53 protein-coding genes and 1 pseudogene (1 of these 54 running past the window's edge) are annotated in these 57164 nt (G+C 70.8%); 26 read left to right on the top strand and 28 right to left on the bottom strand.

Going from position 1 to position 57164, the window contains the following annotated elements; all coding sequences use genetic code 11:
• The 7 genes in view from AB0M43_RS07770 to AB0M43_RS07740 are tightly spaced (at most 8 nt apart) and all read right to left on the bottom strand, a layout consistent with a single transcriptional unit that may run on beyond the window.
• A protein-coding gene (locus AB0M43_RS07770) for an ATP-grasp domain-containing protein (protein WP_363722168.1) crosses the window boundary here: on the bottom strand, positions 1-512 show its start. 757 nt of this gene lie to the left of the window's left edge; the window shows 512 of its 1269 coding nt (coding positions 1-512); the start codon lies at positions 510-512; the stop codon falls past the left edge of the window.
• A 3-nt stretch (positions 513-515) separates the two neighbouring features.
• Positions 516-1733 carry an ATP-grasp domain-containing protein gene (locus tag AB0M43_RS07765; RefSeq protein WP_363722166.1) on the bottom strand — a complete coding sequence of 406 codons (1218 nt, stop codon included), beginning with the start codon at positions 1731-1733 and terminating at the stop codon, positions 516-518.
• Complete coding sequence (locus AB0M43_RS07760) at positions 1730-2071, bottom strand: hypothetical protein (RefSeq protein ID WP_363722164.1); 342 nt, start codon at positions 2069-2071, stop codon at positions 1730-1732. The genes AB0M43_RS07765 and AB0M43_RS07760 overlap by 4 nt, the downstream gene beginning before the upstream one ends.
• Entirely contained in the window at positions 2068-3354 is a 1287-nt protein-coding gene (locus AB0M43_RS07755; RefSeq protein ID WP_363722162.1) for a SidA/IucD/PvdA family monooxygenase, read from the bottom strand. The genes AB0M43_RS07760 and AB0M43_RS07755 overlap by 4 nt, the downstream gene beginning before the upstream one ends.
• Before the next feature lie 8 nt (positions 3355-3362).
• Positions 3363-4397 (bottom strand): FAD-dependent oxidoreductase, encoded by a 1035-nt coding sequence (locus tag AB0M43_RS07750; protein WP_363722161.1) that lies wholly within the window; start codon positions 4395-4397, stop codon positions 3363-3365.
• A 6-nt stretch (positions 4398-4403) separates the two neighbouring features.
• A complete protein-coding gene (locus AB0M43_RS07745) occupies positions 4404-5780 on the bottom strand; it encodes a class I tRNA ligase family protein (protein ID WP_363722159.1) in 1377 nt (458 codons plus the stop codon).
• Complete coding sequence (locus AB0M43_RS07740) at positions 5777-6169, bottom strand: cupin domain-containing protein (RefSeq protein ID WP_363722158.1); 393 nt, start codon at positions 6167-6169, stop codon at positions 5777-5779. The genes AB0M43_RS07745 and AB0M43_RS07740 overlap by 4 nt, the downstream gene beginning before the upstream one ends.
• 394 nt (positions 6170-6563) lie before the next feature.
• Between AB0M43_RS07740 and AB0M43_RS07735 the strand changes: the two genes are divergently transcribed.
• The 9 genes from AB0M43_RS07735 (at position 6564) to AB0M43_RS07695 (ending at position 17855) form a co-directional block, all read left to right on the top strand.
• Positions 6564-7283, top strand: a complete 720-nt coding sequence (locus AB0M43_RS07735) for a class I SAM-dependent methyltransferase (protein WP_363722156.1) — start codon at positions 6564-6566, stop codon at positions 7281-7283.
• 35 nt (positions 7284-7318) lie between these two features.
• On the top strand, positions 7319-8290 hold the full coding sequence (locus AB0M43_RS07730) for a hypothetical protein (RefSeq protein WP_363722154.1): 972 nt from the start codon (positions 7319-7321) through the stop codon (positions 8288-8290).
• Entirely contained in the window at positions 8290-9330 is a 1041-nt protein-coding gene (locus AB0M43_RS07725) for a cysteine synthase family protein (RefSeq protein WP_363722152.1), read from the top strand. Before AB0M43_RS07730 ends, AB0M43_RS07725 begins: the two co-directional genes overlap by 1 nt.
• Before the next feature lie 31 nt (positions 9331-9361).
• The gene (gene argH, locus AB0M43_RS07720) at positions 9362-10813 is read left to right on the top strand and encodes an argininosuccinate lyase (protein WP_363722150.1); all 1452 of its coding nucleotides are present in this window, start codon (positions 9362-9364) and stop codon (positions 10811-10813) included.
• Complete coding sequence (locus tag AB0M43_RS07715; protein ID WP_363722148.1) at positions 10810-12105, top strand: ATP-grasp domain-containing protein; 1296 nt, start codon at positions 10810-10812, stop codon at positions 12103-12105. Before argH ends, AB0M43_RS07715 begins: the two co-directional genes overlap by 4 nt.
• The gene (locus AB0M43_RS07710) at positions 12102-14030 is read left to right on the top strand and encodes an FAD/NAD(P)-binding protein (RefSeq protein WP_363722146.1); all 1929 of its coding nucleotides are present in this window, start codon (positions 12102-12104) and stop codon (positions 14028-14030) included. Before AB0M43_RS07715 ends, AB0M43_RS07710 begins: the two co-directional genes overlap by 4 nt.
• Before the next feature lie 104 nt (positions 14031-14134).
• On the top strand, positions 14135-15046 hold the full coding sequence (locus AB0M43_RS07705; RefSeq protein ID WP_363722144.1) for a bestrophin family protein: 912 nt from the start codon (positions 14135-14137) through the stop codon (positions 15044-15046).
• 117 nt (positions 15047-15163) lie between these two features.
• Positions 15164-16765 carry a lipase family protein gene (locus AB0M43_RS07700; RefSeq protein ID WP_363722142.1) on the top strand — a complete coding sequence of 534 codons (1602 nt, stop codon included), beginning with the start codon at positions 15164-15166 and terminating at the stop codon, positions 16763-16765.
• Between the two features lie 37 nt (positions 16766-16802).
• Complete coding sequence (locus AB0M43_RS07695; protein WP_363722140.1) at positions 16803-17855, top strand: lipase family protein; 1053 nt, start codon at positions 16803-16805, stop codon at positions 17853-17855.
• Between the two features lie 74 nt (positions 17856-17929).
• On the opposite strand, the gene AB0M43_RS07690 is transcribed toward AB0M43_RS07695, so the two are convergent.
• Positions 17930-18907, bottom strand: coding sequence for a helix-turn-helix domain-containing protein (locus AB0M43_RS07690; RefSeq protein WP_363722138.1), 978 nt, complete (start codon positions 18905-18907; stop codon positions 17930-17932).
• 52 nt (positions 18908-18959) lie between these two features.
• Between AB0M43_RS07690 and AB0M43_RS07685 the strand changes: the two genes are divergently transcribed.
• From AB0M43_RS07685 to AB0M43_RS07675, 3 genes are all read left to right on the top strand, one after another.
• Positions 18960-19355, top strand: a complete 396-nt coding sequence (locus tag AB0M43_RS07685) for a cupin domain-containing protein (RefSeq protein ID WP_363722136.1) — start codon at positions 18960-18962, stop codon at positions 19353-19355.
• Between the two features lie 320 nt (positions 19356-19675).
• The gene (locus AB0M43_RS07680; protein WP_363722134.1) at positions 19676-20338 is read left to right on the top strand and encodes a hypothetical protein; all 663 of its coding nucleotides are present in this window, start codon (positions 19676-19678) and stop codon (positions 20336-20338) included.
• The gene (locus AB0M43_RS07675) at positions 20335-21516 is read left to right on the top strand and encodes a PrsW family intramembrane metalloprotease (RefSeq protein WP_363722132.1); all 1182 of its coding nucleotides are present in this window, start codon (positions 20335-20337) and stop codon (positions 21514-21516) included. The genes AB0M43_RS07680 and AB0M43_RS07675 overlap by 4 nt, the downstream gene beginning before the upstream one ends.
• Before the next feature lie 137 nt (positions 21517-21653).
• On the opposite strand, the gene AB0M43_RS07670 is transcribed toward AB0M43_RS07675, so the two are convergent.
• Positions 21654-22346 carry a DUF2071 domain-containing protein gene (locus AB0M43_RS07670; RefSeq protein WP_363722131.1) on the bottom strand — a complete coding sequence of 231 codons (693 nt, stop codon included), beginning with the start codon at positions 22344-22346 and terminating at the stop codon, positions 21654-21656.
• A gap of 115 nt (positions 22347-22461) precedes the next feature.
• On the bottom strand, positions 22462-23571 hold the full coding sequence (locus AB0M43_RS07665) for a thioester reductase domain-containing protein (protein ID WP_363722129.1): 1110 nt from the start codon (positions 23569-23571) through the stop codon (positions 22462-22464).
• An 18-nt stretch (positions 23572-23589) separates the two neighbouring features.
• Here AB0M43_RS07665 and AB0M43_RS07660 point away from each other — a divergent pair, with 18 nt between their 5' ends.
• Entirely contained in the window at positions 23590-24138 is a 549-nt protein-coding gene (locus tag AB0M43_RS07660; RefSeq protein ID WP_363722127.1) for an EF-hand domain-containing protein, read from the top strand.
• Positions 24139-24631: 493 nt separating this feature from the next.
• Here the strand turns inward: AB0M43_RS07660 and AB0M43_RS07655 are convergent, their stop codons facing one another.
• Both AB0M43_RS07655 and AB0M43_RS07650 read right to left on the bottom strand, forming a co-directional pair.
• Positions 24632-24838, bottom strand: a complete 207-nt coding sequence (locus AB0M43_RS07655; RefSeq protein WP_363722125.1) for a hypothetical protein — start codon at positions 24836-24838, stop codon at positions 24632-24634.
• A 377-nt stretch (positions 24839-25215) separates the two neighbouring features.
• Positions 25216-25704 carry a MarR family transcriptional regulator gene (locus AB0M43_RS07650; protein ID WP_363722124.1) on the bottom strand — a complete coding sequence of 163 codons (489 nt, stop codon included), beginning with the start codon at positions 25702-25704 and terminating at the stop codon, positions 25216-25218.
• Positions 25705-25791: 87 nt separating this feature from the next.
• Between AB0M43_RS07650 and AB0M43_RS07645 the strand changes: the two genes are divergently transcribed.
• Positions 25792-27429, top strand: a complete 1638-nt coding sequence (locus AB0M43_RS07645; RefSeq protein ID WP_363722123.1) for an MFS transporter — start codon at positions 25792-25794, stop codon at positions 27427-27429.
• A 575-nt stretch (positions 27430-28004) separates the two neighbouring features.
• The gene (locus AB0M43_RS07640) at positions 28005-28937 is read left to right on the top strand and encodes a quinone oxidoreductase (protein WP_363722122.1); all 933 of its coding nucleotides are present in this window, start codon (positions 28005-28007) and stop codon (positions 28935-28937) included.
• A gap of 403 nt (positions 28938-29340) precedes the next feature.
• On the opposite strand, the gene AB0M43_RS07635 is transcribed toward AB0M43_RS07640, so the two are convergent.
• The 3 genes from AB0M43_RS07635 to AB0M43_RS07625 all read right to left on the bottom strand — a co-directional run bounded on the left by AB0M43_RS07635 (position 29341) and on the right by AB0M43_RS07625 (position 31386).
• Positions 29341-29970 carry a small ribosomal subunit Rsm22 family protein gene (locus AB0M43_RS07635; protein ID WP_363722121.1) on the bottom strand — a complete coding sequence of 210 codons (630 nt, stop codon included), beginning with the start codon at positions 29968-29970 and terminating at the stop codon, positions 29341-29343.
• A 234-nt stretch (positions 29971-30204) separates the two neighbouring features.
• Positions 30205-30501 carry a hypothetical protein gene (locus AB0M43_RS07630; protein WP_363722120.1) on the bottom strand — a complete coding sequence of 99 codons (297 nt, stop codon included), beginning with the start codon at positions 30499-30501 and terminating at the stop codon, positions 30205-30207.
• Between the two features lie 270 nt (positions 30502-30771).
• Positions 30772-31386 (bottom strand): hypothetical protein, encoded by a 615-nt coding sequence (locus tag AB0M43_RS07625; protein WP_363722119.1) that lies wholly within the window; start codon positions 31384-31386, stop codon positions 30772-30774.
• Positions 31387-31942: 556 nt separating this feature from the next.
• Here AB0M43_RS07625 and AB0M43_RS07620 point away from each other — a divergent pair.
• Entirely contained in the window at positions 31943-32887 is a 945-nt protein-coding gene (locus tag AB0M43_RS07620) for a LysR family transcriptional regulator (protein WP_363722118.1), read from the top strand.
• Between the two features lie 522 nt (positions 32888-33409).
• A complete protein-coding gene (locus tag AB0M43_RS07615; RefSeq protein WP_363722117.1) occupies positions 33410-34969 on the top strand; it encodes a hypothetical protein in 1560 nt (519 codons plus the stop codon).
• 109 nt (positions 34970-35078) lie between these two features.
• Here the strand turns inward: AB0M43_RS07615 and AB0M43_RS07610 are convergent, their stop codons facing one another.
• The 3 genes from AB0M43_RS07610 to AB0M43_RS07600 all read right to left on the bottom strand — a co-directional run bounded on the left by AB0M43_RS07610 (position 35079) and on the right by AB0M43_RS07600 (position 39435).
• The gene (locus AB0M43_RS07610) at positions 35079-35723 is read right to left on the bottom strand and encodes a hypothetical protein (protein WP_363722115.1); all 645 of its coding nucleotides are present in this window, start codon (positions 35721-35723) and stop codon (positions 35079-35081) included.
• 93 nt (positions 35724-35816) lie between these two features.
• Positions 35817-36674, bottom strand: coding sequence for a hypothetical protein (locus tag AB0M43_RS07605; protein WP_363722113.1), 858 nt, complete (start codon positions 36672-36674; stop codon positions 35817-35819).
• Positions 36675-37491: 817 nt separating this feature from the next.
• On the bottom strand, positions 37492-39435 hold the full coding sequence (locus AB0M43_RS07600; RefSeq protein WP_363722112.1) for an AfsR/SARP family transcriptional regulator: 1944 nt from the start codon (positions 39433-39435) through the stop codon (positions 37492-37494).
• A 131-nt stretch (positions 39436-39566) separates the two neighbouring features.
• Between AB0M43_RS07600 and AB0M43_RS07595 the strand changes: the two genes are divergently transcribed.
• Positions 39567-40445, top strand: coding sequence for an alpha/beta hydrolase (locus AB0M43_RS07595; protein ID WP_363722110.1), 879 nt, complete (start codon positions 39567-39569; stop codon positions 40443-40445).
• A gap of 147 nt (positions 40446-40592) precedes the next feature.
• Here AB0M43_RS07595 and AB0M43_RS07590 read toward each other — a convergent pair whose 3' ends face one another.
• A complete protein-coding gene (locus AB0M43_RS07590; protein WP_363723302.1) occupies positions 40593-40820 on the bottom strand; it encodes a BTAD domain-containing putative transcriptional regulator in 228 nt (75 codons plus the stop codon).
• A gap of 96 nt (positions 40821-40916) precedes the next feature.
• On the opposite strand from AB0M43_RS07590, the gene AB0M43_RS07585 reads away from it, so the two are divergent.
• A complete protein-coding gene (locus AB0M43_RS07585) occupies positions 40917-41039 on the top strand; it encodes a hypothetical protein (protein WP_363722108.1) in 123 nt (40 codons plus the stop codon).
• Positions 41040-41283: 244 nt separating this feature from the next.
• Positions 41284-42093: a class I SAM-dependent methyltransferase gene (locus tag AB0M43_RS07580; RefSeq protein WP_363722106.1), complete on the top strand. Its 810-nt coding sequence runs from the start codon at positions 41284-41286 to the stop codon at positions 42091-42093.
• 164 nt (positions 42094-42257) lie between these two features.
• Here the strand turns inward: AB0M43_RS07580 and AB0M43_RS07575 are convergent, their stop codons facing one another.
• Entirely contained in the window at positions 42258-42497 is a 240-nt protein-coding gene (locus tag AB0M43_RS07575) for a DUF6289 family protein (RefSeq protein WP_363722104.1), read from the bottom strand.
• Positions 42498-42660: 163 nt separating this feature from the next.
• Between AB0M43_RS07575 and AB0M43_RS07570 the strand changes: the two genes are divergently transcribed.
• Positions 42661-45465 (top strand): BTAD domain-containing putative transcriptional regulator, encoded by a 2805-nt coding sequence (locus tag AB0M43_RS07570; protein WP_363722103.1) that lies wholly within the window; start codon positions 42661-42663, stop codon positions 45463-45465.
• A 25-nt stretch (positions 45466-45490) separates the two neighbouring features.
• Here the strand turns inward: AB0M43_RS07570 and AB0M43_RS07565 are convergent, their stop codons facing one another.
• The 3 genes and pseudogenes from AB0M43_RS07565 to AB0M43_RS07555 all read right to left on the bottom strand — a co-directional run.
• Positions 45491-45922 carry a hypothetical protein gene (locus AB0M43_RS07565; protein ID WP_363722101.1) on the bottom strand — a complete coding sequence of 144 codons (432 nt, stop codon included), beginning with the start codon at positions 45920-45922 and terminating at the stop codon, positions 45491-45493.
• Positions 45923-46088: 166 nt separating this feature from the next.
• The gene (locus AB0M43_RS07560; protein ID WP_363723301.1) at positions 46089-46589 is read right to left on the bottom strand and encodes a HAMP domain-containing sensor histidine kinase; all 501 of its coding nucleotides are present in this window, start codon (positions 46587-46589) and stop codon (positions 46089-46091) included.
• Positions 46575-46721, bottom strand: a pseudogene (locus AB0M43_RS07555) (two-component sensor histidine kinase); the annotation flags it as partial. The pseudogene AB0M43_RS07555 and the gene AB0M43_RS07560, both read right to left, overlap by 15 nt.
• Before the next feature lie 148 nt (positions 46722-46869).
• Here AB0M43_RS07555 and AB0M43_RS07550 point away from each other — a divergent pair.
• Both AB0M43_RS07550 and AB0M43_RS07545 read left to right on the top strand, forming a co-directional pair.
• Entirely contained in the window at positions 46870-47448 is a 579-nt protein-coding gene (locus AB0M43_RS07550) for a dihydrofolate reductase family protein (protein ID WP_363722099.1), read from the top strand.
• Positions 47449-47778: 330 nt separating this feature from the next.
• The gene (locus AB0M43_RS07545) at positions 47779-48012 is read left to right on the top strand and encodes a hypothetical protein (protein ID WP_363722097.1); all 234 of its coding nucleotides are present in this window, start codon (positions 47779-47781) and stop codon (positions 48010-48012) included.
• 274 nt (positions 48013-48286) lie between these two features.
• On the opposite strand, the gene AB0M43_RS07540 is transcribed toward AB0M43_RS07545, so the two are convergent.
• The 3 genes from AB0M43_RS07540 to AB0M43_RS07530 are packed head-to-tail and all read right to left on the bottom strand — an operon-like array spanning position 48287 to position 52637.
• Positions 48287-50212 (bottom strand): ABC transporter ATP-binding protein, encoded by a 1926-nt coding sequence (locus tag AB0M43_RS07540; protein WP_363723299.1) that lies wholly within the window; start codon positions 50210-50212, stop codon positions 48287-48289.
• A 59-nt stretch (positions 50213-50271) separates the two neighbouring features.
• Positions 50272-52005, bottom strand: a complete 1734-nt coding sequence (locus AB0M43_RS07535; protein WP_363722095.1) for an ABC transporter ATP-binding protein — start codon at positions 52003-52005, stop codon at positions 50272-50274.
• On the bottom strand, positions 51999-52637 hold the full coding sequence (locus AB0M43_RS07530) for a TetR family transcriptional regulator (protein ID WP_363722093.1): 639 nt from the start codon (positions 52635-52637) through the stop codon (positions 51999-52001). Before AB0M43_RS07530 ends, AB0M43_RS07535 begins: the two co-directional genes overlap by 7 nt.
• Before the next feature lie 35 nt (positions 52638-52672).
• On the opposite strand from AB0M43_RS07530, the gene AB0M43_RS07525 reads away from it, so the two are divergent.
• Positions 52673-52903, top strand: a complete 231-nt coding sequence (locus tag AB0M43_RS07525; RefSeq protein WP_363722091.1) for a hypothetical protein — start codon at positions 52673-52675, stop codon at positions 52901-52903.
• Between the two features lie 90 nt (positions 52904-52993).
• On the opposite strand, the gene AB0M43_RS07520 is transcribed toward AB0M43_RS07525, so the two are convergent.
• Positions 52994-54220, bottom strand: coding sequence for an MFS transporter (locus AB0M43_RS07520; RefSeq protein ID WP_363722089.1), 1227 nt, complete (start codon positions 54218-54220; stop codon positions 52994-52996).
• Positions 54221-54995: 775 nt separating this feature from the next.
• Between AB0M43_RS07520 and AB0M43_RS07515 the strand changes: the two genes are divergently transcribed.
• The gene (locus AB0M43_RS07515; protein ID WP_363722087.1) at positions 54996-55853 is read left to right on the top strand and encodes a class I SAM-dependent methyltransferase; all 858 of its coding nucleotides are present in this window, start codon (positions 54996-54998) and stop codon (positions 55851-55853) included.
• 462 nt (positions 55854-56315) lie between these two features.
• On the top strand, positions 56316-56531 hold the full coding sequence (locus AB0M43_RS07510) for a hypothetical protein (RefSeq protein ID WP_363722086.1): 216 nt from the start codon (positions 56316-56318) through the stop codon (positions 56529-56531).
• 350 nt (positions 56532-56881) lie between these two features.
• Here AB0M43_RS07510 and AB0M43_RS07505 read toward each other — a convergent pair whose 3' ends face one another.
• Positions 56882-57067 carry a hypothetical protein gene (locus AB0M43_RS07505; protein WP_363722084.1) on the bottom strand — a complete coding sequence of 62 codons (186 nt, stop codon included), beginning with the start codon at positions 57065-57067 and terminating at the stop codon, positions 56882-56884.
• Between the last annotated feature and the right edge of the window lie 97 nt (positions 57068-57164).

Raw genomic sequence — 57164 nt, 5'->3', positions numbered from 1 at the left:
TCCCCGCCGGGCTCCACGAAGTGCACGTTGTCGGTGGCGGCGCTCTTCGGCGGCTTGACCACGAGCCGGACCTGGTCGAGGCCGGTGTCGCGCAGCCAGCGGCCGATCTCGCCCGGGTCGGCGGAGCACAGTTGGCGTAGGTGCGGCAGGCCGGCGGCGTCGGCGGCGGTGGCCATGGCCCACTTGTCGCGGCGGGCGGCGGCCAGGGCGGGCACGTGGCCGGTGCCGGGCAGCACGAGTTCGACGAGCGCGTCGGCGAGCTCGACGCCGGTCTCGGAGCCGGCGATCAGGCACAGCGGGTCGTACCCCCGGAGGAGGTCCGCCAGGGTTTCCAGGTCGCCGTCGAAGACGTGCACGTGCGCGAAGTTCTCGGGGTGCCAGGAGGCGGCGTACAGCGGAATGGGTTCGGGGGTGCTGAGCACCGCGACCGTCTCCACGCCGGCGTCGGCGAACGCGGCCGGGTACTCCTGGCCCGTCCCCAGCGGGTCCACGACGATGGCGCACCGGTCCACGGGCTACCTCTCTCTCACGGTGACGGCGGCGTCGGCCGCGTCGAGGGCGTGGGCGCACGCCGCGGCGGTCTCCGCGACGGCGGTGGCGAACGCGATCCGCCCCCACAGGGTGCCGGCGGGCGGCGGGGACACCACGTCGCCGGGGCCGGCGAGCGCGGTGACCCGGTCGACGGCGACGGGCAGGGCCCCGGTGTCGATGTCGATCGCGTCGATGGTCGTGTCGTCCTTGGCCGGGTACAGGAACCGGACCGCCCCGACGAGCCGCCGGTCGGCCGCCACCTCGGGGGGCAGTCCGCAGGCCACGGCCGCCGCCGCCAGCCCCGGGTCGATGCCGGTGGCCCGCAGGCCCAGGTAGGGGATCAGGTCCCCGCCGAGCCGGCCGTTGACCTCGATGACCTTGGGGCCGGTCGGGGTGAGTTTGAGTTCGGTGTGCGTCATGCCGTCGGTGATGCCGAGCGCGGCGTGGGTGTCGCGCACGATCTTCAGGATCTCCGGGTCGGTGAGCAGCGGGTCGGCGGCGTCGACCACGTGCCCGACCTCCTCGAAGTACGGCGGGTACCCGATGTCCTTGCGCGCGACGTACAGCGGGGACACGTGGCCGCAGTGCACCGCCGAGTCGACGCTGACCTCGGCCCCGGTGGCGTACTCCTCGACCAGCACCGTGTCGTAGGTCCAGGCGCCCGGCACCGTGGTGTCCCGGGCGAACGCGAACCGCTCGACCAGCTCGGCGGGGGTGCGGACGAGGACGACGCCGAGGCTGGCGGCGAGCGCCCGGGGCTTGAGCACGACCGGGTATCCGATGGCCCCGGCCGCCTCCAGTGCCGCGTCCACGTCGCCGACCTGCACGAATGCCGGCTGGGGCACCCCGGCCGCGTGCAGCGCCCGGCGGGTGAGCAGCTTGTCGCGGCACCGCAGCGCGACGTCGGGGTTCCCGCCGGGCAGGCCGAGCGCCCCGGCGACCTTGGCGGTCTGGAGCACCCGGGCCTCGTCCCAGCTCAGGACCCCGCGCACCGGTTCGGGCACGGCTCTGGCCGCCGCGCACAGTTCGGTCGCGTCGACGGTCTCGCCGGGGTGGTCGAGCACCGTCCAGCCGGCGATGTGCTCGCGTTCCCAGGTCGGCTCGGCCCCGAGGAGCAGGTGCACCCGGTACCGGGCGCCGATCGAGGCCAGCAGGTACTCGCGGTACTCCCGGCCGCCGGTGCCGATCACCAACAGGGTCATGCCGACAACTCCTCGATCTCCGAGACGCCGGTCGAGCCGTCCGCCCGGCGCCAGTGTTCGGTGAGCCGGATCCGGCCGTCGGCGAGGACGGTGGGCGTGCCGGTGAACGTGCCGGAGACGGTCTCGCCGGCCGCCGTGACGTAGCAGTACGCCGCGTCGAGCACGCCGTCCGGGCCGCAGGTGCCGACGAGGCGCCCGGTCCGGACGGCGGTGCCGGAGAACTCGGCCCACACCAGGTCGCCGGACTGGTGGTAGTGCCCGACGGAGGGTTCGGCGCCGGACGGGTCCGGCACCGCGCCCACCGGCCGGAACCGCCGGCCGTCATACACGAGGCTCACCCCCAGTTGACCGGGCAGAGTTCGTCCACGATCGGGAAGATCTCCCGCTTGAACATGGAGTTCAGGACGATCGCGGCCCGGACCGGCAGCAGGGTCAGGTTCGCGTCGGTGAGGCCCATGCTCATCCGGGCCCGGTTCATGGCGTAGATCTGGTGGCCGTTCATGCCCTTCCACCGCACGGAGAAGTCGTTCTCCACGATCACCTCGCCGTCCTCGCCCCACTCGACCCGCTCGCGCAGGTCGTCGTCGAACGGGATCGGGGTGTTCTCCCGTCCGGTGGCGATCACCACGGCCCGGACCCGGTGCTCCTCGGTGTGCTCGGCGGTGCGGCAGGTCACCACCACGTCGGCCCCCTCCAGGACGGCCGACGTGACGTCCCGGCCGGGCATCAGGGTGACGGGGAACCGGCCGAGGTCGAGCAGGCCGTCGTAGTTGGCCTGGTAGAGCGCGCGCATAGCGCCCGGGGTGAGCGCGTCCCCGGTCGGGTCGAGGCCCTTGATCACCTTGCGCCGGGTCTCCGGGGACAGCTTCTGGAGGGACTCGATGTGCGCGGGCCGGTACACGTCGTTCGCGCACGGCGAGTCGTCGATGGTCTCCATCCACAGCCGCCGGCCGAACCAGAGGATGTTGGTGTGGCCCCGGGCCAGCAGCCGCATGGTGGCCTCGATGCCGGTCTGGCCGCCGCCGACGACGGCCACCGGCGCGTGCCGGTCGGTGCCGAGCGCGTCGAGCCGGTCGGCCAGGTGGTCGGCGATGAAGCCCCGGTCGGCGGGCAGTCCGGCGAGCCCGTCGGGGATCACCGGCCGGCTGCCGAGGCCGACGACGAGGTGCTCGGCGTGCGCGAGTTCCCGGCCTGCGGCGTGCAGGGTGAAGCCCTGTTCCCCCAGCGAGATGCTGTCGACGGTCACGCCGTAGTGGATCCCGCGGATCCGCTGCGAGCACCAGGTCAGGTACTTGACGTACTCCATCCGGGGCATCACGTCGAACTGCGCGTTGAGCAGCGCGAACATCCGCCCGGTGGTGACCAGGTAGTTCAGGAAGCTCAGCTCGTGGCGCGGGTCGACCATGGACACCAGGTCCTTGAGCCACGAGGTCTGCATCCGCACGCCGGAGTGCAGTAGCGCGTTGTGCCAGCCGGGGCCGGGCTGCCGGTCGAAGAGGGCGATCGACTCGGTGGTGGCCGACCCGAACAGTGCCGCCAGGCTGAGGTTCGCCGGACCCGCGCCGACGCCCACCGTGTGGTAGCGCGGCACTGGAGTGCTGGAAGTGTCGTCGTGGACCATCTGTGTCCTCACCTGCGTTCGACGGGAGTGGGTTGGGCTGTGCGACCGGACTCGACGAGTCGGGTCGCGGCGCGCAGGCTGGCGGCCAGCGCGGTCTTGGCGGAGCCGCCGGCTCCGCCGGTGAACGTGAACACGCCGTGCCCCGGCGGGCCCACCGGGCGCAGGGCGAGGCCGGGTTCGTCGTGGTAGCAGTCGACGGAGCCGATCCGCAGCCGGGCCGGGCCGATTCGCAGTCCGGGGAACCGCTCCCCCGCGAGGCGGCGGGCCCGGTCCGCGAGGGCGGGGGTGGTCGGCGGCGCGTCCGGGTCGATGTCCCAGGCGTCGGTGGGGACGCCGAGGAGCAGCCCGTACGCGCCGTCGGGGCGGCCGTACACGCCGGTCACGCCGTCCACGAACTGGCCGGGGCGGGTCCCCTCGACGGGGTGCACGGAGTACTGGAGGGACTTGGTCCGGTAGCTGTCGGCGGGCAGGCCGCTGGCGCGGAGCAGCCCGGGGGTCCAGGCTCCGGCGGCGACCACCGTCAGGTCCGCGTTCCCGGTCGCCACCACGTCCAATGTGGACTCCAAACACCGTGCGCGACTGTCGGCCAGCGCGGCCTCGCGGAGCCGGCCCGGCGCGATCTGCCCCGCCTGGCGCTCCACGACCGCGACGTCCCCGGGGGCGAGTCCCGCCCAGCCGAGGCCGGCCAGTTCGGCGGCGTCGGCGATCCGGGCGGACCCGGGCAGCCGGTGCTCGATCTCGGCGACCGCGTCGTCGAGCCCGGCCCGGTCCCGCCGCAGGTAGGTGGCCGCCGACGGCCGGAAGTCCGCCCACCGGCGCAGGGTCGGGCTGCCGAGCAGTTCCACCAGGCTGTCTAGGGCGAGCCGGCGCTGACCGGGGTCGTCCTCGTACGCGCGGACCGCGCCGCCCGAGGCCGCCGTCGCGTCGACCCGCCCGGTCCGGCCGGTCAGGACGACCTCGACCCGCCAGTCGGGGACCAGGTCCGAGAGCCGCCAGGCCAGCAGCGCGCCGGCCAGGCCGCCTCCGATGATGCGTACCCGCACGGCCGGCTACCTCTCGCCCCGGGGCAGCGCTCCGCGTCCGGTGAGCGCGGCCATGGCGACGGAGTCCGCGCCCACGCCCGCGCCGAGCGCGCCCAGCAGGGACCGGACGGCCAGGGCCGCGTCGAAGCCGTTGAGGTGCAGGGCCCGCTCGGCGCGTTCCAACTCGGCGGGGGCGAGGGCGGCGGGCAGGCCGGGCCCGGCGGGGCCACCCGCCAGCAACGGCCGGACCCACGCGCAGAACGCCTGGTAGGACTCGTGGGTGAAGTCGGTCTCGTAGCGGTCGGGCCGGTCCCAGGACAGGTACAGCCGGACGAGTTCGGGGTCCTCCGCCGCCAGGAACTCCTCCGCCCACACCGCGTGGTTGCGGCTGGTGGAGAACTTCTTGCCCTCCAGCAGGTACAGCTCGTTGACCACGGCGCCGCACGCCTTGGCGGTGGGCACCCCGGCGGCGGCCAGGATCGCCGGGTACAGGATGGCGAAGTAGAACGTGTTGTCCATGCCGTTGAAGTGCCAGACGCCCTCGACCTCCTCCCACGCCGCGACCCACTCCGCGAGCCCGGCGGCCTCGGGGCGCAGCGCGTGCGCCGGGCCGTAGAGGTAGGAGAACCCCAGCTCGGAGGGGAAGTCGACCCGGAGTCCGGCGAGCGGGCCGTCACATTCGATCCCCCAGTTCGTGGGGTACGCCAGCGGGATGTCGGGCAGCGGCGCGTGCCGGTACTGCTCCAGGACGGTGCGCATCCGCATCGGCCACTCGGCGCGCAGCCACTCGGTGGTGAGCCGCTCGCGGTAGTCCTCCAGCGGCAGCACCGGGATGGTGGCGACCAGGGGCCGGGGCGAGCCGCCGCACCGCGCGCAGCTGGGGTCGAGCAGGGTCTGCGCGGAGGTGAACCCGCCGCAGCCCTCGCACGAGGTGCCGTTCGCGCCGGTGCCGCACGCCGGGCAGGTGCCGACGACGTAGGAGTGGTGCAGGGTGCGCTCGCAGTCGGCGCACTGCAGCAGGGTGAACTCGCGCATCGGGACGGTGCCGTTCTCCACGAGTTCGCGGAGGATCCGGGCGATGGCGCGCTGGTAGTCCGGGGCCTGCGGGTCGAGGAACGCGTCGTAGCCGATCCGCGCGCCGTCGAACGCGGCCTGGATCTGGCCCCGGTACCGGGCGACCATCTCGCCGACCTCGACGCCCTGGAGCTCGGCCTTGGTGAGCACGTAGTTGGGGTGCACGTCGACGCCCGCGAGGGTCAGGACCCTCTCGCCCCGGGCGCGCGCGGCGCGCGAGGCGATGTCGGCGGCCAGGTACGGGCCGCACAGGTGGCCGATGTGCAGCGCGCCGTTGACGGTCGGCTGCGGGATGACGATGACCGTCACGCCGGTGGACTCGCTGGTCACAGCGCCTTCTCCTCAGTGCTCGCGCCGGTGGCGCCGGGGTGGTCGGTGGCGCCGTCGACGGTCAGCGGCATCCAGTAGGCGCTGAACACGACGAGCGGTTCGGGTCCGAGGTTGCGGATCACGTGCGGCTCCTCGCTGTCGAGCAGGAAGGCCGATCCGACGGGTACCTCCGTGATCCGGTCGCCGGTCTCGACGGTGGCGACGCCGGTGACCACGATGGACAGTTCGAGTTCGGGGTGCCCGTCCTGCGGCCCCGCCCCGCCGGGCGGGATGGTGTACCACATGGCCTGGAAGGGCATGGTCCCGTCGAGCCCGTACTGCTCCCACCGGGCGACGTCGACGACCCCGACGGCGGAGGACTCTGCCGAGTCGCTGATGAACTGACGCATAACTACCCTTCCCATCTCGCGGGACGCGGATACGGAGAGTGAAGTGACGTGATGGGGTACGGCGCGGATTCCAAGGTGGCGCGGCAGGAGGATATAACGCTCGACGACGCCCTGTCACCCTTTGATCTTCATCAATGATCAAATGTTCAAACCCGCTTGGCGGGATGGTGTGGGAACGCTGCGGTATCGGCCGATTGACATTGACCTTGATCATCATCATTGAGCTTTCCTCATGATTGATCGAGGCCACATTGGACAGTGTTCCGCGTTTCAGGCGATTTGGTCGGCCCGATCCGACCGGCCGCCAACAAAAGCCGGAATGCAGGGTTGCTTGTGGACAGTCGCCGACTTATTGTTCACTCAGCCCGGCGGGCCGTGATCAATGGAGGCCATCGTGAACTCTTCAGTTCCGTCGCGGGACGCTGCCGCGATACCGCTCTGGGACGGCGCCTACGACGCCTCCCACCTCAACGGCCAGGCGAACCTGTGGGGTGACCCGCCCGTCCCGCACGCGGAGAAGGCGGCCAAGCTCTTCGCCGCGCACAACGCCGCGGTGGTCCTCGACCTGCCCTGCGGGGACGGCCGCAACCTGCCCCCGCTCGCCGCCGGCGCGCCCGTGCTGCTGGCCGGCGACACCTCCCCGAACGCCATGGCCATCGCCGAGAAGGTGGTCGACCGCGCGGGCGTGCGCGACCGGGTGGTGTTCGTCCGGACCGACGCGTTCGACACCGGGCTGCTGCCCGACTCCGTGGACGCCATCTTCTCCTGGGACCTGCTCGGACACCTCACCGACCCGGCCGCCGCGCTGGTGGAGTTCCACCGGATCCTGCGCCCGGGCGGCGCGCTGGTCGCGAACATGTGGACCATGAACGACTGTCAGGTCAGCGACCCGAATATCCGCGAGGTCGCGCCCCGGGAGTACATCGACCATTTCGATTTCTACTGCCGCTTCTACGACCGCGCGGACCTCGACGCCCTGCTGGAGTCCGTCGGCCTGGTCGCCGAATCCGTCGAGGTCGCGAGTTGGTGGGAGCCGCCGCACGCCGGATATCGCGAATACGAACACGAGCACGAGAGTCTGATCTTCACGATCAGGAAAGCCGGCTCCCGATAACTCTTTCGGTCGCGTTTCCTGAAAGAAAGGTCCCCATGACGTCGCGCTCACTCCAGGAGTTCATTCCTGCGAAAATGTCGGCGGAATTCGGGGTCGGCACCGGGTACGCTCCCGCGCACCACGGAGAACTGCTCCAGGGAGTTTTCCACGACGACGCGGGGCTGCTGCGCCGCGCGCTCGTCACCCTGCCGCAGACCACCCGGGGCACCCGCGCCGTGTTCCACCCGAGCCAGAGCCACTGGGGCGTCGTCGGCTCCCCCGGCCTGACCAAGGTGCGCCGCGCGGCCGTCCTGGCGTTGCGCGAGTTCGCCGGCCGGCCGGGCGCCGCCAAGGGTGGGCACATCGAGATCCTCAGCGACGTCCCGGTGGGGATCGGCATGGGCTCGTCCACCAGCGACGTGACCGCCACCATCCGCGCGGTCGCCGACTACCACGGCGTCACGCTGTCCCGGGAGGAGTTGGGCCGGCTCGCCGTCCTCGCCGAGTGCGCCTCGGACCCGATCATGATCGACGACCGGGTGGTGCTGTTCGCGCACCGCGACGGCGTCGTGCTGGAGACCCTGGGCCACCGGCTCCCGCCCCTGCTGGTGGTCGGCTGCGACACCCGGCCGGGGACCCGGGTGGACACCGACCGGTTCCCGCCCGCCGAGTACACCGATCGGGAGGTGGGGTTCTTCGGGGTGCTGCGCGCGGCCCTGCGCCGGGCGATGGCCACCGAGGACGTGCCGCTGCTCGGCCGGGTCGCCACCGCCAGCGCGCGGATCAACCAGCGGTTCCTGCCGAAGGACAACCTGGAGGCGCTCATCGCGCTGTGCCTGGACCACGGCGGGGCCGGCATCCAGATAGCGCACAGCGGGACCGTCGCGGGGCTGCTGTTCGACGCCCGGTCGCCCGGGGCGCGCGAGTCCGCGGCCCGGTGCGCCACCCGGATCGAGGCCATGGGCCTGGTCCTCACGACCGAGATCGGCGCCGCACCCGACGGCGCCGCCGAAGAGAGGGCTGCCTGATGACCATCCGCACCGGGTACGAGGAGGCCACGGAGGCCTACCAGCTCCCCCGGCTCGTCCGGCTCGGCCCGAACCTGTACGGCGCGTGCTTCACGCTGATGAAGATGATCCCGGCCCGCTACATCCTGCGCCGGGCGCTCGCCGAGGGCCGGCTGCCGGCGGAGTCGACCATCGTGGAGACCACGTCGGGCACGTTCGGGCTGGCGCTGGCCATGCAGGCGGTGCACCTGGACCGCAAACTCATCCTGGTCAGCGACCCGGTGGTGGACGAGCGGCTCTACCGGCGGCTCACCGACCTCGGCGCGGTCGTCGAGCGGGTGCCGGCGTCGGCGGGCGCGGCCCCGGGCGGGTACCAGGCGGCGCGGCTCGACCGGCTGCACGAGATCCGGGCCGAGCACCCGGGCAGCTTCTGGCCGGAGCAGTACTCCAACCCGGACAACCCCCGGTCCTACGCGGCGGTCGCCGAACTCGTCCTGGAGTCCCTGGGCCAGGTCGACTGCCTCGTCGGGCCGGTCGGCTCGGGCGGTTCCATGACGGGCACCAGCACCTATCTGCGCGCCGTGCTGCCGGAGTGCCGGGCCATCGCGGTCGACACCCACCACAGCATCCTGTTCGGCCACCCGGACGGGCATCGCGAGCTGCGCGGGCTCGGGATGGGCCTGATGCCGGAGAACCTGGACCACACCGTGTTCGACGAGGTGCACTGGACGGCGGCCGGCGCGGCGTACCAGGCGACCCGGACCCTGCACCGCCGGCACGGCCTGTTCATGGGGCCGACGAGCGGCGCAGCGTACCTGGTGGCGGACTGGTGGGCGCGCCGCAACCCGCGCGGCCTGACGGTGGTGATGCTGCCGGACGAGGGCTACCGTTACCAGGACACGGTCTACGACGACGCCTGGCTCGCCGCCGCCGGACACACCGACCCGCCCCCGGCGGAGCCGGACGCGTTGGACGACCCGACCCGCGCGGACGGGATCTGGACCCGCTACGACTGGAACCGCCGCAGCCACGCGGAGGTCATGTCGGCGGTGCCCGCGTGAGCGCCCGTCGGATCCCGCGCGGGGTGGTCGCGTGAGCACCGGCCGCCTCCTCGGCGAACTGCGCGCCCGCACCCGGCACGTCGTGTACGGCGACCTGGACCCCGCCGACATCGCCGCCCAGCTGCCGCCGATGATCCGGGTCGACCGCGCGCACGTGGCGATGCTGGCCGCCCGGGGCCTGGTGTCCGACCACGTGGCCGGCGCTCTGCTGCGCCGGATGGCCGACCTCACCGCCCAGGGGTTCGCCCCGCTGTTCGCCCGGCCCGCGCCGCGCGGCCTGTTCCTGATGTACGAGGGCTACCTGATCGAGCACCTCGGCGCGGACGTGGGCGGGGTGCTGCACACCGGCCGGTCCCGCAACGACCTGAAGGCCACCATCACGAACCTGGCCTTCCGGGACTGGGTCCTGGAGTTCGGCGAACAGGCGGTGCGCCTCGAAGGGGTGCTGCTGTCGCGGGCCCGCGCGCACCGGTCCGTGGTGATGCCGGTGTACACCCACTTCCAGGCGGCCATGCCGGTGACCTACGGGCACTACCTGCTCGGGGTGGCGCTCGCCGTCGGCCGGGAACTCGACGCGCTGCGCACCGCCGCCGAGGGGCTGCGGGTCTGTCCGCTGGGCGCGGGCGCGGTGGCGGGCACCGACCTGCCGATCGACCCCGCGCACACCGCGCGGCTGCTCGGCTTCTCCGGGTCGAGTCCGCACGCGTTGGACGCCGTGGCGAGCCGGGACGTGCCGCTGCGCCTGCTGGGCGCCGCCGCCGGGCTGGCCGTCGTGCTCAGCAGGCTCGCGACCGACCTGCAGCTGTGGAGTACCGCCGAGTTCGGGTTCGTGGGTTTCCCCGACCGGCTCGTCGGGGGCAGCTCGGCCATGCCGCAGAAGCGCAACGCGTTCCTGCTCGAACACGTGAGGGCCAAACCCGGCCAGGCCCTGGGCGCGTGGGCCGCCGCGGCGTCGACGATGGCCACCACCCCGTTCACGAACTCGATCGAGGTGGGTACCGAGGCCGTCGCCAGCGTGTGGCACGGCCTCCGGGCGGTCGAGGAGTCCGTGCTGCTCAGCCAGGTGCTGGTCAGCGGTGCGCGGCCCGACGAGTCCCGGATGCGGGAGCGGGCCGAGGCCGGGTACACGACCGCGACGTCGGTGGCCAACCGGCTCGTGCGGGCCGGCACCCCGTTCCGGACGGCGCACCACCTCGTCGGCGACGCCGTGCGCCAGGCCGTGGCCGCCGGCTCCACCGACCTGGAGGAGTTCGGCCCGCCCGGCTGGCTGGACGGCACTGGCCTGACCGGCCTGGACCTGGCCGACCTGGTCGCCGAGCACGTGTACGGCGGCGGCCCCGGCGACTTCACCGCCCCGCACGAGACGGCCGTCGCGGGCTGGTCGGCGCGCCGGCGGTGGCTGTGCGACTGGCGGGACACCGTACGGGCCGGGGACGCCGAACTGGCCACCGAGGTGCGCCGACTGACCGGGGAGGACGCATGACGGACTGGTTCGTGCTGGTGGAGAGCAACACGACCGGATCGGGGCGGCTGTTCGCGCGGGCCGCCCGGGAACTGGGGCTGCGGCCGGTGCTCCTGGCGCGCGATCCCGGCCGGTACCCCTATGTGGAGTTGGACGCCCTGGACTTCCGGGTCGTCGACACGGCCGACGCCGGTGCCGTGCGCGCCGCCTGCGCGGGGCTCGGCGGCCGGATCGCCGGGGTGACCAGCAGTTCCGAGTACTTCGTCGCGACCGCCGCCGAGGTGGCCCGCGCCCTCGGGTTGGCGCACCCCGACCCCGACGCCGTGCGCGCCTGCCGGGACAAGCCCACCCAGCGCCGGACCCTGCGCGACCACGGGGTGCCCGGGCCGCTGTTCGCCGAGGCGCGCACCCCGGACGCGGCCGTCGCCGCCGCTGAACCGATCGGGTACCCGGTGGTGGTCAAGCCCGTCGCCGGTTCCGGCTCGATCGGGGTCCGGCTGTGCTCGACGCCCGACGAGGTGCGCGCGGCCGCCGCCGACGTGCTCGGCGCGCTGCCCGGGTTGCCGCCCCAGGAGGGTGTGCTGGTCGAGGAGTACCTCGACGGGCCCGAGTACTCCGTGGAGACCCTCGATGAGCAGGTCGTCGGCGTGACCCGCAAGCACCTGGGCCCCCGGCCCTACTTCGTGGAGACCGGCCACGACTTCCCGGCCCCGGTCGGCGGGCCGCTCACCACCTCCCTGGGCGAGGCGGCGCTCACCGCGCTGCGGGCCCTCGGCCTCGGCTGGGGCCCCGCGCACGTCGAGCTGCGGCACACCCGGCGCGGCCCCTGCGTCGTGGAGGTCAACCCCCGGCTGGCCGGCGGCATGATCCCGCGCGTGGTCGCGGAGTCCTGCGGGGTCGACATGATCGCGCACGTGGTGCGGCGGGCCGCCGGGGTCGCCGGGGAACTCGTGTCGGGCCCGGTGCGACCCGCGTCGATCCGGTTCCTGGTCGCTCCGCGTGGTGGGGAGCTGCTCGGGGTCGACGGGGTGGAGGCCGCGCGGGCCGTGCCCGGGGTGGTCGAGGTGGCGGTGCTCCGCGAGCCCGGGGAACTGGTGCTGCGGAACTCGTTCCAGGACCGGCTCGGGTATGTGATCGCCACCGGGGAGGTCGGGGGCTCGGCGGCGCGGGCGGCGGAGGCCGGGCTGCGGGAACTCGGGGCGTGGATCACGGCGGCGCCCGCTCCGTCGGTCGGCGGGCCCGGTTCCGGTGGCGACCCCGCCGCGCCCGCCGATGCCGGCGCGGGCTCCCCGGGTGCCCGGGTGGCGCCGTGACCGCCGAGGTGTCCGTCGCGGTCGTCGGCCTCGGATCGCGCGGCCTCGGCGTCCTGGAACGGATCGTCACCCTGGCCAAGCGGGCCGGGCCGGCGGCGGGCCCGGTGCGGGTCGAGATCATCGATCCGACGGGTACCGGCGCGGGCGTGCACGACGTCACCCAGCCCGACTACCTGCTCCTCAACACGACCTGCGCCCAGGTGTCGCTGTTCCCGGACGCGTGCACCGTCGGGGACGCCACCGACGCGCCCGGCCCGACCCTGTGGGACTGGGTGACGGCCCGCGGCCTGCGCCTCGCCGAGGACGGCTTCACGGTCGGCGCGCACGGCCGGCCCATCCGCCCCGAGGACTTCCTGCCCCGCCGGATCCTGGGCGGCTACCTGTCCTGGTTCCGCGAGGAACTCCTCCGCCGGGTACCGCCGCACGTGACGGTCACCCGGCACCTCGCCTCCGCCGTCGACCTGCGCTCCGGGGCCGACGGGACGGTGACCGTCGAACTGTCCGACGGGACGGCCGTCGAGGTGCGGCACGTGTTCCTGACCACCGGGTACACCGGCGACGACGGGCCGGCGGCCGACCGGGTCGTGCCCGAGCCCTATCCGCTGCCCGCCCGGCTCGCCGACGTCGCGCCCGGGGACTCCGTCGGGATCGGCGGCTTCGGACTGTCGGCGTTCGACCTGGTGTCCTGCCTGACCGTGGGCCGGGGCGGGCGCTACGTGGGCGACGACGAACTGCGGTACGTCCCCAGTGGACAGGAACCGACCATCTTCCTGTACTCGCGCAGCGGGGTGCCCTGCCGCGCCCGGCCCCGGGTGGTGGAGTTCGGGCCGCCCCACGTACCCGCCGCGTTCACGGAGGCCGCGATCGACGCCGTGCGGGCGCGGCGTACCGGGCCGCTCGACTTCGACCGGGACATCCTGCCCCTGATCCACACGGAGATGCGGGTCGGGTACCGGCGGTGTGAGGCGCGGCTGGCCGGCGTGGAGTTGCCGGCGGTGCTACGGAACGGGGCCTCCGGCACGCCCGGCTCCGGGTCCCGGCATCCGGCCGCCCGCGCCCGGGGTTCCCGGGACGGGACCCCGGCCTCCCGCGCCGGCGACCCCGGGGACGGGGCAGGGCCGGCCGAGCTCCTCGCGGCCCTCGACGACCTCGACGCGCGCCTCGGCCCGTTCGACCCGCGCGCGCTCCTCGACGGCGCCGAGGGCATGCTGCTCGACGACGCGGTGGCCTACCAGAAGTGGCTCGCGGAGACGGTCCGCCGCGACCTCGCCGAGGGGGTGCTCGGCTTCGCGCGCAGCCCCATCAAGGCGGCCCTCGACGTGCTCCGGATCGGCCGGGACACGTTCCGGTACGTGGTCGACTTCGGCGGCCTCACCCTCGGCTCGCTCGACACGTTCACCCGGCACACGGTGCCCGCCGTGAACCGGGCGGTGGTCGGCCCGCAGTACGAGCGGCACACCGAGCTGCTCGCGCTGATGGCGGCCGGGGTCGCGCACGTACCCTTCGGACCGGCTCCGACCGTGACCCGCTCCGGATCCGACGGCGGCGGCTGGACGATCGCGTCGACCAGACTCGCCGTTCCGCACGTCCGCGAGGTGGACTGGCTGCTGTCCGCGCACGTCCGCCCGCCCGGTGTGGAGTCCTCGACGAGTCCGCTGCTGCGGGCGCTGCGGGAGAAGGGCTGGATCCGCCGGTACCGGCCCGCCAGTCGCGAGGTGCGCGGCATCGACCTGGACGCGGACATGCACCCGGTGGACGTGTCGGGGCGGGTCGACCGGCGGCTGTGGTTCCTCGGGCCGCTGTGCGAGGGCGTGACGTTCTACAACAACCTGGTGCCGTCGCCGAACATGTGGTCGCGGCCGGTGGCGGACGCGCACCGGTGCGTGGTGGAGATGTACACCGCCTCGGGCCGGCCCACGGTCTGAGCCGCGCGAGGCGCGGAGACCCGGACCACGTCCGTACCGGTGTGCGGAACCATCGAGCGCGCCTACCCGACCTGCCCGTTATTTACCCTTACCATCTGTTTCCAATGATTGACTACGATCCGAAGAACTGGGTGTCGGTCGTGGTGCGGTTCCACGGAACGATCGCACCACGGCTGGTCGTACGGGTGGGCATAGTGGCTGCCCTCGGCCTCGTGGCGGCGCTGCTCAACACGCGCGGGTTCAAGATGTCGGCCACCGCGCACACGCTGATCGGCGTCGCGCTGGGTCTGCTGCTGGTGTTCCGCACCAACGCCTCCTACGAGCGGTACTGGGAGGGCCGGAAACTGCTCGGTGCGATGGTCACCCGCTCACGGGACCTCGCCCGGCAGGTGACCACCTTTCCGTCCGGTGACCCGTCAGAGGTGCGGCCGGCCGTGGCGGATGTCCGCCGGTACCTGAGCGCGTTCTTCGCCCTCGGCACGCAGAGCCTGCGGGGCGAGCGGGACCTGGCCGCACTCGGCGAACTCCTGACCGCCGAGGAGAGGAAACTCCTCCAGCCCCACGCCGCCCGCGCGCCGATGATGACCTCGTTGATGTCGGCCCGCATCACGGAGCTGGCGCGCGCCGGCGCGCTCGAACCCCACCACGTCATGGTGATGGACGCGAACATCACCGCGCTCCAGGACGCCTTCGGTGGCTGTGAACGCATCGCGCGTACACCCGTGCCGTTCGCCTACGCCCAGCACATCAAACTGGCGCTGCTGCTGTTCACGGCCACGGTGCCGTTCGCGATCGCCGACGCGACCCACTGGCTGACGCCGATCGCGAGCGCCTTCATCGCGTACGCCCTGATCGGCATCGACGAGATCGGGGTCGAGATCGAGGAGCCGTTCGGACACGATCCCAACGACCTGCCCGTCGACAGGATCGCCCAGGCGATCGCGGACGGCGTGGCGGACATCTCCGCCGCCTCGGCCACCGCCTGGGACGACACCTCGGCCGAGGTGCTGGTGTGATCCCGTCGCAGCGCTGAGGCGCACGCCGATCGCGGGTCGCGCCCCGAGGTCCGCCGGGACCAGGGTCGGCGATGTTCAGTAGGTCCTATTTTTACTCCTAGCGGAAGTGGTACCCCCATGCGTGATGAGCCCGTCGCCAGCCCGGCCCCCGGAACGCTGCTGAGCGTGGCGGATCTGCCCCGAGACCTGTGGCCGGAGGGCACCGCGAAGGGCTTCCGGGTGGAGTACCAGGGCGTGAACTACCGCGGTGGACCCCGCGCGGTCGCCGGTTCGGTGTTCGTGCCCGAGACCGCGCCGGTGGGTCCGACGTGGCCGGTGCTGAGCTGGGCGCACTGCACCGTCGGGCTCAACAGCAGCAACGCGCCGTCCCTGGTCGGTCTGCACCCGGCGGAACGCGGCCACCTCACCGACTGGCTGCGACGCGGGTTCGTGGTGGCCGCCACCGACTACGAGGGCCTGGGCACCCCGGAGCCGCACCCGTACCTCAACGGCGAGGCCATCGCCGACGACATCGTCGACATCGTGCGCGCCGTGCACCACCTGGGCATCCCGGTGGACACCCGCACCGTGGTGGCGGGGTTCTCCCAGGGCGGGCACGGTGCGCTGTACACGGCGGTGATGTGCGCCGGCTACGCGCCCGAACTGGACTTCCGTGGCACCGTGTCCCTCGCCCCGCCCGTCCGGTTCCTCGACTTCATCCAGCTGCGCACCGTCAAGGGTGAGGACACGGTCGACGCCCTGGTGCCCGTCGTCCTCGCCGGGCTGCACGTGACCCATCCCGGGTTCGCGCCGGAGCGGTTCCTCACCGCCACGGGCCTGCGGCTGCTGGAGCTGGCCGCGTCCGGGTCGATGCGCGACGTCGAGGAGGCCGCCGCCGGTACCAGCAACGACGAGGCGGGGCTCACCGACCTCACCGAGCGCCGGGACGTGCGCGAACTCCTCGCGTACGCCGACCTGCCGGTGACCCGGTACGACCGGCCGGTGTTCCTCGGCGCCGGCGAACACGACCCCATCCTGCCGGCGGAGCAGGCCGCGTCCTTCGCGCGCGCGATGAGCGCCGCCGGCAACGAGGTCACCTTCCGGGGGTACGACGGGGCCGACCACCTGGAGCTGCTGGTACCCGCCGGGGCCGACGCCGCCGCCTGGGCCTGGGACCTGGTCACCGCCGCCCCGCGCGTCGTGCGGGCCGCCACCGGCCGCGCGTCGACCAGGGACCGGCGGTTCCGGGTCCTGGACGCCACCGGGGACGGACAGCTGGGCCGCGACGACTTCGAGGCCCTGGCGCTGCGGCTCGTGCAGGGCTTCGGCCAGCCGCCCGGTTCGCCGCTCGCCCTGGAGATCCGGTCCGGGTACCGGGCGTTCTGGACCGCCCTGCGCGACCACCTCGACGCGGACAGGGACGGCCAGGTCGGCATCGAGGAGTTCCTCGCCGCCGCCGGCACCCTGCCCGAGGGGTTCGACCGCGTGGTCACCGGACTCGCGTCGGCGGTCGTCGCGCTCGTCGGACCCGACGTCGACGCCGGGCTGTCCCGGACCCGGTTCGGCGCGCTCCTGGCGGGCTGCGGCATCGGCGGACACGAGTCGGGCGAACTCTTCGACGAACTCGACGCCGACGGCAGCGGGCACGTCTCGGTCGCCGAGATCGTCGCCAGTGTCCGCGACTTCTGCCTCGGGGAGCGGCCGGAGTCGCCGGGCTACTGGCTCTTCGGGCGGGTCTGAGCACTGACATGTCCGGCCGACCCCGGCTCCGTACCCGATGACAGTTCTCGATCTCGAACTACGCCGTGCGTCGGGCACTCTGGCGGAGGTCTCACCGCTGCCGGCCCGGCTCTGGCCGGACGGCAGCGGGCGGGGTGTCCGGCTGTCCTTCTGGAGCGGGGGCCGACTGACGTCGGGTGCGGTCCTGTTCCCGAGGACCGCGCCGCCGGCCGGGGGCTGGCCGCTGCTGGCCTGGGGCCACTGCATGGTCGGGGTCGGCGGCCCGAACGCCCCGTCGCTCCGGGGTCTGCCGCGCCTGGAACGCGAGCACCTCGCGGCCTGGCTGCGGCGGGGATTCGCGGTCGTCGCCCCGGACTACCGGGGGCTCGACACGCACGGCGTCAACCCGTTCCCCCACGGCGGCGCGCTGGCCGGCGACCTGCTCGACATTGCCCGGGCGGTCCGCGAACTCGACGCGCCCGTCGGAACGCCGGTCATCGCCGCCGGCTTCTCCCAGGGCGCCGGCGTCGCCCTCGCCGCGGCGGCACGGTGGCGGGCACACGCCCCCGACCTCGACTACCGGGGTACCGCGGCACTGGCGCCCCTCGACCACCTGGCGTTCTTCACGGAGGTCACCCGGCACGGGGACGCGCCTGTCGAGCAGCTCGTGCCCATGATGCTCGCCGGCCTGCGCGCGCACGACCCGACCTTCCGTCCCCTCGAGTTCCTCACCTCCACGGGAGTGCGGATCCTGGAGAGGGCGACCACCGCTTCGATGCCGCAGATCCGGTCCGCGCTGCTGCGCCTGCGCAACACGGACCTGGGCACCTCCGGATTGACCCGCCGGCCCGACGTCCGGCGCCTGCTGCGCACCGCACAGGCCCAGGTCTGCCGGTACGACCGCCCCGTGCTGTTGTGCACCACGGACCGGGACGTCCTCGCCCCGCCCCGGAGCACCGCACGGCTGGCGGCACGACTGCGCCGCTGCGGCACGGACGTGGGGTACCGGAGCTTCGACGGCCCCGACCACCTGGCGGTACTGCCCGTCGCGGCCGACCACGTCGCACGGTGGGGACACGCGCTCGTCACGGCGCCCGCCAGCGTCCACTGAGAACCGGGCCGGTCGGGCTGACCTGGGCTTCGCGAGGCCAGCACATCCTGACCGGGCCCTCCGCGTGTTCCGGACTAGTGACCTTCGGCGGCGATCGGCCCGAACCGGCGCCGGTAGGCCGACGGCGTCAGCCCGAGCTCGCGCCGCATCAGTGCCCGGAGATTGGTGGCGGTGCCCAGCCCGGTGCGCCGGGCGACGACGTCGAACCGGGCCTCGCCGCGTTCGATGAGCCGGCACGCCAGGGTGAGGCGCTCGCCGGTCAGCCACGCCAGCGGCGTCGTGCCCAACTGGGCGCGGAACCGGCGGTGCAGCGTCGCCGCGCTGACCGCGGCGCGGATCGCCAGGTCCGGGACCGTGAGCGGGCTGTCGAGCCGCCCCTGTGCCCAGGCGAGTACCGGGGCGAGGGACTCGTCCGGCAGGTCCGGCACGGGTCGCTCCACGAACTGGCGCTGCCCGCCGGCCCGGTGCGCGGCGAAGACCAGCCGCCGGCTGACCGTGTTGGCGACCTCCGCCCCGTGGTCGCGGCGGACCACGTGCAGGCCGAGGTCGAGTGCGGCGGCACTTCCCGCGGCGGTGAGGATGTCGCCGTCGTCGACGAACAGCACGTCCGTCTCCAGGTGGACGGCCGGGAAGCGCAGCCGGAAGGCGGGTGCCCACTGCCAGTGCGCGGTCGCGCGGCGGCCGTCGAGCACCCCGGCCTCGGCCAGGGTGAACGCGCCGCTGCAGAGGCCGATCAGGCGCGCGCCCCGCGCGTGCGCCCGCCGGACCGCGTCGAGGACGGCCGGGCGGCGGGGCACCTCGACGTCGGGCCGGTTCGGCACGATGAGCGTGTCCGCCTCCTCGGCCGCGTCCAGGCCGGCGACGCCGGTGAGCGTGAAGAACCCGTCGCGCATCACGACCTGCGGCTCGGGCGAGCAGAGCCGGAAGTCGTACAGGTCACGGCCGAGCTCCGGACGGCGCAACCCGAAGACCTCCGTCGCGCAACCCAGCTCGAACGGGTTGGAGTTCTCGTCCACGATCACGACCACGCGGTGCGAGGATTCTTGCGCCATGCGCTATTCCTAGCACTCACGCCGCTCGGCCGACAGGGCCCAGGCTGGTCACATGACCGACGAACCTGTAGACCTCCGCGCGGCCCTGGCCTCCTTCGACACCCTGTGGAGCCCCCGCGTCGTCACCCGGGTCGACGACTACGACGTCCGGATCGCCAAGGTGCGCGGGGAGCACGTCTGGCACTCGCACGCCGAGACCGACGAGTTCTTCCTGGTACTCGACGGCGAACTGCGCATCGCGCTCCGCGACCGCACCGTGGTACTCCCCGCCGGCTCGGTGTTCACCGTTCCCCGGGGCGTGGAGCACCGACCGTTCTCGGAGTCCGGCGCGTCGATCCTGATGTTCGAACGGACCGGCACGTCCACGGTCGGCGACCACCGTGGCCCGGTCCCCGGCCATGTGGACGCGACCACCGGGCACCCGCTCGACCGCCAGGCCACCTGTTGAGCCGTGGGTTCGGGGTTCGACCCCGCTGTCCACGTCACGCCTGAGCCTGGGGTCCGGTTCAGGGCGTTCCGTCACTGTCCTTCGGCCTGATCATCGCCCTCGACAAGGAACCTGACGCCCTCAGCTCCCGCTATGAGCAGCCGTCACCGTGATCCGTCGCTGCCCTTCGACGTCGACTCTCTGTCGCCATGCGGGCGTGCATCCCTCGAGCGCAAGACAGGCAACTGTCCGTCAGCGATGATGTACGTGGTGCCATCTCCCCAGTTCACCGGGGAGATTCGTGGCCGCTTTTGCGGGTTCCAACTGGCTCGGGGGTGGTCGTGTCGGGATCGGAGACGGCGGGTCTGATCGGTGAACAACGGTGGCGGGCCGACTGGGTGCCGGTGGACCGGCGGCTGTTGGGCATCGACCGTCGGACGCTGCTGCCGGCGGGCCTGGTGGTGGCGCTGTTCCTGATCGCGGCGTGGATCCTGCCCGCCGTCAACGACGCGGTGAAGGTCTCCGATCCGATCCGGGCCGGTGACGTCGTCCAGGTCGGGTCCGGGGTGCTTTTCACACCGATGGCGGGCGCGAACCTGATCACGGGGCTGCGCCAGGGCGACGCGGGGCCGACCGGCTCCTACCCGGCAACGGCGGCGGTGTCGTACCAGGGCGTGGTCTTCGAGATCGTCACCGACACCTACCAGGGCACCCCGGCGCAACTGCTCGAACAGATCCGGAAGACCGATGAGGGGCTACGGGGCGCCGCGGGGGGTTTCCGGGTGACGGGTGCCCCGGTCACGGTCAGCACCGCGACCGGGCAGCAGGGCGTGGCGGCGCGGGTCGAGGGCGTCAACATGGTCGGGCTCGTCGCGGCGTTCGTGTTCGGCGGCACCGGGGTCGAGGTCGAGGTCATCGGCCCGCAGGCCGTCTCGGCGAGCGTCGCCCCCGACATCGCCGCGATGCTGCGGTCGGTGCGACCCGTCGACGGGAGCGGATCATGACCACGGCTCCGGAGACCACGCCCGCCCTCGACGCGCGTGCGGCCGCGATCGAGCGGACCGGTTGGGGCCGGTCGGTGTCGCTGTGGCAGCCGCGCAACGCCTGCTTCTGGGTGTACCTGCTCGGCGTCGGCTACGGCGTGTGGGTGCTGCTCGGCATGCTCAACCAGACGATCCGGCTCTACGCCCCGGCGCTGGCGGCCAGCGCGGTGGTGTTCGCCGTGTACGCCGTGCTGTTCTGGTGGTTCACCGCCCGGATCGACCGGTACTCCCGTCAGCCGCTCGCCCTGGTGGTGGCGGCGTTCGTGTGGGGCGGGTTCGCCGCGACCTGGGCGATCGCCCTCTCCGGCAACTCGGCGCTCCTGGGCCTGTACGGGAAGCTGTTCGGCCAGACGTTCCAGACCGATTTCGGGGCGGGGCTCACCGCGCCGCTGTTCGAGGAACTCGGCAAGGGCGCGGGCGTGCTGCTGCTGGTGTACCTGGCGCGGCGGGTGGTGCGCACCGCCTACGACGGGTTCATCCTGGGCGCGTTCGTCGGCCTCGGATTCGAGATCATCGAGGACATCTCCTACGGCCTGAACTCCGCCGCCGAGCAGTTCGGCTCGAACCAGCTCTCCACCAGCCTGGGCACCGTCGGGCTGCGGCTGCTGACCGGCTTCTCCTCCCACATCCTGTACTCCGCGATCGCCGGCGCCGGCGTGGTGTACCTGGTCGGCACGCCCGCCCAGCGCCGCCGCACCGGACCGGGCCTCGGGCTCGTCGCGACCGCGATGGTGCTGCACGGCCTGTGGGACGCCAACGTCGGACTCGGCAACGGCAACGGCCCCACCGTCCTGGCCCTGATGGCCGCGGAGATCCTGGCGAGCTTCGCCATCGTCCTCGCGGTGTTCCGGCACACCGTGCGCCCCGAACGCGAAGCGATGCGCGCCGTCATGGCACCCGAGGCCGACAGCGGGGTCATCACTCCCGAGGAGCTCGACGCCCTCGCCGGGACCGGGAAGCAACGCCGCGCCTACCGCAGGGCCGGCCACGGCCACGCCGACCGCAGAGCACGGCACCACCGCCTCGAAGCCGCCCACGACCTCGCCGACCAGCTCGCCGCGTCCATGGGCACCGACACCGACCAGGTCCGCTTCGCCCGCGCCGAACTCGACCGGCTCCGATCCGCCCGCCGGGCCTAGGGCCGCCCCATCAGCTGGTCCCCCGCGCACGTCCGGCCCACCGGGGAGGCAGGCCACGACGACCGGTACTTCATAGGCACGGTTGGGTGGGCGCCGCTTCGCCGAAACGGTGGCGCATCCCGTCCATGGCGGTGCGGTCAGGCCGCGCGACGGGCGACCGCGCGCCAGGTCGCGGGGAGGTTCCGCATCACGAGGGCCGAGTCGAGGACGGCGGTGCCGGCCGGGAACCGTGCCGGGTCCTCGAAGTAGCTGGACCAGGCCGCGCCGAGCTCCACGGGTTCGATCCGCCACGACGCGGTCTCCAACGCCAGTCCGTCGACGTGCGTTCCGTCGGCGGCCGAGTACCCGACGGAGCCGCGCCGGAAGAACTCCGAGGCCTCGGCCAGGTCGGCGAACAGCGCACTGCCGGTCAGCTCCGCCGTCACCCGGCCGGTCGCGCTGACCTCGATCCCCGGCCCGGTGTACGCCACCCGCAGGTCGGCCCCGTGCTCCTCGACGTCGAACCGGACCCGGTGGTGCACGCCCGGGAACACCCGCCCGCCGGCGAGGGCGTTGAGCGCGGAGCCGGTGTCGCGGCGCGGGATGTACACCCCGCCGCCGCCGTCCCACTCGACGGCGATCCGGTGCGCGGCGTTCTCGCTGCGCAGCCCGAACCAGTCGGGCAGGCCGGCGGGGCGGACCCGGCCGAGCCGGATCAGGCAGATGCCCGCGACGGCCCAGCCGTTGACGATCTGCGGCCGCATCCCGGTCGGGAGCAGCGGCGCGACGGCCCCGGGGGCGACGCGGTAGTTCACGAGGAGCCGACGTTCCACCACACTGTCCAGACGCATGACCGCACGCTAGCACACTTTTGAACACGTTCAAATGACTACCGCTTCCGGCCCGAACACTGGCGGCTTCGGTGCCGAACGCGGCCGCTGGAGGGAATACCGGGTGGCTTCGGCGTCACACCGCGACGGGGAGTCCGGTGTTGTCGAGTGCCTTGGTGTCGGTCAGGTAGCGCATGACCCGGTCGAGGTAGGCCGCGTCGACGGACGGGCTGGGGATGCCGAGCCGGTTCAGTTCGGCGTTGGTGCGCTCGGAGCGCACGGTGCAGATCCGGTACCTGGGGATCTCCTCCAACAGGTACGCCCCGGTGGCCCACAGGGCCAGCATCGCGAAGGCGTCCGGCTCGCCCTGGTTGGCCCGCAGCGTAGCGCGCCACTGTGGGACGGGTTCGGCGTCGAGGTGGTGGCCGTGGGCGCGGAGCGCGGTGAACACGTCGGCCATCGGCAGCATCTCGGGGGTGGTCAGGTGGTAGGAGCGCCCAATCGATGCCGGTTGGCGGGAGAGCGCGACGAGGGAGCGGGCGACGTGGTCGACGGGTGCGACGGGCATGGCGTTGTGGCAGTCGGGTGCGGTGCCGACGGTGGCGGCGGCCCGGATGGCCCGGCTGATCAGGTCGGTGTCGGAGCATTCGCCGGTGCGGTGGTCCCCGGTGATGAATCCCGGGCGGTAGATGACGGCCGGTAGGCCACTGGCCCGCACGAGTTGTTCGGCGTCGTACTTGCTGCGCGTGTAGCCGACCTCGCCCGCCATGCCCGGCACGAGGGCGGTGTCCTCGTCCACCTCCGGGTGCCCGAGGAGGTAGGCGTCCACGAACACGCCGACCGAGGAGACGTAGTGCGTCGTGGCGCCGGCGTGCGCGGCGAGTTCGAGGATGGTGCGGGTTCCGCCGATGTTGGCCGGGGCGAGGCGTTCGTAGTCGGCGGCGAGGTTGACCGAGGCTCCGCAGTGGTAGATCGCGCTGATCGCGCGGGCCAGCGCGTAGTAGTCGGCGCCGTGGAGCCCGAGTCGGGGTTCACGCAGGTCCGCGTGGACGAGGGCGACCCGGGTGAGCTGTTCGGGCGTGATGCCGCGAAACGCGAGCGACGCGGTCAGCCGTTCCCAGGCGCCCTGGCGGGTGCGGCCCCGCACGAGGCAGCGCACCTCGACGTCGGTGTGTTTCAGCAGTTCCGCGCAGACGTGGCCACCGAGGAAACCGGTCGCGCCCGTCACCATGACGATATCAGACATATAACTTATAGTAGTCAAATGACTACAGAACTTCAGAGCCGGAAGCTCGACAAAGCCTTCGGCCACCTCGACATCGACGGCAACGGCCACGTGGACCACGTCGACGTCGTCGCGCTCGGTAGCCGACTTCTCGCAGGTTTCGGCGAGGAGCCGACCAACGCCAAGGGTCAGGACGTCATCAACGGGCTCGAGACGTTCTGGCAGACCCTCCTGTCGGCGATCGATCTCGACGGCGACCGCCGCGTCTCCCCGCACGAGTGGCGGGCCGGGATGACCAGCGCTTTCATCGAGGACCGGGCCCGCTTCGAGGCGGCACTCCGACCGGCCGCCGAGGCCGTGATCCGCCTCGCCGACACCGACGGCGACGGAGTGGTCGCACGCGAGGAGTTCCACACCCTCCAGCACGCCTTCGGCACCCCGGCCCACGAGATCGACCAGGCCTTCACCCGACTCGACACCGACGGCAGTGGCACAGTCACCGTCGACGAACTCGTCGCCGCCGCCCGCGAGTTCTACACCAGCGACGACCCGCACTCGGGCGGCAACTGGCTCTTCGGCCCCGTCTGACCCATCCGGACACCACCCGCCCGTGGCAGAGCCGGGGACGGGCGATCGGTAGGCGATGGCATTGCGAGCAGGCTCAGCAGGTAGAACACCAGACCCAGTAATTGACGGCGGGCCAGGTCGACACCGTGGACTTGGACCTGCGAATCCGTGCACGATGGCCATGCGTCAGCTGTCGCAGCGCTGGCAGCCGCTCTGGTGACACGAACCGCCCCGGGGTCTTCCCCGGGGCGGTTCTTCGTGGTGACCTGTGCCCGGTCCGTGCAACAGCTACGGGGTCCCGGGCGTCCCTGGGTGCGGAGGTGACCCATGAGGGACCTGACGGACGACGGGTTCGAGGAGTTCTTCCGGCTGTGCACGGCGGCGCCGCTGCGCTACGGCCACATGCTCACCGGTTCGCCACACGACGCCGCCGAGCCGACCCAGGAGGCGCTGGCCCGGCTCCGGACCCGACCCACGGGGCGGCTCGGGTCCGGTGAGAGCGGAGTCCCTGCGGCTATACCCGGACGCGGTCGAGGCCCGGTGCGTACGCCGTGTCGTTGCGGAAATTGACGGTGTTGGCGCCCGCGTTGAGCGTCACGGTCACCGTTGCCAAGGCAGGACTAGCCCAGGAACTCCCCGTCAGGGTGAGTGCGACGTCCGGTCCCCCGTTGACGCTGACCTGGAACGTCCGGGTGCCGTCCACCGTGAAGTAGACCGTCATGTTGCGGCTACCGCCGAGGTGGCGTTCACCGTCAGTGTCACCGCACAGCGAGGTGTCAGCCCGCGACTTCAGCCGTCGGCCGGGCAGTAGTTGATCTTTTCGCGACTTCGGCGACACGCGGGCCGGGTACCGCAGCGCGGCCGCTGCGTCGGCGTGGGTCAGCCCGGCGCGGGGGGCGAGCCGCCCGCAGTCTGGCCCGCACGGCCCGCAGGCGGCTCATTCAACCCGGCCAGCCCCTCGTCCGGCACAGGCGCAGTCGCCGTAATCACCGCTGGTACCGCCGTCCGTGACAGCAGTTAAGGCTGCCGACGGTCCGCGTTCACAACGTCTCCGAACGGCAGGTGCGAGTTCCCAGCAACGGGGCGAGGCGGTGGGCGTCAGCGCTTCGAGGGCGGGAGGGGCGGGTCGGCGGCGAGTTGGGCGTCCATGGCGCCGCGCAGGTCGGTCAAGAACGTCTCGAACTGCTCGAGCAGCCCCGGCGGATAGGCGGACATGACGGTGTCGACCCGGCCCGAAAGGGGGCCGAAGAACTCGTCCGCCAGGTGCTGGACCCTCACACTGCTGTGCAGCGTGACGATGCGGCGGTCGGCGTGCTCGCGGGTACGGACGACGTGCCCGGCCTGCTCCAGGCGATGCAGCAGCGCGGTGGTCGCGCCCGAGGACAGAGCGACGCGTTCACTGAGCCGGGCCGGCGACAGCGGCACGCCGCGCTCCTCGGCACCGAGGATCTCGATGAGCGCCTCCGCGTCGGTGGAGTGCAGGCCCAGCCAGGCCGCGAACCGCCGACTGAACTCCCGGTAGTTGGCGCCGTAGCCCCGCAGGCTCTCCAGCAGCCGCTCGTACTGCGGCTGGAGCGGCTCGCTCATGTGGTCCCCGTCCCGTCGTCGTCGTTTGACAACTTACCGCCCACCAATTTACCTTCACCATGAAGTTACTTCACCCTGGAGGTATTTATGGGCGAGACGTCGAACGTCCGCCGCTGGCTGGGCCTGATCGCCATCGCCCTCGGTGTGGCGTTGATCGTGGTGGACACCACGATCGTCAACGTGATCATTCCCTCGATCATCGAGGATCTGGACGCGGGCTCCACGCAGGCGCAGTGGATCCAGGAGTCCTACGCCATCGTGTTCGCCGCACTACTGCTGCTCGTCGGCCGCGTCGCCGACATCGTCGGGGCCCGCCGGGTGTTCGTCGCCGGCGTCGTGGTCTTCGGCGCGACCAGCGTCCTGGCCGGGTTGGCCCCCGGCGGCGGGCTGCTCATCGTGGCCCGCTTCCTACAGGGCGCGGGCGCGGCGATGCTGCTACCGACATCGCTGTCTCTACTGAACGCCAACTTCACCGGCAAGGCCCGCGGCCAGGCCTTCGCGGTCTGGGGCTCGACCATCGGCGCCGCCGCCGCGCTCGGGCCCCTGCTGGGCGGCTGGCTCGCCGAACACGCCTCCTGGCGGTGGGCGTTCGGCATCAACGTGCCACTCGCGGTCGTCATCATCGTGGGCGTCCTGGCCTGGGTCGCGCCCTCGCCCCGCACCGGCGGGCGCGTCGACGTCACCGGAGCGGTCCTGTCCGTGCTCGGCCTCGGGCTGCTGGCCTTCGGGCTTGTCGAAGGACGCACCTACGGCTGGATCCAGACCATCCACCCCCTGAAGATCGGCGGACTCACCTGGGACGCCGGGCCCTCGCCCGCCCTGCTCGCGCTGGTCGGCGCGGCCGCCGCCCTGGGCGCGTTCGTGTGGCGCCAGGCCGCCCTGCGCAGCGGCGGTGACCCCGACAAGGCACTGATGGACCTGGGCCTGTTCTCGAAGGCATCGTTCCGCAACGGCAACATCGCCACCCTCATCATCGGGCTCGGCGAGTTCGGGATCGTCGCCGTCCTACCCCTGTGGCTGCAGTTCACCCTCGGCTACAGCGCCCTGCAGTCCGGGCTGGCGCTCCTGCCCGTCGCCATCGGCAGCTTCATCGCCAGCGGCGCGAGCTTCGGCATGGCCGGCAGGGTCTCGGCCCTGACGATGCTCCGCCTCGGCCTCGCACTGGAGGTCGTCGGCCTGGCGGCACTCGCACTGTTCGCCGGGACCGACAGCTCCTGGTGGTCGATCGCCCTGATCCTGTGCGTCTACGGCGCCGGCGTCGGGTTCGCCACCGCCCAGGTCACCAACGTGGTCCTCGACGGAATCCCCGAAAGCAGCGCCGGGCAGGCCTCCGGCATCCAGAGCGCGTTCCGCCAACTCGGCTCCGCACTCGGCATCGCGGTGCTGACCACCGTGTACTTCAGCACGCTCAGCACACAGGTGCACACCGAGCTCAGGAACGCCGACATGCCCACCGCGCAAGCCGACCAGTACAGCCGCGCCATCACCGACAGCGCGGGCGCCGCCATCGAAGGACTCGCCACCCGACCAGAGACCCAGGCAGCCGCCGAGGCCGGCCGCACCGCCATGACCGACGGCGTCACCCTCGGCGGCTACCTCGCCGCCGGCTTCGTCCTCCTCGGCCTCATCGCCACCGTCCTCATCCCCAGAACCGAGAACGAAATCGAAGACCAGCTCGTGAATGCGATGGGACTTGACGGGTACCCAGACCGAGGCCGCATCTGAGTCCCCATCCGATGCACCCGCCCTCGCAGCGCATGCCGTCCGCCCGACACGGACCCCAACCAGCGATCCTGCCGGGTCCGGCTGAACATGTCCTGGGCTGACTCTTCGACCTGGGGCGCGACAAGTAGGTCCGGACGACCTCGGGGTCAGATGTCCGGACCTACTTGTCCTTTTTCAGATGCGAGGAAACTGGAGACCGGCGCGGGTGACTTCTCGGCCTCTGCGCGGCCGGCCGGTCTGGGTACAGCGGCGGCAGGCCCGGTCGGCGGCGTGCGCGGACAGGATGGGCGCGCGGATCGGCCGGGGCGTGTGGCTGGAGACGTACTGGCTGCCGGAGTCCGACCTATGGGGCTGCTTGGTACGGGTTGGCCAGGGCGGGGGTTCGGTGAGGGGGTGTCGGGGTGTGACGTGATGTTCAGGCGCCGGCGAGTTGCTGTGCCGCTGAGTTGAGTGTGACGGCTGTGACACCTCGGCGGGATGGAAATCGGATCGGCGTCAACGGAGTTGATGCGGGAAGAGCCGATTCAGGAGGGGTCATGCGAGCGATTCAGGTTTCCGAGGTGGGCGGTCCCGAGGTGCTGCGGCTGGTCGATGTCGACCTGCCGGTGCCGGGTCCGGGCCAGGCGGTGGTGGCGGTCGCCGCGTCCGGCGTCAACTTCCTCGACGTCTACCACCGCCAGGGCCGCTACGCCCTCCCGCTGCCCTTCACCCCGGGCACTGAGGGCGCAGGCACGGTCGTTGAGATCGGACCCGGCGTCGTCGACGTCGCCGTTGGGGACCGGGTCGGTTGGGTGGAGATTCCCGGCAGCTATGCCGAGCGGGCCGTCGTGGACGCCTCCCGGCTCGTGCCATTGCCTGACGGTGTCGCATTCGAGACCGCCGCCGCCGTGCTGCTGCAGGGCATGACGGCGCACTACCTCGTCAAGGACGCCTACCCGGTGCAGCCGGGCGACACGGTGCTCGTGCACGCTGCCGCGGGCGGCATGGGGCTGCTGTTGACCCAATTGATCACCCACCTCGGGGGCAGGGTGATCGGCACGACGTCGACTCCGGAGAAGGCCGAGCTGGTTCGGGGCGCCGGGGCCGCCGAGGTGATCCTCTACTCCGAGGTGGACGATCTCGCGGCGGAGGTGAAGCGGCTCAACGGCGGCGAGGGTTTACCGGTCGTCTTCGACGGCGTCGGCAGGGACACCTTCGATGCGAGCCTCGCCAGCCTGCGAACCCGCGGCCACCTGGTGCTCTTCGGCGCAGCGAGTGGCGCCGTGGCGCCCTTCGACCCAATCCGGCTCGCCCAGGGTGGTTCGCTGACCCTGATCCGACCGAGCCTCGGGCACTTCATCGTCGACCGGTCCGAACTGCTCCGGCGCGCCGCCGACGTGCTCGAATGGGTGCGCACCAAGGCTCTGGAGATCACCGTGACGGCCCGCTACCCGCTCGCCGAGGTCGCCCGGGCCCACAGCGATCTGGAGGCCCGGCGTACCACCGGCAAGCTGCTCGTCATCCCGTAGCCACGAGGTACGCAAAAACGGCTGGGCGATGACCGGGTCCGGCCTGGACGGGATCGCCACCCCCGACGGCGGATGGTGGTGGCGATCAGACGCCGCCGACGCCGCCGTCGAGTTACCCGAGCGGCGCTAGCGGGACCGATAACGGTGGCGTTGCCGGCCAGGTCCGCCGGGCACGTCGCGGAGCGGCAGGACCGCGCTCATCAGCCGGCCGCCGTAACTAGGATGTCCGGGCGGCCCTGGCAGGCCCCGGACGCGCCAAGGTGCGGATTCGAGGGGGTCGGGGCCAAGCGCTGGGTCCATCGGCGGTGCACCGCCGATGGCTGCGGGGTTCGGCTTCGCACACGATGCTCGGTGGGCTGCGGCCGACCAGGGCGACAGCCACGCGTTGGAAATGTTGGGCCAGCTAGGGCTGGACAATGGCGACTCTCCGGATGCAGATTGGTTGAACCGAGCAGCCAGCCCCGAAGGCTGGGTAAAGGTCACCGTGCCGCTGGGAGACCAGTGCCGGGCGTACGCCGTCCGGTCCGCGCACCCGGAGGGTAGGCAACCCCTTGCGTAGTCGCGGATGCCCCAGGATCCGGGCAGGGGCGCCGACGGGTACGCGGGTGGTGGCGACGTAGCTGAACTTCTCGTCCTCGTGGCCCAGCGTGCCGGCCTTGACTCGGCGGTGCGACGCCGACCGGTTCACTCGGGCGATGAAATGACACCAGTCGTCGGCGGTCAACGGGCATTCCCTTGCGGACGCGGCGGCTGCCCGGACAAGGTCGGCCTGGGCTGTGGTGGGCAGCTCGGCTAGGACGTAGGAGATGGTGATCAGGTCCGCCGTCGGGATCCGGCCGCCGACGGCGAACTGCGTCCAGCGCACGCCGGCCAGCGCCCCCGCCGCGATCCGCTCCCCCAGCCGCAGGGACTGGTCCAGAACCACGGTGCCGGCCAGCGTGGGAAAGGCCGCGCGGGCCGCCCACACCGCCGCGCCCGTCCCGCCGCCGACGTCGACGTGGGTCCGGGGTGTGCGGGGGCCGGTGGCCGCCATTGCCGAGCGGACTGCGGCGGAACGGGGATCGGAACCTCGGTCTGGAGCATGCTCGGCTCCTCATGGTGGCTGATGTCCCGACCATGAGCGCAGATCGGAACCGCGACCACCGCCGCGTCCGCAGCCGGTCGACGGCCTTGTAGCCACCGGCGTGTTCGCCCGCCGCTGGGCACGACGGGCGAATGCCTACCACTGCCGGCGAGGATGCGAACTCGCCCGACCACCGTAGGAGTACTAACCAGTGCGCGCATAGGTCGAGGTGGTACCGGTGATTCCCACCAGGGTCAAGCCTCTACCACCGGGACTCAATCGCCAGTAGTAGATCGAGGGTTTGTTGAACCAGGAGCGCTTGTTCGGAAAGTAGTACAGGACGCCATCGTCGCTGGTCTCGTAGTCGCCGAAGGACCTGTCCTTCTTGCCCCAACCGCCACCGTACCAATTGTCGAAGGTCCCATCGGCATGGAAGGTCAGGTGGTGGTCCTGGCCCGCGACCCGACCTTTCCATCGTCCGACAAGTTGCGAGGCACTCATCGGTACGGGTCGTTCGGATCGGGCTGCCGCATGTTGTTCACGATGTCGCGTTGCGACTGTATGACCATGTCGGCCAGCGCAGGCCCGGAGGCCACCGACGAACGCGTGAGGCCTACGCGGGGCTTGTCAGACGTGGCCGACCTCGCGGGCCCCTCCGTCCGCGCCCTGGCGGCGCGCACCATGGTGCCGACGAACAGGACTGCCACACCGGCTCCAGCCGCGAGTTTGGCGAGCTTGGCGACGACGGACTTTCCGGCCGGAGGTGATTGACTACTCATCGGTCTCCTTGTGAGGCAGAGTCTTCGGTCGCAGCTTGCCCAGTAGTTGCTCACCGATGTGCCGGGTGGACTCGGCGTTGGGCCGGCCTTCATCACGTAGGTCGACCCAGATCCTGAGGTATTCCAGGGTGCGCTCGGCTGCGTGGCCCGAAACGGGTTGCCCATGGAGTTCGTGGAGTTCGGCAATGAGCTTGGCTTCCACGACGGCCACGGCGATGCCCTGGCTGACGGCCTTCACTGGTAGCAACACGGCGGCTTTCCCGGGCAGGGGCATGTTGCCGATGGCCCCGATCGCGCGGGACCGCTTCACTGCTGTGTCAATCAACAGCTGGCCGATCTCGCCTTCGCCAAGCCCGGGGAATTCAGCGAGCAGGGTGCTTCGTCCACGGATCATCGTTGTGCGCAGGACTCTGGAAGCGAGCTGTTGCAGCCGGGCGGAGTTGATGCTCACCGCTCCGGACACCGCTTTGCCGGCGCGGCCACCGGTGAGCTTGGACAGGAGCCTACGCGGTCGGCTCTCGGGTTTGGGCGATTCACTTATCAGGCCCTCGGCCAGGACCATTGCCTCGGCCTCGGTGTCAAACTCATGATCCGCAGAGTCTGTCATGTCCCCCTCCGTAGTCTGGGATCCTCTGTGTTGTCGGTATGGCCCATCCTGGCAAGATCAGATTGCGCGCCGACCCTAGTCACGGTTGGTCGACCAGTGGGCGGCCGCGCCGGTACGGATCCAGCAGTCGGCGTAGAAGATCAGAGTCAACCGCACTCTTTGGGTACCGGACTCGGCTCGGGAACGGGTTCGGCGCCTCATCGGCCCGGTGCGCTGGCACTTCAGGGAGGCCATGCCGTTGGCCACGTTCACTACGCTTGGATACTGCGGCTTCAAGGTTCGCCTCCAGTTCGGAGTGTCGGCCGAGTGATCGCACGTGGCACGCGAAACGCCTTCGAGGTACCCTGAGCGAGGTAGGTCGACGTCACTCGATGCGTCGAATAGTGATCATCGACGTCCCCTCCACGGCGAGAACTCGCCGTCGATGTTGGCGACAATTGCACTGCATCAGCCTCGGATTCAGTTCTTCTGTAGCAAGAATCCGGCATCAAAGACAGGCGGGCAAGTTGCTATCTCCCAATAGCGGCTATTGGCATTTCGCATATCGCGGGAGCAGATGGTGGACCTACGATTGTTGCACCACTTCATAGTCATCGCCGACATGGGCAGAGTCAGCGCGGCAAGCCGCCAGCTGCACGTGAGCCAGCCGACGCTGAGCCAGCAGCTACGGCAACTGGAGAGGCAGATCCGGTCACCGCTGTTCGTGCGCGGACCGCGAGGCATGGAGCTGACCGACGCCGGCAAGGCGTTCCTCGAACCGGCACGGCTGGCGTTGCGCGCGGCCGACGACGCCATTGAGGCTGCCCGAAGCGCCTCGTCGACCTTCGTCGGAGAACTACGGGTCGGGATCCTGCACAACGGGGTCGCCGAACTGACCGCGCCGATCATCAGGACGTTCCGAGCTGCCTACCCGAACATCGACCTCATGGTGACGCCGGTGCTGTTGACTGAACTCGAAACGGGACTGTTGGATCAGCGAGTAGACGTCGCGCTGCAGTACCTGCCGATCTGTTCGCCGCAGTTGCACGCCGATCCGCTCTACGACGAACCACGAGTGTTGCTGATGTCCGACCATCACCGCTTCTCCGGGGCTTCCGGCGTGACGTCTGCGGACTTTCTGGCCTCCCCCACCGTTCAGACTTCCTCACGGATACCCGCGCACTGGTCCAACTTCTGGAGCTTCGCAGAGCTACGCGCCGGCGCTCCACTCGACCACCGGCGCGAGTTCGACAATGTGCACGCCGCGATCATGTTCATCAGCGTGAGCGACGACGTCTCGATCCCCGTTCCCGTATCGATCAGCCGCTTCGCCTCCTTCAGCGGCCTGCGATACGTCCCGGTGACCGACGCCTCCGCCTGTACCGCGGCCGTGGTCAGCCGGGCGGTCGATCGTCGGCCGGCGACCCGGGCATTCCGCCGGGTCGCCATCGACACCGCGAACCGGTTGCGCTTCCTGGTCGAGCAGGCCACCGCGCCCGATGCCGGCACGACACAACCGTGACGGCGATCCAATCCGGTAGTCACTGCGCCGACGGGTCGCGACCGGCCCCTCGAGCCCAAGGGAACTCAGGGCGCTTTGCCGAGCATCCGAGCCGCGCGGAGCAGTCGGTCATGAATGTGCTGGCATGCCTCATCTTCGGAGTCGAAAAGCTCGCTCGGGGTGCGGACACCTCGCTCCTAGGTGCCCTCCACCTAAAGGCCGTCCTGACTCAGCTCTAGGTAGAGCGATCCGTCGCCCGCGCGACCCGCATGTGTGCCTTCGTCGACGATGGCGTACCACGACTCAGGGATCCCCGCCTTCCCGAGGGCGGACAGCAGTTCACGTGTATTCATGGTCGCTGACTACCACGACAGCGTCCGTCGTGCAGACCGACAACGTGGGAATGACCGTCCGGGAGCGTGGTCGTCGGGTTCGGTGACCACGCCTCCCGGATCCTGTTTCGAAGTTTGTGGACATACACCAATAGAACCTTTGCCGCATATCCTATTTCAGGTCTTGTTTGCCGGACTATAATGTTTCAGAATGATAAGGGTGGAGTACGACTTCGGTCCCGCCCGTCCCGGCCCGGCGTCCCGCCCGGAACACCGGGCCGGTCAGCTCCACCCGCTGCTGCGCCTGCAACGGGCGGCTGGCAACAGTGCGGTCACCGCCCGGTTGGCCAGAGTTGTGCAGCGCGCCGCCGACCTGCGTGTCACAGGCACACACCCCGATGCGGCCGGGACCGCGAACGCGGTGTTCTTCGACCGCAACTCCAGCACGCTCACCCCGCAGGAGGCCGCGAAACTCCGGGCGTTCGACGGAGAGCCCCTGGACGAATTGGTGCTACGGGGCACCGGCAGCGAGGACGAGGCCCAGCTCGGCACTCTGATCGAGCGGCGGATCGACGCGGTGGAGGCGGCGCTGCCCGCCGACGGTGGACGGCCCCGCCGGGACCCCAGGCCAGAAGCCGCGGCTGGGGTGATCGACTACCGACGCCTGCGGCGGGTGCAGGTCATTCGCCCCGAGGAGGTGCCGCCGGTCCAGGTCTCCGAGCACCCCGACGTGGTCTGTGACCCGCCGGAGATGTACCACACCCCCTACGCCCGCGCGGTGGAACTCCTCGCCCAGGCCCGCGGTGCTCTCAGTGGCCAGGTCGTGAAGTCCACCCGGGACGCTCTGCGGCTCCTGTTCGGCAGCGAGGACCCCGCCGAGGTCGCGGCTGGCCTGGCCGCGATCGAGACCCAGCTACGGGTCCTGCGGGTGCCGATCCCCCTCGACGATCCGACCGCGCCCGGATTCCGGTGCGTCAGCGCCGCCTACGGCGGGGCCAACGTCCGGGCCGTCAACCACGGCGTGGGCGCCTCGGCCCGCCTCACCATCGGACCGGAGTTCCTGAACGACCCGAGCGTCGACAGCCGGGCCCTCACCCTGATCCATGAGGCCTCCCACGGCACCCCGGGCCTGCTCACCCTCGACCACGCCTACGCCTGGCAACGGCTGCTGTACACGCTGCCGCGCACCGCCGCGCTCCACAACGCCGACAGCTACACCCGCCTCATCCAGCTGATCGACAACGAGCTGGCACCGCGCGAGGGCAGCCACGACACCGCGACCCGGTTGCCGCCCGGGGACCGCGACCCCGCCCTGGCCGCGATGGCCCTCCTCGAACACTGGGTCCAACGAGCCAAACTCGCCGCGCTGACCCTGCACCGCGGCATCGGCCCGACCGGCAACTGGTTCAACGCCGAACGCTCCAGCGTCGGGGTGTACGTGATCCTCCAGCACGCCTTCGACCTGGGCGGAAGTCCGACAAAGCCCAAACTGGCCGCCAAACACGCCGTCGCCGGAATCTACGACCGGCTGCAGGACCTGCGCACGGCGATCTCCGGCACATCGTTCACGATCCGGCCGAGCCCGATCCACCAACCCCGCTGGAACCCGGCCGGCGCCATAGCCCTCCCACCGGCGTTCTTCGCCCTGGACACCTCCGAACAGCGCACCGACTACCTGACCGACCTAGTCGTCACCCACTCCGGGCAGATCGAGGCGCCTCTCCAACCGGGCTTCATCGAGGCCATCAAACGGATCGGCACCCTGCCCTGATCCCACACGGACATGTCAACCACACTCCGCACTGACCACCTGGATCGGCATCCCCGGGCAGCGCGCGCCGCCGAGCTGCCGTTCCCGCAACGCTGACCCGGGGCGCGTCTCATCCGCCCGATGGCCAGCCCCTTGGGCCGCCGTCCAGGTCCAACAGCCGGGCGCGGATCTCCTCGAGAACCTGCTCGAAGTAGGCTTTGGCGACCTCATCGGTGGTGGTCTGCAATGCCTCGTGCAGGGCGGTCCGAGCTCGTCGCCGAGGCTGTCGGCGATCTGCCCGTACGAACTCGCACGTCTTGTGCATCGCGAGCCTCTGGGCGCGCTTCTCCAGAGCCGCGAGGTGCGCGGGGTCCAGCATGATCGGAACAGGAGTCGGCGTGGGGGCGGGCAGCGCCTCGGAGGAGGCCGGGATTGCCTTGTGGGCCGGTGTGGTCGCGAACGTCGCGATCAGGCCCGCGAGCCCACAGGCCCCGAGGAACAGCAAGAGCACCTTGCCCTCCTTCGACTCCAGGAAGTCGTCGAATTTACTCATGTCGTGGGCCGTGACGTACTCACACACCTTCACCCACGCCTTGCCGAGGGCGAGCGTCGAACCGACAGCCACCGCGCCGGAGATAGCACCACCGACGACAGGCCCGGCCACCGGTACAAGGCCCACGGCGCGTTGGGCGAGGCGCTTCAGCGCGGCCCAGGTCGCCTGTTTGGCCCTGTGCCGACCAACTTGGGCGGCCAACGCGCTGGCGATTAGCGACACTGAGAATGTCGCCTGACGTTCGCACTTTCGGTGAGCAGCAAGGATTCCGCGAGCCGTTCTCCCGCGCACCCCGACTTTCCGCTGGTTGGTCGGCTACGCGTAGCCGGACAACGTCTGGGTCCATCGGAGGACTCCGAGCGATGCGACCACATCGACATAGTAGGCGTCAGCACCATCTTTGAGGTGCGCTGCGAAGATCATTTCATCGCCGCAGGATTGGCTATCCCACCCGAGTATGTCAACACTCTTCTGGCGATCCGGCAAGTAGATCTCATCGAGATTGTCGCCTTGCCGGACCCGAACGTCCACACTATCCAGTGTGTCCGTGCCGCCCTCGTAGGTGAGGGCAAACTGATCCCACGTCTCCCACCTATCGGGAAAGTCAACATCGCAGAGGCCAATCGCCTCTAGGCTAAACATCGGCGCCTCCCGCTTCTTGACATGCGTGACAGCAGAACAAGGCCACTTCAGTTCGCCCTTGGTGGCTACAACCTTGATCCTCACCTGCCCAACCGGGCTACAGAGGTGGGATTCGAAGGACATCGAATCCTTAGGCGAGCGATTGTTCCATAACAGCGACTGTTCGATGCTGTGGGTAGCACGGAGCAGCAATCCGTCGAGGTTACTTCCGTCGCTGACCGAGATCAATACCTGGTCGAGATCATCCGGTCCAGACAGGTAGGTCAATACGAACTGCTCCCACTGCTCGTGCTGCGGGACGTATCCGTCGTTCCACACGAGAGCGAACCGCGGGGCAAGGGATAGAGACATGAGCTCGTTGGACCGCTCCGACGCAATGGCCTGTCGATGTGCTGCCTCCAACTGGCCCTCTGCCGCCGCAACAGCCCGTCTGGCACTTTTCGCCTGGGAAACTGCGATCACCGCGCTGACCACAGCAACCACAGCCGTCGCGATGGACACGATATTGGTCACGTCATACAGGTCGTTCACATCATCGATGTTCTCACCTCAGCGCTCATCGAGAGTCCCGTCCAGTTGGCCAGTTCGGCGCTTACGGCGAACCGACCGAGCCTATGCCCGAAGCGGACTCTACGCGGGCTCGTTCAGTCCCGTTTCTCCAGCTGAGATCTACCGGCGCGTGTCGGCGGGCTTCTCCTCCTCCGCCTGCTCTGGGACGTGGCTGTGGTGCCTGGGCTCGGTTCCACCAGCCCTGCCATCATGCGAGACGGTCCTGGGACCGTTGCGGGAAGACAGCTCTGATGCAGCTCAACTTGAGGGTGGCGACGAGCAAGAGGCGATCAACCAGTTGGGAGTAACGACTAGAAGGCCCACGACTGGGACGGTGAGCGCGGACAGGGCCGCCGACAGCGGAGGGCGACGCATCGAGCGCTCCTTGACGGTGGCGGATCCGAGGCGAAGAGGGCCCTCTATGGGCCTGTCTTTGCTCGGATCTGCATGTTGCCTCGGTCACCGCGCGCTTGCCCTGCAGGGACGGGCGGCTGAGGCCGCCGGCTAGCAAAGCGGGTCGGAGCTGCGTGTCTCTCGCGCTCCGGCCCGGTCGTCCGCCGGCTACGTGGGAAGGACCGGCGGAGTTGGTGGAGGGCGGTGTGCCTGCGAGCGGCACGCGCGTGACGCGTACTACCGGGCCCGCAGGCCATTTCCCCCTCGCCCCTGTGGGGCTGCCTGTCGGCCAGAATGCGCGAACAGCGGATCCTCCCATCACCACTGGCAGGGCTGCGATGAGTGATCGCTTGACCGGCGTGTCGATGAGCCCTGCTCACCGTCGGGGGCACGCGGCGGCAGGCCCTCACCCCGGCGCGGCCCGTAGCGCCTCCAGGCGCCCGGTGACCGGCCCGAAGCTGAACATCCCGGTCTGAGCCCCGGCAATTTCCCCGGCGGCGGGAAGAAGCGCGGCGTACGTGCGTGCGGCCAGCCGCCGGTCGCCCAGCTGAACCGCTGCCCGCCCCGCGAGGCTCCACAGCACCTCCTGAAACTGGTCGGCACGGGGTTCCGGCAACGCGCGCAGTGCCGCTCTGGCCCCGGCACCGTCCCCGCGTCCGATCAGGAGGTGTGGTCGCGCCCACGGCTCGTACGGGCCCCAGCCGCTCAGGTCCCCGGCGGGCAGCCCATGCTCCAGGCGCAGGCACAGCAGTGCCACCGCGAGCAGGCCGTCGGAGACTCCAGCCATACCGGCGCCGTCCAGGAGTGTGGCTGCCTCGCGGTAGGCGGCCTCGGCTGCGCCCGGCTCGGCACCCGTGGCCGCGAGTCTCAGTGCCCGGAACCATCCGGTGAACACGCCGACCAGGGCGAGATCATGGTGTTGGGCAAGGGAGTCAGCGGCGTCCGCGTGGTTGCCTGCGGTGGTGAGGTCGCCCAGTGCGCTACAGGACTGGATCCGGATCAGGTGGCCGAGAACGGTGTACGTGGCCAGCCCGTGGCGGCCTGCCACGTCGAGGATCTCGGCTCCGATGGCATCACGTTGGGCGGCCAGTCCGCAGTGGCCGAAGGACTGCATGAACATTCCGTTGAGCGTGAACACGAGCAGTCCCGGATCGGCGAGGTCACGGGCGAGCCGTACACCGTCGACAGCCGCCTGGTGGGCGCTGGCATCACGCTGGCCCCGCGACTCGAGCGCGATGGTGGCCAGCAGGCGGGCGCGGAGCGCGTCGCTGACCCCCGCTGGCAGGGCCGCGAGCGCACGGCGGGCGGCGGCGACCGTCCGGGCCGCCTCCGCCGGATCGTCCGCCCGGCTCCAGATCGCGGGTACGTCGTACGCGCCGATCACCCGGGCGGCCAGCTCGGGGTCGCCCAGCCGTTCGGCCGCCTCGATCGCCGCCAGGCGGTGTTCACGGGCGGCTTCCAGGCCGGTGCCTCCGGTGACCGCCAGGCCCCGCAGCAGGCCTACCGCCGACTCCAGCCGTGACCGCGCGCCCGCCCCGATCGCGCGGTCGTACGCCGCCGTGGCGCTGGCCCACACCTGGCCGGCCACCGCCCCGGCCGCCGTCACCCGCTGCTCGTGCCGCAGGATGTCGCCCTCCAGCACCGCCAGCTCCGGCCCGGGATCCAGCCCGAACTGCTCGGCGAGCAGGCTACGGGCCCGGCGCAGGACGACCAGCGCGTCGGCCTGGCGCCCGTCCTGGTACAGGGCCAGGGCGAGTAGCCGCCAGGCGTTCTCCCGCCAGGGGTGCCGCACGGTGTGCCCGTCCAGCTCCGCCACCGCCGCCGCCGGCTGCCCGAGGCTCAGCCGTGCCTCGGCCAGCCGTTCGACGGCTTGCAGGCGCAGTTCGCCCAGCCGGGCACGTTCGGCCTGGGCCCACACGTCGTCGGGCAGGTCCGCGTAGGCCGGGCCCCGCCACCAGGCCAACGCCTCCTGGAGCCGGTCGATGACCTGTGCGGGCCGGGCCTTCGCCGCGTGGTCCACCGCGTCCTCGAACCGCCAGGCGTCCACGGTGTCCGGCCCGGTTCGCAGCGCGTAGCCGGGGCCCTCTGTCACCAGGAGCGTGGCCGGGCTCCGGGGCCGACGGTCCGGTTCCAGCGCGCGGCGCAGGTCCGCGACGAACGTCCGGACCGCTGCGGCCGGGCCTTCCGGTGCGACCGGCCACAGGTCGCTGATCAGCGTGCCGAGCGGGACGACCCGGCCACGGGCCGCGATCAGCCGCCCGAGGACCGCCTTGTGCCGGGGGCCGCGCAGGGCGAGCACACGGTGGCCCGTATCCCGCGCCATGATCGGCCCGAGCACTCCGAACTCCATGCGTACCCCCGCTGAACTGGCCTTTCGTGTGATGGGCCCCGGAGGTGAGCCTAGCTGCTCATCGAATACTCATTGGCGGTCCGCACAGTGGAGTGGTCCGCGCACACCACTCCCCCAGAAGGTCTGAAAAGATGACAATCAGGATTCCCGGTTTCGAGTACCGCAGCATCCCCGGCAGCGGCGGCCTGCCGATGAACGTCGCCGTGGCCGGCTCGGGCAGCCCGATCGTGCTGCTGCACGGGTTCCCGCAGACCCACCTGATGTGGCGGCACGTGGCTGCGGACCTCGCGCGGGATCACACCGTGATCGTTCCCGATCTGCGTGGTTACGGAGCCAGCGCGAAGCCCGACGCCACAGATGGATCCGTGTACAGCAAGCGCACCATGGCCGTCGACGTGATCGCCATCGCCCACGCGCTGGGCCATGACCGGTTCGCGCTGGCCGGCCACGATCGTGGCGCGCTCGTCGCCTTCCGGGGCGGCCTCGACCACCCCGACGCGATCAGCCACCTGGCCTGCCTGGACGTATTACCCACTCTGGACATGTGGGACGTCATGCGGGGCGCCACGGCCGCGATCGGCTTTCACCTGTACCTGATGGCCCAGCCTCCCGGCCTGCCCGAACAGCTTATCGCCGGAGCCTCCGACGCCTTCTTCGGCCACTTCCTTGACGCGTGGACGGCGAATCCGCAGGCGATCCCGGCTGGAGTCCGCCAGGTGTACCTCGACGCCTCCCGGGCCGCCATCACCTCGATCACCGCCGACTACCGCGCCTCGGCGACCGTCGACATCCAGCACGACACGGCTGACCGGGCCGCCGGTACCCGCCTGGCCATGCCGGTCACCGTGCTCCAGCAGGACTGGGGCGCGGCGCTCGGGTTCGACGCCGGAGCGCTGTGGCGGGCCTGGGCCCCTGACCTCGATCACCGTACCGTCTCTATCGGCCATTTCATGCCAGAGGAAGCCCCGGAGACCGTGACCGCAGCGCTTCGTCAGCTCCTGACCCGCTAGACGACGCCGAGCGGGCACTCAAACGGTCAGGCGCCGATCGGGGTCGCCGAGTTCGCGCCGCGACGCCGGCGACGAACAGGCTTCCCGCAGCCACCTGGCCACCTGCAGGACGATCGAACTGGCCACGGGCTACACACCGAAACACCTCTAGAGTCGCAGCAGTGCCGGGTCGGCGCGGACTATCGCCTGGTTGAGGTCGCGAGGTTCGAGGTGTGGTTCGATGCCGAGTTCCTCGGAGAGTCTGCGGCGTAGCTCCCAGTAGGTCTCGATGGCTTCGGACTGGCGACCCGCACGGTAGAGGGCGAGCACCAGATGCTTCCAGAACCGTTCTCTCTCCGGGTGCCGATCGGTCAGTGCGCGCGGGTCCGCGACCAGGGTGGCCCCGGCCCAGGACTAGCTCGAGTTCGAAGCGCCGGTCCTGGGCCTGTAGGTACCCGTTCCACAACGGGGTGACATCGCTCATCTGAGGATGTGGAACGCGACCTCGTGGATGTGGAAGTTGTGGGCGTAGACGGTCAGTGTCGACGCGGCATGATCGGCGCGGCGATCTGCCTGCTCGGCGTCGCCGTGATCATGTACGCACCCCGCACCTGATCCGTCGCGGCTCGCCGCACCGCCGAAGTCGGGCGCCGGAGCGCTGCCGCACAGCCCAGCGCCGGCAGGCAAGCCTCGCATCGCCGCCGCTGTGGTGCAGCCTCCACAACCCGAGCACCGGCCATTCGTTCCCTCGGGCGTTGAGGCGCTACGTGCTTTGCTCGACGCCGGGTACAACCCGGTCGTGCGGGCGCGGCCGGGAAACCGGGCGACACCAGCGGGCCGGAACACTAGGGTCTGCGCCATGACCAGTGCCAGCAGTCCCGATTCGGCCGCCGACCTCGCTGTGGCCCACAACCGCGCAGCCTGGGACCGCCAGGTGGACCTCGATGACGAATGGACCAGGCCCGTGTCGGCCGAGGTGGTCTCCCGGGCACGGGCCGGAGACTGGTCGGTCGTCCTGATCGGGTACGAGCCGACGGCCCGCGACTGGTTCCCCGCCTCCCTGACCGGCCTGGACCTGCTCTGCCTCGCCTCGGGCGGCGGCCAGCAGGGCCCCGTGTTCGCCGCCGCCGGAGCGAACGTGACCGTGTTCGACAACTCCCCGCGCCAGCTCGCCCAGGACCGGCACGTCGCCGACCGCGACCAACTGGCCATCCGCACCGTACTCGGGGACATGCGCGATCTGTCGGCCTTCTCCGACGCCAGCTTCGACCTGGTGTTCCACCCGGTGTCGAACCTGTTCTGCCCTGACCTCGCGCCGGTCTGGAGCGAGTGCTTCCGCGTCCTGCGCCCGGGCGGCGCCCTGCTCAGTGGCTTCCTGAACCCCGACCTGTACCTCTTCGACGTCGACGCCCTCGACAACCGCGGCGAACTCGTCGTCCGCCACAAGCTCCCGTACAGCGACCTGACCCACCTGTCCGCGGAGGAACGCGTCTCCGTCTTCGGTCCCGAGGCGCCCCTCGAATGGGGCCACTCCCTCACCGCCCAGATCGGCGGCCAACTCGCGGCCGGGTTCCACCTGACCGCCTTCGCGGAGGCCCCCCACCACGCGGGCGCCACCGCCGCCTACATGTCCGGCTACTTCGCCACCAAGGCAGTGAAGCCCGAATAGCCGTCGCGGTAGTGGCGGTTCACTCTGGCGGGTTGTCCCGCGGCGCGGACGAGTACTGCGTCGTACGTGTCGCATGCGCGCTCCGCCACACTCAGACCGTACGACCTAGCCTCGGAGCGCGACGGTTCCCGGCGTGATCGCGCCGGGAACCGCGCCTTGAAGGTTCAGCACTCCAGGGTGTAGCGGTACACGTACCGGCTGGAGGTACCCCAACTGCCGGCCGGGTTGGTCGGGCATCCCGTCCAGCTCTCGCCGATGAAGTGCGTGTGCGCGGCGTCGTCGAAGTACAGGGTCACCAACTGGGAGGTGCCCCCGCCGCCGACCGGGATCGCCTGGGCGGGCGCGGCGCTGACGCTCACGCCCGTCAGGATGAGCGCCGCCGTGAGCAGAAGACGTCGAAACATGGGAATTCTCCTCGGTGTTCGATGAAGTTGACGGGCCCACTGTGATCCGACGAGCCGCAACGGGGCTGGAGCCGGGCTGGAACGATCCCGTCCGCGTCCGGTGTGCGACCGATCCGGTCATCTGCGGGGATTCGTGGCTAGCGTGAGCGACGGAGGTGATCCAGTGTTCATCAGGCTGCTAGGTCCGGTCGACGTCCTCGACGGGGACGTGTCAGTGCCCGTGCCCGGGGCGCGCCGCAGGGCCGTTCTGGCCACGCTGGCGCTGGGCCGGGGAACCGTGGTCAGTACGGATCGGCTGGTCGAGGCCGTCTGGGGCTCCGGCGCCCCGCTGGGTGCGTCGACCACGCTCCAGAGCCACGTCTCCTACCTGCGCAAGGTGTTGGGGGGTAGGGAGGCCATCATCTCCAGGCCACCCGGCTACCTGCTGGTCACGGACACGGACGGCACCGACGTGGACGTCGCTGAGCGCCTGGTCGGTCGGGAGGCCCAGTCACCGGATCCGGCCACCCGTGCCCGGCACCTGCGGGCCGCGCTGCGCCTGTGGCGGGGCCGCGCGCTGCTGGACGTCGCCCGGACCTCGTGGTTCGACGAGCAGGCCGGGCGGCTGGACGACCTGCGGCTGCGGGCCAGGCGTGGGTTGGTCGACGCGTCGTTGGAACTGGGCGAGCACGCTCAGGTGTTGCCCGAGCTGGAGTTACTGGTCCGCGAGTTCCCCTTCGACGAGTGGATCCACGGCCAGCTGATGGTGGCCCTGTATCGGATGGGCCGTCAGTCCGACGCCCTCGGGGTGTGCCAGCGGCTCCGGTCCGCGCTGGTCGAGGATCTGGGCGTCGAGGCGGGGCCGGCCCTGCGCGACCTGGAGGTGGCGATCCTCCGGCACGACCCGGCGCTGGAGCCGGCACCACCGGCGGGTCTCCGGGCGCGGCAGCCTGTGGTACCGCCTGCCGATCCGGCGGCCGACCTGCCCGCCCAGCTGCCCCTGGCCGTGCCGAGCCTCGCCGGCCGCTCCCGGCACCTGTCGGGCCTGGACGCCCTGCTGGACCACCGTCACGCGGGGACCGTCGTCGCCACCGTCTCGGGCCCGGCCGGCGCCGGCAAGACCGCGCTCGCCGTGCACTGGGCCCACAAGGCCGCCGACCACTTCCCGGACGGCCAGCTGTACGTCAACCTGCGCGGCTTCGACCCCACCGGCCAGGCGGTCGACCCGGCCCAGGCGCTGCGCGGACTCCTCGAAGCTCTGGGGGTACCGGTCTCCCGGATACCCGGTGACGTGGACGCTCTCGCCGCCACGTACCGCAGTACCCTCGCGGGCCGGCGGGTGCTGGTCCTGTTGGACAACGCCTGCGACTCCGAGCAGGTCCGCCCGCTGTTGCCCGGCTCGCCCGGCTGCATGGCACTCGTCACCAGCCGCGACCAGCTCACCGGCCTGACCACGGCCGAGGCTGCCGTCCCGGTCACCCTCGAACTGCTGTCCGCCGCGGAGGCCCGGGAACTTCTGGAGCTCCGGCTCGGCACCGACCGGGTGGCCGCCGAGCCCGACGGCGTCGAGGAGATCCTCCGGCACTGCGCCGGGCTGCCGCTCGCGTTGGCCATCGTCGCCGCCCGGGCCGCCACCCGGCCGGACTTCACCTTGGCGGTGCTCGCCGCGGAACTACGTGGCGGGGTGCTCGACGTGCTCCAGGGCGGCGACGCGACCACGGATCTGCGTGCGGTGTTCTGCTGGTCCTACCGCGCGGTCAGTCCGACGGCGGCCACCATGTTCCGGCTGCTGAGCCTGCATCCTGGCCCTGACATCGGCCGGGCGGTCGCGGCCAGCCTCGCGGGCGTCCCCCTCGCGGACGCGCGCGCCGCCCTCGGGGAACTACTTCGCGCGCACCTGCTCACCGAGCACACCCCGAGCCGGTACGTACTCCATGACCTGTTGCGCGCCTATGCCCTGGAACTGGCGCACGAACACGACAGCGCCCCTGTTCGGCGGACCGCGCTGGCCCGGATGTTCGACCACTTCCTGCATACCGCCCGGCCCGCCGCACATCTGCTCGCTCCGCATCTGCCGGCGGTCGCGGTGCCGGCGATCCGTTCCGGGGTGACGACCACCGTTCCGGGCACGGCCGCTGACGCCGTGGCCTGGTTCACTCTCGAACGCCGGGTGGTCCTCGCCGTCGTGGAGCTGTGCGCGGTGAACGGATTCGACGTCCACGCCTGGCAGCTTGCCTGGTCGATGACGCCGTTCCTGCACCCGCACGGCCACTGGTACGACCAGGGCCAGGTCGCGCGGACCGCCCTCGCGGCGGGCATCCGGCTCGGCGACCCGCTGGCGCAGGCGTTCGCCCAGCGGGCCATCGCCGGAACACATGCCGAACTCGGTCAGCTGGATGAGGCGGAACTGCACTACGGGCTGGCTCTGGAACTGTTCGAGAAGCTGGACCTTCAGGAGATGGCCGCCAGGGTCCACCAGGGCCTGGCCTGGGTGTCCGAACGGCAGAACCGGCCAGCCGCCGCTCTGCACCATGCCGACCGGGCCGTGCGGGCACTGACGGGCACCGGACCGGCGAACGCCCGCGCCAACGCCCTCAACGGGTTGGGTTGGGCCCACGCGCTGTGCGGGGACTACCCGCGCGCGCTGGAGTACTGCGAACAGGCGCTGGCCGCGTGCCGGGATCTGGGTGACCGGGCGGGGGTGGCGTACACGTGGGACAGCCTCGGCTACATCCGGCACCAGCTCGGCGAGTACCGGGAGGCGGTGCGTTGTTACCACCTGGCGCTCGACCTGCTGACGGAGGTCGTCGATCCCAGCACCGAGGCCGAGGTTCTCACCCACCTGAGCGAGGCCCACGACGCGCTCGCCGATCCCGTCGCCGCACGGGCCGCCCGGAGACGTGCCCTGGGCATCCTTGACCAGTTGGACGCTCCGCCGGTCGACCGCCTCCGCGCCCGGTTGCTCAGCGCGGAGGCGGGTCGGGACTAGCATCGGCGCGGCCGACGGGCCGGCGCTAGCAGAGGAACTGCCCGCAGACCGCCGGGATCACGGCGTTGACCTGCCGGCTGCCGAAACCGGGAATGATCACGGATGTGGTGATGTCCTGGTCGACGTTGCTCGAACGCACCGTGAGATCGCAGAACGACGTGTCGGTCCGGCACCCGCCGCCGATCGGGACCCCGGCCGGAACGATCCAGGTGTACCCGCTGGCCGGGCCGTTCTGCACCGCGTTCTTGACGAAGTACGTCCCCGAAGCTCGGACGGTGCCGCAGGTGTTCTGCCGAGGCGGCAGGCCGGACGGGCGGATCTCACAGGTCAGTGTGGGTGCGACCAGCGGGGCGGGGGCGTCGGCGGTGGGTGGGGCCGGCGCGGCGGCGGCCGGGGCGGTGAATATGGCCGACGAGGCCACGAGCCCCAGTAGCGGCAGGGCGAGATTCCTCAACATGGGTCGCTCCTTCGGTGGGTGCACCGGATCGGTCCGGGCCACATCACCGTGCCGAACCGGCCTGGAACGCCCCTGGAATCTGGCCGCACTCCGAGATCTCCTGATCGCCCCGAAAGGTGGTCACGACACCGATCAGCAGCAGTCGCCGCTGCCGTTGGCCTTTGGCTCAGCCAGTCGGGGCCGTGCGGCCACGATGTCGGCCGGGGAGTTGGACACGGGTGATCAGTCCGCCGCCGGTGCGGCTGGTGGCCGTGATCATTCCGTGGTGAGTGGTGATGATCGCCTCGACGATCGCGAGCCCGAGGCCGAGGCCGCGCTCTCGGCCTCGGTGGAATGGTTCGAACAGGGCCGGGATCTCGTGCGGGTCCAGTGCCGGGCCGGTGTTGGTGACCTCCAGATATGACGTGTTCTCGGCCTGGCCGGTGGACATCTCGACGGTGCCGTCGGCGTGGTTGTGCCGGATCGCGTTGGCCAGCAGGTTGAGCGCGACCTGACGGAGCAGGGCCGGGTCTCCTTTGACGGGCGCGGGGGCCGTGGTGAGTGTGATCCGGACTCCTGCCGCCTGAGCCTCCTCGGCCAGTTCCCGTGCCGCCGAGCGCGCTGCGTCGGCGAGGTCGGCCGGTCGGCGGTCGAGGACGGTGCTCTCGCCTCGGGCGAGGGTGAGCAGCGCTGTGATGAGCCGTTCGCTGCGGGCGTTGGCGGCCAGTGCGCGGTGTACGGCGGGAAGCAGGTCGTCGGGAACCCGGCCCTGGGCCAGCGGGATCTCCAGCGCCGTGCGTTGCATGGTGAGCGGGGTGCGGAGTTCGTGGGAGGGACCCCGAGTTGATGGCGAACCGTGAGATCAGCTCGACTGGCATCGGGGCACGAGAAACCCCGCGGAAAGTGTGTCGGATTGGGATGGTGGTATTCGTTGCAGAGGTGAGACCACCTTCAGCCAGGGAGACACCGTGACCGCGACGTACACCTTCGACATCTTCGCCACCCTCGACGGCTACGCCAACCACAAGGGCGACTGGGGCGGCTACTGGGGCAAGCAGGGCCCCGAGTTCCTCGCGCACCGCGCCGCCGCCTACCGCGACCCGCTGCGCATGGTCCTCGGTGCCCGGACCTACCAGTCGAACGCGCCGTTCCTCGCCGAGGGCTTCGATCGCAGCATGTTCGACGAGTGGATCACGCGGATGTTCTACTCCCCGGTCACGGTGCTGTCCAGCCGGCTCACCGAGCCGCTGGACTGGCCGGGCACGACCATCGAGTCCGGCGACCCCGTCGAGGTGGTCTCGCGGCTGAAGGCCGAGTCCGAGGTGCCGCTGCGCTCGCACGGCAGCCTGCGGCTCAACCGGGCACTGCTCGACGCCGGTCTCGTCGACACCATCGAGCTGACGGTCTTCCCGGTGATCTCCGGGGCGACCGGGGTGGACCGAGTCTTCGACGGCGTCGGCGACTTCGACCTGGAGCTGCTCGACGCCCGGACGTTCGACGGTGACACGCAGGTGCTGACCTACCGGCCGATCCGGCACAGTTCCTGAACACCTGCTCGGCCCGCGACCGGGGCGTGGGAACCTGTGGCGGTGGGCAGTCCGCGATGCACCGTTCCCGAGGAGTGATGATCATGGCGTCGAAAAAAGGCAACAGGGGTGTAGCCGCGTAGACGATAGCGGTTCGCCGCACCTGCGACCAGGCGAACTGCCGGCGAACGAGTCCAATCACGCGGCCCTCTGACCGCCAACGATGATCATCTTGGAACCGGTCCGTCGAAACCCTCCTACGCCCGGGCCGGGCCAGCCCGCCACACCCGCAGCGCCGACACGATCGCCGCTTGACCAGCGGTGACCAGCAGCGGGTCATAGGCTACGGCCGTGGGCGACGACGAGGAGTTCGACGGTTGGTTTGCGGAGCTACCCGCCGCGGCCCGCGGCCGATTCCTCGCCTACCGCGACATCCCCATGCCCGAGGGCGTCATGATCGACCTATCGACAGCCGGACTCCTCCTCGGCCCCGTCGAACTCGCCGACCCGGAAGCGAGAACCTACTGGCTACCACGCGCTCTTCGTCGTCACCTGCGCCGCACCGCCGGCGACCCCACAGAGTGAATCGGAGCTCAACCGCACGACAGGCACCGCCCCGAACGTCTACTGGCACCCTGGAGACCGGATGGGCGGGCAAGAGGGCCGGTACAACCGGCGCCCGCACAACGGCCGCAGAGCTACTTCGATGCGGTCGCCGGGAACCTCGCTGAGGGCCAATCCACGTACCCGGTGCCACACATACGTCGGCCCAGTTGGCAAGGTTGGTTTCGGTTCGAAGACCCCTTCCGGGGCGGCCGTGACTCGTGGTCCAACCCGGTCCACGAGTCGCGGCCGTACCTCAGTCCAGCTCCACCGCCCGGGCGAACTGCGCCGCGTACAGCCGGGCATACGCCCCGTCCGCCGCGAGCAGCCCCTCGTGCGTGCCCTGCTCGACGATCGAGCCGTGCTCCATCACAAGGATCACGTCGGCGTCGCGGATCGTGGACAGCCGGTGGGCGATCACGAAGCTGGTCCGGCCCTTGCGCAGTTCGTTCATCGCGCGCTGGATCAGCACCTCCGTGCGGGTGTCCACCGAGCTGGTCGCCTCGTCGAGGATCAGGATGGCGGGCTCGGCGAGGAACGCCCGGGCGATGGTGATCAGCTGCTTCTCTCCGGTGCTGACCCCGGCGCCCTCCTCGTCGAGCACCGTGTCGTAGCCGTCCGGCAGGGTCCGGGCGAACCGGTCCACGTGGGTGGCCCGGGCCGCCGCGTGGATCTGCTCGTCGGTGACCGGGCCGGGCGCACCGTAGGCGATGTTCTCCGCGATCGTCCCGCCGAAAAGCCAGGCGTCCTGGAGCACCATGCCGGTCCTGGCCCGCAGGTCCTCGCGCGTCATCCGCGCGATGTCGACGCCGTCGAGGGTGATCCGGCCGGCGTCGAGCTCGTAGAACCGCAGCAGCAGGTTGACGAGGGTGGTCTTCCCGGCCCCGGTCGGCCCGACGATGGCGACGGTCTGCCCGGGCTTCACCTCCAGCGACAGGTCCTCGATCAGCGGTCGGTCCGGCGTGTACCGGAAGGACACGTTCTCGAACGCGACCTGTCCCCGGACGGCGCCCACGACGGCCGGCCGCACCGGGTCGGGTTCCTGCTCCTCGGCGTCGAGCAGCGCGAACACCCGCTCGGCAGAGGCCACCCCTGACTGCAGCAGGTTCGCCATGCTGGCCACCTGCATCAGGGGCTGGGAGAACTGCCGCGAGTACTGGATGAACGCCTGCACCTCGCCCAGCGACAGGGACCCGGAGGCGACCCGCAGGCCGCCGACGACGGCGACGAGGACGTAGTTGATGTTGCCGATGAACATCATGGCCGGCTGGATCAGCCCGGAGATGAACTGGGCCTTGAAGCTGGCCGTGTACAGCCCCTCGTTGTGCTCGCGGAACCGCTCGGCGGACTCCTGCTGCCGGCCGAAGACGGTGACCAGCGAGTGTCCGGTGTACATCTCCTCGATGTGGCCGTTGAGCCGGCCGGTCGTCGACCACTGTTGGATGAACTGCGGCTGGGCCCGCTTCCCGATCCGTGCCGTGACCAGGACGGACACCGGCACCGTGACGAGTGCGATCACCGCGAGGAGTGGCGAGATCGAGATCATCATGGCCAGTACCCCGATGATCGTCAGTAGCGAGGTGACGATCTGGCTCAGGGTCTGCTGCAGCGACTGGGCGAGGTTGTCGATGTCGTTGGTGACCCGGCTGAGCACCTCGCCGCGTGGCTGCTGGTCGAAGTAGCGCAGCGGCAGCCGGGCGAACTTGGCCTCGACCTGTTGGCGGAGGTCGAAGATCGTCCGCTGGACCACGGTGGTGGTCATCCGGCCCTGTGCGAGGGCGAACACCGACGCCGCCGCGTACAGGCCGAGGGCCAGGAGCAGCACCCGGCCGACCTGGGGGAAGTCGATCCGGCCGCCGGGCACGATGTCCATCGCGCTGAACATGTCCGCGAGGGTGTCGTTGCCGTCGGCCCGGAGCCGGGCGATCACCTCCGTCTTGGACTGCCCGGGCGGCAGGCCGGCGTTGGTCACCCCGGTGAAGATCAGGTCGGTGGCGCGGCCGAGAATCCTGGGCCCGGCGACGGACAGCGCGACGCTGACCGTTCCCAGGAGCAGGATGGCGCCGACCAGCAGCCTGCGGGGCTTCAGCATCCGCAGCAGCCGTTTGCCGGAACCCTTGAAGTCCAGGGACTTCTCGGTGGACCGGCCGCCCATGAACGCCGCCGGGCCCCGGCCGAACATCGCCCCGCCGGCCGGTCCCGGGCCGCGCTGCGGGGTGGCCCGCTCCCCCTGCACGCTGGTCATGCCGCCTCCGCCTCGGTGAGTTGGGAGAGCACGATCTCCCGGTAGGTGTCGTTGCCGGCCAGCAGGTCGTGGTGGTTGCCCTCGCCGACCACCCGGCCCTCGTCCAGCACGATGATCCGGTCGGCGTTGCGGATGGTCGCCACCCGCTGGGCGACGATCACCACGGTGGCGTCGGCCGTCTCGGCCGCGAGCGCCCTTCGGAGCGCCGCGTCGGTCGCGTAGTCCAGTGCGGAGAACGAGTCGTCGAACAGGTAGATCTCGGGGCGGGCCACCAGGGCCCGGGCGATGGCGAGCCGCTGCCGCTGTCCGCCGGACACGTCGGTGCCGCCCTGGGCGATCGCCGAGTCGAGGCCGTCCGGCATCTCCTCGACGAAGGTCTTGGCCTGCGCGATCTCCAGGGCCCGCCACAGTTCCTCGTCGGTGGCGTCCGGCCGGCCGTAGCGCAGGTTCGAGGCGACCGTTCCGGAGAACAGGTACGGCTTCTGCGGGACGAACCCGACGGTGCGCGACAGCAGCGCGGGGTCGAGCCGGCGCACGTCCACCCCGTCGACGAGCACCTCGCCGGCGGTGACGTCCATCAGCCGCAGTACCAGGTTGAGCAGGGTGGTCTTGCCCGCACCGGTGCTGCCGATCACGGCGGTGATCTGGCCCGGCCCGGCGACGAAGCCGACTCCGCTGATCACCGGTTCCTCCGCGCCGGGGTAGCGGAACTCGACGTCGCGCAGCTCCAGCCGCCCGCTGAGTCCGGTGAAGATCACCGGGTCGGCCGGCGGCACCACGCTGGAGTCGGTGTCGAGCACCTCGGAGATCCGTTCCGCCGACACCTCGGCCCGGGGCACCATCATGAACATGAATGTCGCCATCATGACCGACATCAAAATCTGCATCAGGTACGACAGGAACGCGGTCAACGCCCCCACCTGCATCGCGTGGCTGTCGATCCGGAGACCGCCGTACCAGAGCACCGCGACGCTGGCGATGTTGCCGACGAGCATCACGGCCGGGAACATGAAGGCCGTCAGCCGGCCCACCGCGAGCGACACGTCCAGCAGTTCGGTGTTGGCCGCGGTGAACCGTTCCTGCTCGCGGGTGTCGCGGACGAAGGCCCGGACGACGCGGACGCCGGTGATCTGCTCGCGTAGTACCCGGTTGATCTGGTCGATCCGGTCCTGCATGAGCCGGAACTGGGGCCGCATCCGCTGGATGATCAGCGCCATGATCGCGCCCAGCACCGGCACGATCAGGAGGAGGACGCCGGACAGTGGCACGTCGAGGTTGAGCGCCAGCACGATCCCGCCCACGCCCATGATCGGCGCGGACACCATCATGGTGAAGGTCATCAACGCGAGCATCTGGACCTGCTGCACGTCGTTGGTGGTCCGGGTGATCAGCGACGCGGTGCCGAACTGGCCGACCTCACGGGCCGAGAACGACTGCACCCGGTCGAACACGGCGGCCCGGATGTCCCTGCCGACAGCCATCGCGGTCCGGGCTCCGAAGTAGACGGCCCCGGAGGTGAACAGGATCTGCACGGCCGTGATGGCGAGCATCACCCCGCCGGTCCGGACGATGTAGCCGACGTCGCCCTCGACCACGCCGTGGTCGATGATGTCGGCGTTGAGGGTCGGCAGGTACAGGCTCGCCATGGTCTGGATGAACTGGAACAGCACCACCAGGGCGAGCTGCCCGCGGTACGGGCTCAGATGTGCCCGGAGGAGTCTGATCAGCACGGGTTCTCCCTTGCGTCTGTCATGGTTTCCCGGCTGGCGGCCTCCACGGCGTCGGCCACGGGCGCGAGCAGCCGGAGGGCTTCGTCGAGGTTCTCGATGAACGGCCTGGTCCGCCCCGGACGCAGCCAGTGTTTGGTGGCGACCCTGCTCGCCGCGTACACGGCCCCGGCGAGCACCGTCACGTCGAGCCGGCCGGGCGGCTGCCCGATCCGTTCGGCAATCGCGTCGGCGAAGGTCTGCTCGCCGACGGCGCTGGCCTTCATGAACTCCCGGGCCAGCGTCGGGGTGCTCATGATCAACATGATCATCTCCCGGTCCGGTTCGGCGCCGGCGTGGAACTCGGCCAACCCCCGGCGGATCGCCACCGCCAGCGGCTCGGCCGCCGGCCGATCCCGGAGGTGGGCGCCCAGCCGCTCGGCCCGATCGATGCCGAGGGCACAGATCGCCTCCTCCCGGCTGGAGAAGTAGTTGTTGTAGGTCCTCGGCGACACCCCGGCGGCCGCCGCGATCGCCTCGACCCGGACATTGTCCAGACCGTGCTCCTTGGCCAACTGGAGTGCCGCCAGGCTGAGCGCCCGGCGAGTGGCCGCCTTCTTGGTCTCGCGCAGCCCGACGGGTTGATCGGCTTCCATGCGGCGACCGTACATCAGAAAATTGCGTGCCGCGAATGATTTCGTGGCACGCAATTTCAGCCCAGGCCATCACGGCGGATCGGCCCGGTCCGGCGTGGCCGGCGAGCAGTCGCGGCGGCGTGCCGAACCCGTCGTCGCGACGGGTCGGCGTGGCCGTCGTCGACTCCGACGGGGACGTCACGCTCACGAAGCCCGAGCGCTCGCTGGCCGACTGGCTCGGCCTGAGCGATCCGTGGCCGGTCGGCGAGCCGTTCCCGAAGGCGTGAGCCTTCACCGGCACCCCTCGACCATGGAAAGAAGTCGCGGGCGTCCTCCTTGCCGCCGTGCACACCCTCGCCGCGACACGGCCCGCAACATCAGGACTCATGCTGGCCCGTGGCGGAAGCCGCGTGTCGCCGCAACACCCCGAACCAGCCCACCCCGACCGCGAGGGCGGTCAGCGCGCCGGCCGCGAGGAACGCCGGCCGGGGGTCGTTGCCGAACGCCCTGGTCACGACCCCGGCGAGGGCGGCCCCGGCCGGGGTGGCCGCCATGAACAGCGCCCGGACCGTGGTGGTCACCCGGCCCAGCAGGTCGCGCGGGATCCAACTCTGCCGGGTGCTGCGATTGACCACGCTGACCGCGGTCAGCGCTGCGAATTGCAAGGAGTTGGCAGCCAGGAGCACCCACCACGCCGGACCGGCGGCCATCACCACCAACGTCACCGCGACCAGCGTGATCCCGCCCGCGACCAGCGGCAGCGGCCGGATCCGGGCGGCGATCCGGGGTGCCAGCGCCGCCCCGACCACTCCTCCGGCGCCGCCAGCGGCCACCACCAGGCTGACCTGGGACAACGGCAGCGCCAACGTGACGTGCGCGAGGAACACCAGCAGGGTGTCCACGGCCAGGCACAAGTTGACCATGGCCTGCACGGCGGTGAGCGCCAACAGCGGCCGGAGACCGATCACAAACCGGATCCCCGCTTTGAAGTCCCGGCCGAGGCCGGTGAACAGCCGCCCGGACCGGGCCGGCCGGGGCAGCCGCGCACCCCGGGACACCACCAGCAGCGAGCACAGGGAAAGCACGAACGTCCCCGCGTTGACCAGCAGCGCAGCCCCGATGCCCACGGTGGCGGCGAGTACCCCGACCATGGCAGGTCCGAGTACCCGGGATAGTTGGGCCGCCGTCTCCAGCACCGCGTTGGCCCGCAGCAGCCCCGGGCCGCCGAAAAGGTCCCCGACCGCCACGGCGAGCGCGGCGTCGAAGAACACCGTCGCCACCCCGGCCGCGAACGCCCCCGCCAGCACGGCCCACAGCGGCGCGGCGTCGAGCCAGACCAGCACGGGCAGCGCGACGAACACCGCCGCGCGGACCGCGTCGCTGGCCATCAGCACCGTCCACGGGTCCAGCCGGTCGACGAGCGGCCCGACGGGCAGCCCCACCAGCAGGTAGCCGACGCCCCGGGGCACGGCGGCCAGGCCGGCGGCCAGCGGGTCGCGGCTGAGAGTCAGCACCAGGAGGGGCACCGCCAGGAGCGCGAACCCGTCGCCGAGCAGCGATGTCGACTGTCCGATGAGAAACACCTGACCGGCGAAACGTTTCACCGTCGGCATTGAAGGGACTCCCTACCGCGATTGCCGGACTGCGAGCCCGGTCGGGCCCCGTTGGGTGCCAGGTATCCGGAACCAGCGGCGGAACTCTGGGTCGTCGGCGTACTCGGGCCGTACAACCTTCACCGCCAGGGCCCAACCACGGGGGCTGAACGCCAGGTAGACCCGCCCCATGCCGCCCGCGCCGAACCTCGCCCGGAGCGCGTACCCCCCGCCCAGACCGGATCGCCGTCCGACAACGGCGCGAACCTCACGACCACCACTCTCCCGCCCATTGAACTGTTCCGATGATACGGAGCGGGGCGGTATGAGGTCTAACGTGTAGTTTCACGCCCGTGCAGCAGGAGGTCCGCGCCGCGAGGCGGGTGCAGGGTCGCTACACCGCGCCGGTCGTCGACGCCGACACCGACGCCTCGCCGCCGTGGCTGGTGACTGCGTACGTACCCGGGCCAGCACTCAGCAACGCGCTCGCCGAGCACGGCCCGTTCCCTCGGGCCACGGTGTTCCGGCTGCTTGCCGGACCGGCTGCACCAACATCGCCGCCGCCCTACGCCACAACAACCGCGACGCCGCCCGGCCCCTCACCATCCTCGGTGTCCGTTCCGGATGACCCTTGCGAGTTCCGGCTGGGGGCGGAGGAGAAACGCTCGAAACCCGCCTTTTGGTCGCTTTGCGTAGCACGGGGCGTCTCCTGCGTCATGAGCGCGCGGCTCCTGGTGTTCCCTCGAGTGAGCAGGTGAAAGTGTCGGCAATCCGGCATCATTCACTCATGGTTGAGGAGAACTCCGTAGCTCACACTGCTGGCGTAGTCGGCGGTGACGTGAGCCGTCCGTGGCAGACACTGTCGTCGGGATTCGAGCAGGCGCGTGCCCGCGAGGACTCGCTGGATCGGCTCGTCGAGTGGCCCGCGCAGCGCGCTCTCCTCGGCGACGTCACCGGACTGGCTGTCCTTGATGCGGGCTGCGGCAACGGAGCCAAAGTCGCGCAGTTGGCCGACGATGGGGCTGCCCGGTCGGTCGGAGTGGACATCGGCGGGAACTTCATCGTCCCGCCGCCGGATGTCGAGCTCGTCGAGGGTGATCTCTCCGATCTAGCAGCGGTGCCGGAGCTCGCGGGCCGGCGGTTCGACCGCATCCTGTTCCTGCAATCGTTCGGGTACGCGGCGGACGGGGTCAAGGCATTGCAGATCGCGCGTGACATGTTGACCGAGGACGGCTTCATCCTGCTCACTCGGACCCAACCGATCAGATATGCGATCGAGCGAGCGGAGCAGAACGGGACCTCGCTGGGCGAGGAGTACTTCCGGACGGAGTCGTTCGCCTACCGGCACCGTAACTGGGACGACCAGGTGACCCTCACCAAGCGGCCGTACACGATCTCGGACCTGCTCAACACCTTCAGCGCGGCCGAGCTGTGGATCGAGGAGGCGGTCGAGCCGCAGATGCCTGCCGAAGCCGCCGAGCGCTACCCCCATAAGCAGGCAGTCATGAACAAGTATCTCGGCATCCTGATGTTCAAGCTGCGGCCCTTGCCTGGGCAGCATCGACGTGGAGAAGACTCGCCGACGCGAAGAAGCTGTCGAGCCTCCCGCGTATCGTCGCGATCTGCGGCTCCACGCGCTTCATGACCGAGATGACCGAGGTCGATCTGTGAGAAACCAAAGCGGGAAAGATCGTCATCAAACGTTCACCTTGCGGTGGGTCCGTGATTGCTTCAGCCTCCACAGGCAGCCCGAACCCCCGACCTGGTGTCGGGGGCCGTGTTGGGATCGGCTCACATGGTAGGCGACTGGCACAGTCACCACACGGCGCCCATGGCATCACGGCCGTTCGAATATCCTAGGCAGCTAGCTCATGGTCTTGGGCGCGACCAGGACCGGGCCGATTCCGAGAGTCCACCGGAACCGCAACTCCCCCGCCCTGCGGCCGACAACGACACCTACCACGCGCCCGCCGGCTAGGCGTGTAGCCGGCGGGCGGACCAACCCCGCGTTCAGGAACGGACGGCTATGACGGAATAACACGACACCAGACCACAGCCACAGATCAACCCCCTCACCATCGCCGGCGGCGTCGCCCTCCTCGCCGCCGTGTTCGGTGCCACCGCCGGCATGCTGCACTACAGGGCGGACAGGGCGCCCAACCTCGTGGCCGAAGCGACCGGCGTGTGCCCGGAGATCGGCCTCGCGGCCCTCGTGGTCGACCGGCTCGTTAGCCGCCACCAACAACGCCGATGGAACTTCGCCTACGACGCCCTCGCCCAACGAGTCAGCGAAACCTTCGTCGACGTTCGTCCGACTGGGTGAGCACAACCACGCCGACCTGCGAAGCCACATCGAAAGCACCGCAGCCGTCCTGGACACACGCACCCACGAAACCTACCGACGCGTGAAACGGCGCTCGCCATGCTCGCCGCCGTCGAGCTGCTGTTGCGCGGCGAGAAGAGATCCGGGGCTCAGCGCGACCCGCCTTGGCGACGGGTCAGGATGCCGGTGCACCGTGACCGTCCCACCCGGGGTGAAACCCGAAACCCATGACACGCGAGGAGCCGTCCCCGACCCGGCGAACCGGACCAGAGACGGCTCCTCCCCCTCAGGAGCTATACGGTGACCGACCAGGTGTCGAGCACCCCGTAAGTCACCGGGCCCGTAGTCGGTCACCCGGAGGTACCAGACGCCGCCCGCCGCCGAGCTGACCGGCACTCGTCGGTACGCGTTCCGCCGAACTCGGTGCAGGAGCAGTCGCCGGTCCCGGGATACTTCACCGGGTAGTACACCCCGTTGGGGGCCACGATGCTGATCCCCAGGTCCTCGGAGCAGGTGTGGTCGATCGTGATCGACATCTACCAGGCGTTTCCGGCTACGGCAACTACTCCCCGCACCCCCGGCACCCCCATTTAACCCGTATCGATACGGATTGATCGGTGCGTGCCTTCCGCA

It is taken from the genome of Longispora sp. NPDC051575 (assembly GCF_040681875.1).
GTDB lineage: Bacteria > Actinomycetota > Actinomycetes > Mycobacteriales > Micromonosporaceae > Longispora.
This window is presented reverse-complemented; position numbering and strand designations above follow the sequence as displayed.

Excerpts from the sequence above, each read along its gene's own strand:
- AB0M43_RS07765 (WP_363722166.1), bottom strand. The coding sequence starts at position 1,733 with ATGACCCTGTTGGTGATCGGCACCGGCGGCCGGGAGTACCGCGAGTAC.
- AB0M43_RS07755 (WP_363722162.1), bottom strand. The coding sequence starts at position 3,354 with ATGGTCCACGACGACACTTCCAGCACTCCAGTGCCGCGCTACCACACG.
- AB0M43_RS07740 (WP_363722158.1), bottom strand. The coding sequence starts at position 6,169 with ATGCGTCAGTTCATCAGCGACTCGGCAGAGTCCTCCGCCGTCGGGGTC.
- AB0M43_RS07730 (WP_363722154.1), top strand. The coding sequence starts at position 7,319 with ATGACGTCGCGCTCACTCCAGGAGTTCATTCCTGCGAAAATGTCGGCG.
- AB0M43_RS07725 (WP_363722152.1), top strand. The coding sequence starts at position 8,290 with ATGACCATCCGCACCGGGTACGAGGAGGCCACGGAGGCCTACCAGCTC.
- AB0M43_RS07715 (WP_363722148.1), top strand. The coding sequence starts at position 10,810 with ATGACGGACTGGTTCGTGCTGGTGGAGAGCAACACGACCGGATCGGGG.
- AB0M43_RS07705 (WP_363722144.1), top strand. The coding sequence starts at position 14,135 with ATGATTGACTACGATCCGAAGAACTGGGTGTCGGTCGTGGTGCGGTTC.
- AB0M43_RS07700 (WP_363722142.1), top strand. The coding sequence starts at position 15,164 with ATGCGTGATGAGCCCGTCGCCAGCCCGGCCCCCGGAACGCTGCTGAGC.
- AB0M43_RS07695 (WP_363722140.1), top strand. The coding sequence starts at position 16,803 with ATGACAGTTCTCGATCTCGAACTACGCCGTGCGTCGGGCACTCTGGCG.
- AB0M43_RS07690 (WP_363722138.1), bottom strand. The coding sequence starts at position 18,907 with ATGGCGCAAGAATCCTCGCACCGCGTGGTCGTGATCGTGGACGAGAAC.
- AB0M43_RS07685 (WP_363722136.1), top strand. The coding sequence starts at position 18,960 with ATGACCGACGAACCTGTAGACCTCCGCGCGGCCCTGGCCTCCTTCGAC.
- AB0M43_RS07675 (WP_363722132.1), top strand. The coding sequence starts at position 20,335 with ATGACCACGGCTCCGGAGACCACGCCCGCCCTCGACGCGCGTGCGGCC.
- AB0M43_RS07670 (WP_363722131.1), bottom strand. The coding sequence starts at position 22,346 with ATGCGTCTGGACAGTGTGGTGGAACGTCGGCTCCTCGTGAACTACCGC.
- AB0M43_RS07665 (WP_363722129.1), bottom strand. The coding sequence starts at position 23,571 with ATGTCTGATATCGTCATGGTGACGGGCGCGACCGGTTTCCTCGGTGGC.
- AB0M43_RS07660 (WP_363722127.1), top strand. The coding sequence starts at position 23,590 with ATGACTACAGAACTTCAGAGCCGGAAGCTCGACAAAGCCTTCGGCCAC.
- AB0M43_RS07655 (WP_363722125.1), bottom strand. The coding sequence starts at position 24,838 with ATGACGGTCTACTTCACGGTGGACGGCACCCGGACGTTCCAGGTCAGC.
- AB0M43_RS07650 (WP_363722124.1), bottom strand. The coding sequence starts at position 25,704 with ATGAGCGAGCCGCTCCAGCCGCAGTACGAGCGGCTGCTGGAGAGCCTG.
- AB0M43_RS07645 (WP_363722123.1), top strand. The coding sequence starts at position 25,792 with ATGGGCGAGACGTCGAACGTCCGCCGCTGGCTGGGCCTGATCGCCATC.
- AB0M43_RS07635 (WP_363722121.1), bottom strand. The coding sequence starts at position 29,970 with ATGGCGGCCACCGGCCCCCGCACACCCCGGACCCACGTCGACGTCGGC.
- AB0M43_RS07630 (WP_363722120.1), bottom strand. The coding sequence starts at position 30,501 with ATGAGTGCCTCGCAACTTGTCGGACGATGGAAAGGTCGGGTCGCGGGC.
- AB0M43_RS07625 (WP_363722119.1), bottom strand. The coding sequence starts at position 31,386 with ATGACAGACTCTGCGGATCATGAGTTTGACACCGAGGCCGAGGCAATG.
- AB0M43_RS07620 (WP_363722118.1), top strand. The coding sequence starts at position 31,943 with ATGGTGGACCTACGATTGTTGCACCACTTCATAGTCATCGCCGACATG.
- AB0M43_RS07615 (WP_363722117.1), top strand. The coding sequence starts at position 33,410 with ATGATAAGGGTGGAGTACGACTTCGGTCCCGCCCGTCCCGGCCCGGCG.
- AB0M43_RS07600 (WP_363722112.1), bottom strand. The coding sequence starts at position 39,435 with ATGGAGTTCGGAGTGCTCGGGCCGATCATGGCGCGGGATACGGGCCAC.
- AB0M43_RS07595 (WP_363722110.1), top strand. The coding sequence starts at position 39,567 with ATGACAATCAGGATTCCCGGTTTCGAGTACCGCAGCATCCCCGGCAGC.
- AB0M43_RS07580 (WP_363722106.1), top strand. The coding sequence starts at position 41,284 with ATGACCAGTGCCAGCAGTCCCGATTCGGCCGCCGACCTCGCTGTGGCC.
- AB0M43_RS07575 (WP_363722104.1), bottom strand. The coding sequence starts at position 42,497 with ATGTTTCGACGTCTTCTGCTCACGGCGGCGCTCATCCTGACGGGCGTG.
- AB0M43_RS07565 (WP_363722101.1), bottom strand. The coding sequence starts at position 45,922 with ATGTTGAGGAATCTCGCCCTGCCGCTACTGGGGCTCGTGGCCTCGTCG.
- AB0M43_RS07540 (WP_363723299.1), bottom strand. The coding sequence starts at position 50,212 with ATGTTCGGCCGGGGCCCGGCGGCGTTCATGGGCGGCCGGTCCACCGAG.
- AB0M43_RS07530 (WP_363722093.1), bottom strand. The coding sequence starts at position 52,637 with ATGGAAGCCGATCAACCCGTCGGGCTGCGCGAGACCAAGAAGGCGGCC.
- AB0M43_RS07525 (WP_363722091.1), top strand. The coding sequence starts at position 52,673 with ATGATTTCGTGGCACGCAATTTCAGCCCAGGCCATCACGGCGGATCGG.
- AB0M43_RS07515 (WP_363722087.1), top strand. The coding sequence starts at position 54,996 with ATGGTTGAGGAGAACTCCGTAGCTCACACTGCTGGCGTAGTCGGCGGT.
- AB0M43_RS07505 (WP_363722084.1), bottom strand. The coding sequence starts at position 57,067 with ATGTCGATCACGATCGACCACACCTGCTCCGAGGACCTGGGGATCAGC.